This is a genomic window from Pedobacter fastidiosus, from assembly GCF_014306625.1.
GTDB classification, from domain to species: Bacteria; Bacteroidota; Bacteroidia; order Sphingobacteriales; family Sphingobacteriaceae; genus Pedobacter; species Pedobacter fastidiosus.
The window spans coordinates 1-57,671 of the sequence record NZ_JACRYL010000014.1; the positions used below are offsets into that span (position 1 = coordinate 1).

Consider the following 57,671-nt stretch of genomic DNA (forward strand, 5'->3'; position numbering starts at 1 on the left):
TCTTTTCATAATTCCCTAATTTAATGGTTCTAAATTGTTTTTAAAATTTAGTCCAGCTTTTTAGGGGGTTAATACAAGGCAATATGTTGATATTAAGAGAAATCAATCAAGCAAAGAAAGTCTTTACACCTACTATTTACAAAAAAGACAAGAAGCAGGAGCAAATTATACATCTACCTTAAAAGATGATAAAGTTATAGACGAAGCGTATGCTGGAATGCCTAAAAGTGGTAAAATGACAACTTTTGCTTTTGCATTCTTTTTAAGTTTGGGTTTGCCAACTGCTTTAATTTTTACTAGAAATGCATTAAATAATAAGGTTATTAATGCGGATGAAATTAAGGACATTGTAGATATTCCAATCATAGCAGAATTATCTTTGGAACGTTCTGATAACTCAATTGCGATAAAAGAAAAGTTTACCAGCGCAATGAGTGAACAAATTAGAGGATTAAGAACCAAGCTTCACTATTTGCATAAGCCAAAAGAGAAAGGTCGTGTTACTTTAATTACCTCTAGCATTCCAGGAGAAGGCAAAAGCTTTTTAAGCACCAATCTTGCAGTTGCGCTAGCATATACAGAAAGAAAAACCATCATTCTAGAGTTAGACATGCGGAAGCCGAAAATTGCTGAAGCTTTTAGTTTGGAAAAGGGGCATGCCGGTTTAAGTGATTATTTCGAAAGAAAAGTTTCTATAGAATCTATAATACAGGATTCCGGAATTTTGCCCAACCTACAAATCATAAGCAGTGGTTCAGAAATATATAATCCATCCGAATTGCTAGAAAGAGAAGAACTTAGCCATCTTTTGGCGCATTTAAGGTATGTATATGATGATATAATTATCGATAGTCCACCAGCTCATTTAGTGCCAGATGCAACAATTGTTTCACCCCTAAGTGATCTTTGTTTATATATTGTTAGGCAAGGTTTTACTGAAAAATCTGAGTTGAAATTTTTAAACACTTTGATTGAACAAGAACAGCTTAGCAAGGTTAATATTGTTTTTAACGGAATAGAACAAAACCGATACGGATATGGCTATAGTTATAATAATAACTATTACAACAATCAAAAAAAATCTTTCTTTAGCAACGTTTTCGGAGATTTTAAAAGTAGGTTTTAATCCGTTCTTTTTTAATAGTTTAATCTAAGTGATGTGATCCCTAATAAATCTAAGAAGCAATTAACCAAGAATTTACTTTCACTAACGATTGTACAGGTTGCTACTTATGTTTTGCCCTTAGTTTCAGTGCCAGTAGTATCAAGAATAATAGGGCCAGCTAGATATGGGGAAATAAATTTTGCGGCTGCTTACATAGCATACTTCACGTTGCTAATTAGCTATAGCTTCGATTTTTCGGCAACTAGAAAAATTTCTAAAGATCCAAATAATATAGATAATCGGAACAGAGTTTTTAGTGAGGTATTTTATACACAATGCTTGCTTTTCCTTTTTTCAACACTTGCCTTTATAGCTCTTCTTTACAGTGTTCCTGAGTTAAAATCCAACAAGACTATAATGATTTTTTCTTATTCGCTATGCATCAGCACCTTGTTTACACAAAACTGGCTTTTTCAGGCTATGCAGGATTTATCAAAAGTTGCCTTGTTTAATTTGATTAGTAAAGTTTTGTTTACGATAACCATTTTGATGATTGTTCGAAAAAATGGAGACTACATTTGGCAACCTTTTTTAATTGGGGTAATACAAAGTATAATTGCAATTTGGTCTTTTTTATGGGCATTTAAAAATTACAAGATAAAGTTTGTTAAAATACCATTTAGGGCTTGTTTAAAGGTTCTGTGGGAAGAAAGAATAATTTTCTTTTCACTCGTATTTGTTAATTTTTACTCTACCACAAATACAGTGATTTTAGGATTATATCAAAATGTAGAACAAGTTGGCTATTATACTGCAGCTCAGCGTTTAATCATTATTGCGCAATCTGTTTTAGCCATGCCGCTTGCTCAAGCTTTTTATCCATATATAGGTAAGGCTTTTGGAGCCAGTAAAGATGAGGGAATGAGAGTTGCGCAAAAATTAATTCCATTAATAATCATATTTATAGGAGTAGCTTCTGTAATCATGTTAATATTAGGTCCGTTTGTTATAAGAATTTTTTACGGAAGCAAATTTGAACAAGCGATACCTATTTTTCAAATACTAACTATTGTGCCTTTAATATTTTCTTTAAATAATGTATTGGGTATTCAGATAATGCTTAATCTTAAAATGGATAAAGCTTTTTTCAAAGTAACTGCGGCTGCTGGAATTTTAAGTATTCTTTTAAATCTTCTAATGATTAAGCAGTGGGGCTATATCGGTACCACATTCAACTGGCTTATTACTGAGGTGTTCATATTTATTTCAATGTATATCATTTTGAAGAGAGCTGGGCTTAACGCCATAAATTTGGAATATTTTAAATTTTCATCTCTTAATGAATACCTTATTCCAATTAGGGAAAAATTCTTTCAGGGTAATAAAAATAAGAATGCATGATTAACACAATTGCATTGGGAATTAAGTAATGGATAAAAAGACAATATTTTTATTTTTTTTAATAATTTTCTCATTAAGATTTTTTGATGCAGCAATTGCTAGTGTTGGCGTTTTAAAAAATCTTTCATTCGGATTTATGCTAGTCGCAATATTAGTTTCAATCCCTTATTTTTTTAAGTATAAAGGAGGCTTTGTATTACCCATACAATTAATTTGTGGTGCTATAATTATATCGGTATTTATGGCTTGGTACACTTGGGGACAAAGCTTTGGGTCTAGTGCAAGCATAATACCTTATACAATGTGGTTTGTTTTCTTTTACTTACTACAATCTAACATTCCCATAAAAACTATTGAAAATATCGTTATGATTTACGGTGTAATCTATATCGTTTTATTTCTCTTTCAATTTACACATAACGGCGTTGTTTATTTTGGAATGCAAGGAGAATTTAAAGAAGATAGAGGAGTTGTAAGAGTAAATTTCCCTGGAGGTGGAGTGTTTTTTTTATCTTGTTTTATAGCCATAAATAGAGTAACCAATAATGTAAAATATAAAATTCTTTGGCTAAGCTATTCCATTTTAGGGATTGTAATTGTTGTATTGCAAGTTACTAGGCAAGCAATATTTATGATGCTTGTTGTATATCTCTTACATTTTTTAAGAAATGTGAAGCTGCCCTATAAGGTTTTAACTATAGTGATGTTTGCCTGCGCAACTTATTTCTTTTTTAATTCAGGAACATCAATAAGTAATGGGTTATTAAATCAGCAAAAGGAAGATGCATCTTACGGAAAAGACTACATTAGAATTTTATCTGCTGAATATTATCTTACAAAATTTACACCTAACACGGTAAGCAAAATTTTTGGAAATGGCTTTTTCAATGATACCTCAAATTACGGAAAAACATTAATTGCGTTAGGAGATACCTACGGTTTTTATCTAACCGATGTTGGAATAGTCGAGGTATATATTGTATTTGGTGTGTTTGCTTTACTTGGTTATATTCTAATTTTTATAAAAAGTATTGCAATTCCATTACCTCCAGAATATTATTATCTCAAATACTATTTATGGATGATTTTTTTTACCTCCTTAACATCAGATTTTCTTATATCTTATTATTATTTAATTACAACAGTACTAGTGCTTTATTGCTATCAACGTATCTACATTCAGAATAAATACCAAATTAAACCACATACTATACAAGAATAGGTTAAGTAAACGAACACAGAAAACCCCACAATCAATAATGGATAAGAAGGCGTTATTTTTATTTCTATTAATAATTTTTTCATTAAAATATTTTGATGGCACTTTTGGCAGAGAAGGTATAATGAAAAATATTGACTATGGATATATGCTAATAGCAATCATAATATCCATTCCCTATATGTTTAAAAAAAGTGGTGGATTTATCTTTCCCATCCAGCTAATATGTGCTGCAATCTTAATATCAATTCTTATGGCCAAATATACTTGGGGGCAAGGATTTGAATACAGCACAACTACAATTCCATATATGATGTGGTTTGTTTTTTTCTATTTAATAAACAACCATATTCCTATTAGTAAAATCGAAAGTATTATTCTAATTTTTGGCATCATTTATATAGTACTCTTCCTATTTCAGTTTAGTCATAATGGAACTGTTTATTTTGGCTCTCAGCAAGAATTTAAAGAAGATAGAGGTGTTGTTAGAATAAATTTTCCTGGCGGCGGAGTATTCTTTTTATCGTGTTTTATTGCGATTAATAAGTTTACTAACAAGGAGTTAAGATATAATTTTTTATGGTTGTCCTATGCCATAATCGGTTTAGTAATAACTGTAATGCAAGTTACCAGACAGGTAATTTTTGTTGTTCTAATTTTTTATATGATTCATTTTTTAAGAAACGTTAAATTCATATATAAAATAGGTACAATAATTCTCTTTTCATGCACATTTTATATTTTCATTAATTCTGGAATATCGATAAGTACCGGGTTGGTAAATCAACAAAAAGAAGATGCATCTGCTGGTAAAGATTATATAAGAATTCAGGCTGCAGAATACTACTTAACAAAATTTAATTCCAATGCAGTTAATAAGGTCTTAGGAAATGGCTTTTTCAATGATACATCCAATTACGGGAAATCTCTAATATTATTAGGTGAAAACTATGGATACTACCTAACTGATGTAGGAATAGTAGAGGTTTATATAGTATTTGGAATCTTCGCGATAGTTGGATACCTAATTATTTTAATTAAGAGTATTGTAATTCCTGTTCCTCCAAATTATCAATATTTAAAATATTATTTGTGGATGATTATGCTAACATCGTTAACATCAGATTTTTTGATTTCATATAATTTCTTAATCGCCACAGTTTTAGTGCTTTGTTGCTACCAAAAAATTTACGAAAGTGAAAAAGCTAAACAACTTATTTCTTCAAATAATCAGCTAAACTTAAATGAAATTCACAATAGGTATTCCAGCATATAAGGCCAAGTTTCTTAAGGATTGTATAGACAGTATTTTAGGGCAAAATTATAGTGATTTTGAGCTGATTATTGTTAACGATGCCTCGCCAGAAAATATAGATGAAATAGTTGCGAATTATAATGATACTCGCTTAACATATTACAAAAACGATAAAAATTTTGGGGCTATAAATGTTGTAGACAATTGGAATAAGTGTCTCTCTTTTGCTCAGGGAGAATATTTTATTTTAATGGGAGATGATGATTTGCTTGATCCTAATTATTTAAAGGAGTTTGATTTATTAATTAGTAACTATCCTTTGTGCAACATATTTCATTGTAGAACATTAATTATAAATGAAAAATCAGAGCCTATTGAATTAACAGATCCTAGACCAGATTTCGAAACCGTTTATGATTCCATTCTAGAAAGAATGAAGGGAAGCAGATTGTTTTTTATATCAGATTATGTGTATAGAACGAGTACTTTAAAGAGCAATGGTGGCTTTTATAAACTTCCACTGGCTTGGGCCTCTGATGATATAAGCTCTTTTATAGCCTCCAAAGAACATGGCATTGCCAATACAAATAAACCTTTATTTAAGTATAGAAGAAATAACCAAACAATATCAACAACTGGTAATACCAATTTTAAAATGGATGCAATATTGGCAGAAGAGCAATGGCTAAATGAATTCGTACAAAAAGTACCTGATAATGTTGTCGATGTAATTCTGCTGGAAACAATCAAGAAAGAGATTAAAAAATTTATACAAAAAAAGAAAATACGAACCATCTATTCTGCAAATGATATTTCTTTTTATAAGTGGTTTGGTCAAAAATCTAAATATGGAATCTCAATAGAAGAAATTTTGTATGCCTTTTTATTAAGTATAAAAGAAAAAAGAAAAAAACAGTATAATGAAGCATAACTCGACGCAAACAATTACTTGGGTAACGCCAGATTATTTTGTTGATTGTGATTTTAATCCTGATTTGTTTGCAGGCATATTAAAGCAATTTAAAATCCATTGGATTATTTTGTTGCCCACAAAAAACGCAAGGTTTTCTGAAAGCGAATTTGAAAATATAAGAAAATTGGAAGGATTAACCCTCGAATTTATCTATTGGAGCGTTAGAGCCAGAAGTCCTAAAATGCTTTTTTTTTACGAAAGAATATACAATAGAATTAAACAGTTGAATTCTGATTTAGTATACTTTAATTATGTTCCAACAAGCCCCTATGTTCTGCCGCTTTATTGGAGATTAAGCAAAACAAAAACTATTGTTACCGCTCACGATGGTAACGTAAAACCAAGTTTCCATATACCTTGGCTGGCTAAGGCTGTTTTTAATATGGCATTTAGTACTAAGAAATATGTTAATACTTTTTCGGATACCGAAAGAAAACTTTTCTTAAATACATTTAATAGAGCCGAATCTTTTTTAATTCCCCTCGCACTAAAAGACTTTGGCCCCAGCAATAAAAATAAAAGGACAGACCATATTATCTTCTTGTTTTTTGGTTCTATACATTCAAATAAAAACCTTTCATTATTAATTGAAGCTGCTAACAATCTTTACAAAAAAGGTATCCGCGGATTTAAGGTTTCCATAAATGGCTTTGCTAATGATTGGGCAGTGTACGAAGCAAAAATTGAATGCCTTGAAGTTTTTGAATGTGATATAAGGTTACATAAAAACTCAGAAATTCCAGACTTATTTTCAACCAGTCATTACGCCGTATTTCCATATAAAGAGATGTCTCAAAGTGGTGCTTTAAAAGTTGCTTTTAATTATAATTTACCCGTAATAGTATCGGATTTACCTGGCTTTACAAATGAAGTAAAATCTGGAATTAATGGTTATGTTTTTAAATCGGATGTTGTTGAAGACTTAGAAAGAATTATGGTTGAAAGAATAAATAATCATGCAAAAGAATACCCTTCAATACAGGAAAGGGTTATTAATTATAATGCAGAAAATTATGCAACAGTGGTTTTGAGTAATAAGTATTTGAAAATGTTTAATGAAGTTCTTTCGAAGCAAAAGTAGTTTGTAAATTATGGCAACTAAAAATATCGTTTTTTTTCAAAACTCAATCTCGTTAGATGATGGAGGAGTACCACGAGTTACAGATATAATTTCAAAAGAATTATCCAGTAGAGGATGTGTATGTTATTTCATTTATATCGAAGGGGATAATGTAGGTTGTAGTAGCGAATTGAAATTAAAAGTTAATCTAAAACTATCGTTTAGCGTAAATGAACAATTAATACGATCATTTATTGAGTTAAATAAGATTGATTTAATTGTTTGCCAAAATACATATTCGAGTTTTTTCTTAAAATTTTTTAAAAAATTACGTTTGAAAAGTCCTTCAATTCAATTGGTTTGCTTTCTTCATGCTTCTCCGGATTACTGGAAAGCCTATCAATTAAATAGTGCAAATTCTTCGAATAAAGAAAAAATTAAAACAGTTATAAAAAATTTAATTTATCCATTTTATAATCCTTACGTTAAAAGTACCTCTACACTTTATAAGTTATGTGATAAATTTTTTCTGCTCTCAAATTCCTTTAAAAATTCTTTTACAGAATTGTATGTGGATGATGCCAAGCCTGATAAAATTTTTACTTTGGCAAACCCGCTAACTTTTAAAGAATACATAACAAAGGATGAGCTGCATAAAAAGGATAACATAGTTGTAATAATTAGTAGATTGAAAGAAGATCAAAAAAAAATCTCTCTTGCACTTAAAATTTGGCAGAAACTACCACGAAATTTATCTGAAGATTGGAAGTTGCTTATTATTGGGGCAGGACCGGACGAAAATTCTTATAAAGACTATGTAAAGTTGAATAATTTAAGGAACATAATTTTTTTAGGTCAACAATCGAACGTAATAGAATTTTATAAAAGTGCATCTATTTTTATGATGACTTCAATTTGGGAAGGTCTACCAATGTCGTTGTTAGAAGCTCAACAAAATGGAGTGGTACCAATAGCTTTTGATAATTTTTCTGCTATTTATGATATAATCGATAATGATGTTAACGGCTATATTATATCAAATAATGATATAGATGTTTTTGCAGAAAGCCTAGGAGAATTGATGTTAAATCGATCTAAAAGACAAGAAATGGCTTTAAACGCGGTAAAGAGTAGCGAGCGGTTTCATGTTTCAAAAATTGCTGATGAGTGGGAAAATAAACTTTCTATATAAATTTGACGACTTAATAACCTATGAATTTTTTTCAATTTATATTTCAAGACTGGCGAGTAAATAAAAAAAATCCTAAAGGACGTATTTTTTTAGTTCTTTTCAGGATTGCGAATTTCTGTAGCACAAAAAGAATATATTTCTATATAGGTATTCCTTATCTCATTATTTATAAAATTTTAATTCAATTAATTTTTTGTCTAGAAATTCCTTGGAATGTCAAAATAGGCAGAAATTTGTCTATTTACCACGGCCAAGCACTGGTTTTAAATAACAAGGTAATTATTGGGGAAAATTGTACACTAAGACATTGTACCACGATTGGTGTAAAACAGTTGGCTGACGGATCAGACAGTGAAGCACCAATACTTGGAAATAATGTTGATGTTGGTAGTAATGTTTGCATCATCGGAAAAGTGAGGCTTGGAAATAATGTAAAAGTTGGAAGTGGGGCAGTTGTAATTAAAAATATAGGTTCGGATTGCATAGCTGTCGGGAATCCTGCAATAGAAAAATAACCTCTCTTGATAATTTTATAGCCTCTAAGGGCTATTGTTCTACATAGATTATTATCTCACCTTAGTGGTTCAAAGTTCTATAATTTTTTGAAAATTAATATAAAATCAATTACTCATTAATTGCAAATAGTATCCTATACGATCTAAAAGTGTATTGTGAAAGTGTCAAATTATTTGATGTAAAACTAATTAGCCATAAAATTTATGTTTAAGCCTTTAAATAACTTAAATGGATAGAAAATTTCAGTTAAACAATTTTGATCTTTTAAGGCTTTTTGCTGCAGTAGAAGTATTGCTTTTACATTCATTCCCAAGATTACAACTGCCCTTCCCGGCTTTCTTTAAAATCATGTCGAATTTTCCTGGCGTTTCAATGTTTTTTGTAATGAGCGGATTTTTAATTTCAGCATCACTTGAAAGAAATTCGAATCTTAAAAACTACTTTAAAAATAGAGCTCTAAGAATTTTCCCTGCTCTATGGGCCTGCATCATATTAACGGTTATAATAATAGCTTTATCTACTCAAATTAGTTTTATAAATAAAGATGCCCTTCCATGGTTTTTTAGTCAATGTATAGGTATTATATATACTCCCGCTTTTTTAAAAGATTTTGGTTTTGGTTCGTACAATGGAAGCTTATGGACTATACCTCTAGAACTTCAATTCTATTTAGTTTTACCCGTATTATATTTTGTAGTAAATAAGCTATCCAAAAATGAAACATATAGGACTATTATTATTGGCTTCATTTTCCTAATATTTTGTATTCTTACTTACCTCATAAAAATTTATCTAACTAAAGGAGAATTTGAGGTTGAAACAACATTACAAAAAAGCTTAAGATATACTTTTATACCAAATATATATTTGTTCTTGTTTGGCGTTATACTTCAAAGACTTAAGGTTTATAAATCTAACTTAATTTATGGCAAGGGTTTAATTTGGCTTATAGGTTACATCATTATCAATTATTTAATCCCTACTTCAGCCGAAACTTATATTTTAAAACTTTTAGCTTTAGGGGTTACAACAATTTCACTTGCTTACACTGCTCCACTAACCGCAAATAAAATTCTAAAAGGCAATGATATTTCTTATGGAGTATATATTTATCATGGGCTTGTTTTGGGCTTTTTTGTAGAATTAGAATTGTTTAAAAATTCAATTCATATTCTCTCAATACTTTTAATAACAGTTGTTCTCGCTATTTTATCTTGGCAGTTTGTAGAAAAACCTTTTATGCGAAGAAAGAAAAAGACAATCCACGAAGTGACGAAAGTAGATGTAATTTAAAAAAGGTTTTACCAATCTAAATTAACAGGTAATTTTTAAAAGTGAAAAAAATAATAATTATAGGGCCAAGTATAGAACGTACTAAAGGTGGTATTGCTTCAGTAATTAAAGGGTTCTTGGAGAGTAACTCAGAAAATTTTGGTTATAAATGTTTTCACTACGTGTCGCATGTAGAGGGTGGAGGAATAAATAAAATATTGTTTTTTTTAAAGTGTTTTTTCAAATTATTATTTACTAAAAAGATTGCTTTAGTTCATATTCACACAGCCTGCGATGCGAGTTTTTACAGAAAAGCGCTCTTTGCCGTTTTATCTAGGGTAAAAGGTGTGCCTGTATTTATGCACATCCATGGTGCTGATTTTGATGATTTTTATTTAAAATCAAATGTGTTTCTAAAAAGTTTTATTAGATATTTACTAGTAAATTGTTCACGGGTAATTGTTCTATCTAATTATTGGAAAGTGTTTTTTGAGGATAATCTTAATCTCAAAAACCTAGAAATTTTAAATAATGCAGTAAATGTAGATTTGTTTTGCCGTTGCTGTTCTGTGCCTAAAAATATTCATAGTTTCTTGTTTCTCGGTCGCCTTGGAGAAAGAAAGGGAACTTATGATTTAATCAAAGCAATAGATCTTATTATTAATAGAGATGGTTTAAAGCACTTCAAATTTTATTTTGCTGGAGATGGTGAAATCGAGGAATCAAAAAAAATAATAACTGATCTTAATCTTAATAATTATGTTGATGTTTTGGGGTGGGTAGATAATGAGATGAAACTTTCAGTTTTATCAAAGGCCGATACCGTAATTCTTCCATCCTATAATGAAGGTTTGCCAGTGGCTCTTCTGGAGGCAATGGCTGCGGGCAAAGTTATTTTAAGTACACCCGTTGGAGGGATACCTGATTTAGTGGCTGAGGGCGTAAATGGATTTCTTGTTCAACCCGGAGATGTAGACGATCTAGCTTCAAAAATTAAATTTATCTCAGAATACCCCGAAAAAATGAAAGAGATCTCAAGTGCAAATATCTTGGCTATTGAAAATGAATACAGTACACCAAAAATCAACAAACAGCTTTTTCAACTATATGATGTTTTTGCATTATAATTCCAAATAACTACAAGCTCGAATTAGATGTCAGAATCCAACGCTTTTACTGTTCAGGCAAAAAGAAATGATTACATCTCCTTTGCAAAAGCCTTTGCAATTGTAACCATTGTTGTTTATCACTTTTGTATGCTTATTGAGATGCCAGATTTTTTGAGTAGAGTTGCTGGTTTAGGGGGAGGGGGTGTGCATCTTTTTATTTTTGCATCCGGCTTCGGATTATATCTTTCTAAATATTCAACCTATAAAATATTTTTGAAAAGGAGATTTTCCAAAGTCCTATATCCTTATTATTTAGCGGTTACTTTCATATTTTTATTCAATTACTTCTGGAAAATTTTTGATGATGATTTTACTGCGTATTTAAGTCATATATTTCTTTTCAAGATGTTTTTTGAAAAATATGACACTAGTTTTGGTGGGCAGTTCTGGTTCATTTCTACAATAATTCAGCTTTATTTAGTATATCCACTATTACTAAAATTGGTTAACTTATTAAATCCATTTTTATGTTTAGTCGGTTTTATAGTAATATCAATTTTATATTCTTTAACTATTTCGTACTTGGGATATGGAGAATTAAGGGTTGTAAATAGTTTCTTTATTCAATATTTATGGGAGTTTGTCTTAGGCATGATAGTAGCCAAAAAAGGTCTTATTGAAAAAGTTATAAGCATTAAATGGTATATACTTTCTATAATTGCTTTAGTGGCTTATAGTGTTATGGCCTTACTCGTTCAGAACTTTGGAAGTTTTGGGAAAAATTTAAACGACTTATTTTCGTTTATTGGATACTTTTCAATTTCGGTGATTATATTTAAGGTTGTTAAAAAATCATCAAAAACCTTTCGGGCTGTTATAGCGTTTGAGAAAATATCATATCCTCTTTACTTAACTCACACCTTTATCTTTTCACTTTTTTTTAAATTTTTCTTTCAAAAAATCACTTTGATTCATCTACCAATTATTATAACAATCTCCTTTATTTTTGCTTACTTATTTTCTTTAGTGTTAAATAAATTGCTTGTAAACAATAGTGCCAAAAATTTATGATGAGCTTTTTTACTTATAAGATATTTTAAATCGGTTCAATCTAAATTTTCAATATAATTGATAATGTACTCATTAATTTGGGTCGGTTGAGAAATAAAAGGGTTCGGTGTAAATGTTCTAACCCTCAAAAGAAGAGATTCTATATCATCATTTTCACGCCAAGGTATTAAATACCCAAGCCTGCTAAATTCTTCAGTTATATCTAGTTGGTGATCGTCTACGTGTTCTTTAAATTTGTAAAGTCTTGGGATAGCAATAATCCTCTTATTCATACTTAGTCCTTTTAACACAGATCCAACGCCAGAATGTGTGATGATTATTTCAGCTTCCTCATATAGCACAGTCAGCTCATCTGATTTAATGAATTTTCTGATTTCTAATACGTTACTATCGAATTTTGTATGGCCAGCTTGAACAATGATTTTATCAGAAATCTTACCTTCTAGCATGGCTTTTTCAAGCGCCATTAATGGGCGATTGAAATTAATTTTGAATGTGCCGAGTAATACTAAAATCATTAAAATAAACTTCCCTTATAAATAGATTTTGTATAAAGCTTTTGTGCTGATTCCCATTGAACCAAAAATAAATCTGAAATTGGATATATGATATTAGCAGACTTTGCTTTGCTACTAACTCTTGCATATGAAAGTATATACACAACATTAATTCTTAGCAATTTACCCAATAAGCACATCGGGAAAGCTGTATGACTTCCTGTTGTTATAATTACACTAGGCTTAAACTTTAATAGAATAGAAACAGAAAATAAGAAATTTAAAATTATATAATAATAAAAGATTAAGCCTCTTCCTTTAACATCAGGCTTAATGTACTTCATGTTATACGTTTTATTAAGCGATCGTGTAGTTTCAACGTCTTCCGTTACTATTAGATATTCATATTTATTGCGAATTGCCTCGAGCTGTAAAATTTCTGCTAAATGCCCACCAGCTGAACATACAAATAAAACTTTTTTATTTTTCTTAGCCATAAAAATTATCTATTGCAAATAAATGGCAACAATTGATTAAATACAATAGCCCTTAAAGACTATTTGCTTTGAAAAATTTAAATAATTGATTAATAATAAGGCTTTTAATTATTTTTTTACCACAAGTGTATAAAAGAAATATTTATCTTAGTAAAAAACAAAATCATGTCTAAATTCCTAGTTTTTTCTTTGGTAATCTTTGTTGTGTTTTCCTGTAAAAAGAAGATTAAAGAAAATGTTACCGGAGTTAAACCAACAACTGAAAAAACATTGAAAGATATGCCTTTCCCATTTGGAGCTGCGGTTAGTGCTAGTTTATTACGAGAAAACTCTTCTTATAAAGCCATAGTAATAAAAGAATATAGTAGTTTAACGCCTGAAAATGCAATGAAATTTGGGATTATTCATCCTGCTGAAAATTATTATAATTGGCCTGATGCTGATGAAATTGTTGCTTTAGCAATAGCCGATGGCAAAAGGATTCATGGCCATACCTTAAATTGGTATGCGGATGTACCTGTTTGGGTTAAAAATTTTAAAGGTAGTGCTCAAGATTGGGAAAATTTGTTAAAAACACACATTCAAACAATAGTCAGTCATTTTAAAGGGAAAGTAGCTTCTTGGGATGTTGTTAATGAAGCATTTGAAGATGATGGAAGTTTACGCAATAGTATTTGGGTACAAAAGCTAGGTGCAGATTACATTGCAAGAGCGTTTCAATATGCGCATGAAGCTGATCCGGCTGCTATTCTATTTTATAACGATTATGGAAATGAATATGGAGCAGAATATACTTCAAAAAAGAGGGAAGCAATTCTTAATTTAGTTAACAGTTTGAAAAATAGAGGCATACCTATTGGCGGAATTGGACTACAAATGCATACACGATACATACAGACGGATGCTAATATCTCTCTTGCAATAACATCAGCAACTGCCACTGGTTTAAAAGTTCATATTTCTGAGTTAGATGTTGCGCTAAATGCTACCTATGATCCGGCTCTTGTTTACACCGAAAGTTTGGGAGAAATGCAGGCAGCTAAATATAAATCTATAGTTAAAATTTATTATTCTATCCCGAAATCTCAACAATGGGGCATTACTACATGGAATGTTACCGACGGCGACAGCTGGGTTCCGGGTTTTTTTAATGTACCAGATTGGCCATTAATTTTTGATAAGCAGTATCAAAAAAAACCTGCATATCAAGCCATATTCGATGGTGTTGTTAAATAAATTTTGAAAAAATTATTTAACAACAAACACTTAATAATCTTGTGGAAATCGATAATATAAAGCGAAGTTGAAACGAAGATTAGGCATTTACACTTTAGAAAAAAATTATCCCCCCAAAAACTTCAATCCACTTAACTCTTCCAAAACACTTGGCATAATTTCCCCATCTCTGCGAATGGCTTCCATGAAAATCTTGGTTAGCTGATTATGCAAAGCACCTTCAGGAAATGGCACATGCATGGGTCTAAAGGCCTCCCGAAGCAATTTGCTTGCTTTACTCGCACGACCGAAAATTGAATTATTTTTTCTGGCCTCCTCAAATTGGGGCTCGGTTTTAATCCTTTTACCATCAAACCTACCTTTCGCCCGCACCAGATAATCCGCCCCACGTTTATAAAAACTTAAATCGCCGATCTTGCCGACAAGCTTAATCTTACCTTCTTGAAATGCCATATATCTTTTGATCTACAAAATTACTAATTATTCACAACTTAAAGTTGTATGGTTGATGATATAGGGTTAGAAAATTTTGTACTCGAACTTTAAAATTATTAAGTTTTCATGCCTTCTCAGCAATACCCTAAGCATGCTCCCTTCACCATATCCCCGTGGTATAAGCATGGTTAAGGCATTATGGAGTATTAGCTTATGTAGTATTCATCTAGAATCTATTAATTTTTCCTGAACAAATTTCAAATTAAGGATGTTGTAACCGAATACTTTAATTTATTAAAATGGAAAATAAAGAACAGTTCGAAAAAACTAAATTGAGCGTAACCGATGCAGAAGGAACTAAAGATTTGCAGGATGATTCTAACAAATCTCATTCAACCGATGCAGTGTCTTCAAAAGAAGGAAATGATAAAAAGCACTTGGGCGATTTGGATGAACAGATTAAAGGCAGTGATGCCGATATGGATCAGAATGTAGGCAAAGAGAACAATGAATAGCATCCATTGCAAAGATAAAAAATCATAAATGCCGATGAGCACCATCGGCATTTATGATTTAGACAGAGAATATATAAACTATTTATAGAAAACTTCATTCCAGTGAAGCTCATTTCTAAATTGATTAATCTTTGTTTCAGCACCGATATTGATGTATTCCAAACCTGCAATATTTGCAAAATCTAGTAAATGTTCTGTTGTTAAATTCTGACTGTAAGCCGTATGGTGGGCACCACCAGCATAAATCCATGCTGCACAACCTGTTTTCATATCGGGTAGAGGTTTCCACAGAACACGGGCGACAGGCAGGTTAGGTAAATCATGCTCTGCCTCAACCGCTTTAACCTCATTCACCAATAAGCGGAAACGGTTCCCCATATCAATTAAAGAAGCATTTAAGGCATCGCCACCGGCAACATTAAAAACCACACGAGCAGGATCTGCTTTGCCACCAATACCCAAAGGATGAACCTCTAAGCTTGCTTTTCCCTTTGCCAAAGAAGCATCAACCTCAAGCATGTGCGAACCTAAAACCATTGAGTTTGCAGGGTCAAAATGATAAGTGTAATCTTCCATAAAAGCATTTCCGCCAGCCAAACCAGCGCCCATAACTTTACAAGCACGTACCAAGGCCGCTGTTTTCCAGTCGCCTTCGCCCGCAAAACCATAACCATCGGCCATTAAACGTTGCGCCGCAATTCCTGGCAATTGAATCATGCCATGCAAATCTTCAAAAGTATCAGAGAAACCCTTAAAATTTCCATCAACCAAGAACTTTCTCAACCCAAGCTCTATTTTAGCAGCGTCATAAACAGATTGATATTTGGCACCGCCAGCTTTTAAATCAGCTGCCATTTCATAAGTTGCCTCATATTCAGCCGTTAATTTTTGTACATCTTCATCGCTAACGTTATTAATTATGGCAACTAAATCTCCAATTCCATAAGTATTTACAGAAAAGCCGAATTTCATTTCAGCCTCTACCTTATCGCCATCGGTAACTGCCACGTACCGCATATTATCGCCGAAACGGGCAAATTTTGCACCTTGCCAATCGTTCCATCCGGCAGCCGCTCTACACCAAGTATCAACCTGTGCAATAACTTCTTGATCTTGCCAATGCCCAACCACAACCTTCCTGTCTTTGCGCATTCTCGAAACCATAAAACCAAATTCACGATCACCATGCGCACTTTGGTTTAGGTTCATAAAATCCATATCAATGGTATTCCATGGAATATCTCTGTTAAATTGAGTATGTAAATGAAGCAGAGGTTTCTGCAAAATAGTTAAGCCTCTAATCCACATTTTAGCAGGAGAGAAGGTATGCATCCAAGTAATTACACCAATACAATTTTCATCAATATTGGCTTGTTGCAAGGTTTCATAAATCTCTTCAGTCGTTTTTACAATGGGTTTGTACACTACAGAAACCGAAATTCCCTTGTCGTTGTTTAAAGAGTTTGCAACTTCTTCTGCATGCTCCGCAACCTGTTTTAAGGTTTCTTCCCCATATAAGTGTTGCGTTCCGGTGATGAACCAAACCTGTAATTTTTTTAAATCAATCATTTTTGCTCTTTATTAATTATAATTTTTGTCTATTTCTCAACCTCTCAGGTTTTAAAAACCTGAGAGGTTTAATTCCAAGGTCTTTATCAAACCTAATTGCTTCTTTTGTAAATCAGGTTCCTGTTCTCTTCTGAACCGATAGTCCTGCTTTCCGTTTTATTCGGCTCATGAAAAATTAGCCTTCATGCCCACTCCAATCAGGTTTATTTAACGTGGGTAAATCTTTTTTGTCGGTTGATCGGGCAAAACAGCTAAACAGTTAAACATTTAAATGCGTCCAACCTCTCAGGTTTTAAAAACCTGCGAGGTTTAATTCCAAGTTCTTTATCAAACCTAATTGCTTCTTTTGTAAAGCAGGTTCCTGTTCTCTTCTGAACCGATAGTCCTGCTTTCCGTTTTATTCGGCTCATGAAAAATTAGCCTTCATGCCCACTCCAATCAGGTTTATTTAACTCGGGTAAACCTTTTTTGCCGATTGGTCGAGCTAAACAGCCAAACAATTAAACAGCCAAACAGCTAAACAGTTAATCAAATAAACAGCTAACCAGTTAACCAAACCACCAATTAACCTTTTTCCTGACCATAATATGCCCCATCACCATGTTTACGCTCATAATGCTTTTCAATCAACGAATCTTTCAACTTCGGCGCCTGTGGGTTAATCTGCTGCGTTAAAATAGCCATTTGTGCTACGGCTTCTAAAACTGCACTATTGTAAACGGCTTTCTCGGCTGTTTTTCCCCATGTAAAAGGAGCGTGGTTGCCCACCAAAATCATCTCGACTTCTTTATGGCTTAAGCATAAACTTGTAAAATGATTAATGATTTGAAAACCAGTTTCATATTCGTAATTGCCCTTAATCATTTCATCTTCCATTGGCGGTGCACACGGAATATCAACCGTTAAATGATCTGCATGTGTGGTGCCGAAAATGGGGATAGCCTTTTGTGCCTGTGCCCAAGCGGTAGCATAGGTAGAGTGGGTATGAACGATCCCATTTATATCTTCCCAGTTTTTATAAAGTACAGCGTGGGTTTGCGTATCAGATGAAGGACGTAAATCTCCTTCAACGGTATTGCCATCAAAATCAACCACAACCATTTTATCTGCGGACAATTCCTCATAAGGCACGCCACTTGGTTTTATTGCAAAAACCCGTTTTGCTCGATCAGCAGCGCTCACATTTCCAAAGGTAAACAGCACCAAATTCAGTTTTGGCAACTGCATATTTGCCTTGTATGCCTCTTCTTTTATATCTTGATAAATGCTCATGATAAATAAGGTTTTACATCTTTTTTATTATATTTTTCTAAATACCTGCCCAAGCCTAAATATTGCTGATAATGCATTCTGTACATTTTTTGCTTTTTAACATTGGGTTGATATTCCTTTTCAAAGCCTGTTCCCATAGCTTCCATCGCAGCCTCTACATTTGGATAAATCCCCGCAACAACGGCCGCAAACATGGCAGCGCCTAGTGCACAAGTATGTTCGAAACGGTGAATTCTGATTGGCATTTCCAAAACATCTGCCATCATTTGCATAATATAAGGCGATTTTTTAGCCACGCCTCCAATCCCGATAATTCCTTTTACGGGCACACCTTGATCTTCAAACCGATCTACTATACTTTTTGCCCCAAAACAGGTTGCAGCTGCCAAAGCACGGAAAAATCTTGGTGCATCAGTACCCAACCCCAAACCCGTAATGGCACCTTTAAGTTCTTGATTTGCATCTGGTGTTCTTCTTCCGTTTAACCAATCTACTGCTAATTCCGCATAATCTCCATCGCCTAAAGCTTCGGCTTGTTGGCTTAGCTTTGCAATTATTTTAGATTCCAGCTCATCTTTTAACGCCATGGCCATCGCCTCGGTTAAAAGTTCAGATTCGGTCAGTAAATGATTTAATGGCCAGCTAATTAGGTTTTTAAACCAGGCATAAACATCGCCAAAGGCCGATTGTCCAGCTTCTAATCCAGCCATTCCCGGAATTACCGAACCGTTTACCTGTCCGCATATTCCATTTACCAACTTCCCTTCAAGCGCCTCGTTTGGGGCAACTAAAATATCGCAAGTACTTGTACCCATCACTTTACTTAGGTAATAGGGTTCTATCTGACCGCCAACAGCACCCATATGTGCATCAAATGCGCCAACACCAATTACAACATCAGTGCTTAAACCCAGTTTTTCTGCCCACTCGGCACTTAATTTTCCAGCTTCAACATCAGATGTGTACGTATCGGTAAATAACTTTTCTCTAAAACCAGTAAGAATAGGATCGAGGCTACTGAAAAAATCTTCCGGTGATAAACCATTAAATTCCTCTGCCCATAATGCTTTATGCCCTGCTGCGCAACGGCTTCTTTTCATCTGTTTAATGTCGGTTTCCCCGCACAATAAAAACGGAATCCAATCGCAATGCTCTACCCAAGAACTTGCCTCATGTTTAACGGATTTATCTACACGTAAAATATGTAAAAGTTTAGCCCAAAACCATTCAGAAGAATAAATTCCACCTACATATTTTAAATAATTGGTTTTAAATTTGGTAGCATGTTCGTTAATTTCAGAAGCCTCTTTAACCGAAGTATGGTCTTTCCATAACACAAACATGGCATTCGGATTGTCTTCAAAGCCCGGCGTTAATGCTAAGGGTTTTCCGGTAGAATCTACTGCCACAGGACTAGAGCCCGTTGTATCTACAGAAATTCCCTTTACCAATGAAGCAATTTCTTGCCCCCCAGCTTTGGCCAAACAATCTTTTATGGTGTGCGCTAAACCTTCAATATAATCTAAAGGGTGTTGCCTAAACTGATTTTGAGAAGGAATACAATATAAACCTTTTTGCCATCGGGGATAAAGGAATACGGAAGAAGAAATTTCTTTTCCATTAGAAGTGTCAACGAGAACAGAACGAACAGAATCCGTTCCGTAATCTACGCCGATTACATATTTTGCAGTGCTCATAATCCTAAATAAATGTCTAATTAACGTTTATTTATTCAGAATCGGAAATTTTTAATTTTTTTCTGTGCTCAATGGCGTATTTATACGTTGTAAGCCTATTGTAACAGCTTTGATATTATTCAAAATGTATTTGTTATTAAAAAGTTATTTTCTATAATTGTCAATCATCACCTATTTTATTTATTGAGTAAAGAAACAATTGAAAAGATTTGTTAAAGTTTTTTCAGTTTCTGATAAGCATTTTAAAATGTAAGGAGATTGAACTGGTGTAGAAGTTTATTGGTGCTTATTTGAAAAATTTATCCTTATCTATTTTATTAATCTTCTGTTTACTATCGGCTAGAGCTCAATATACGTTTGAGAAAGATAACCTGCCGGAAGAAATTTCCATACTCAAATATTCGGCTTTGGCCAATGTGGGTTTGCATGATTATTCCATTCAACAGATTAAAGACAACCAAGTAAATTTAAAGTTTGTTCCGCTCAAAGGTAAGTTTGGCAATCTGGGCTTTACGCATTACACGTATTGGTTAAAATTCGAACTTAAAAATAGCTTAAAAGTCCCACTGCTGTATTATGCACAAACCGCCGAACCCATAACAGATAATGTTAATTTATATCTCATTAATGCTGCTGGTAAAATAGAAACTCAACAAAGTGGCGATAATCTGGAGTTCTCTAAAAGAAGCGTAGATTTTAGGAAAACATTTTTTAGAATAGAGCTTGCCCCCGGCGAAAGCAAACAGGCATATATCGAAATAAAAAATGATGGGGAGAAAAACACACTTCCATTAGTTTTAATTAGTCAGCAACGGCTCTTGGAAATTACCTATCATGATCAATTGGTAATGGGGATTTTTTATGGAATTCTGATCGTTATCGCAATCACTTACTTCTTTTTCTACTTTGCCCTCAACGAACTTTCCTTTTTATATTATTCGGTTTATGTAACCTTGGTAGGCGTTTGTCAGTTTGCTTTGGATGGATTTTATCACCAGTACATCAATACCAGTAATTCTTGGTTCAGCCTCCACGCCGTAATCATTTCCGCCATATTTAGTTGTTATTTCTTCGGTAAATACAGTGAGATGATTTTGGAAATTAAAGATAAAAACCCCTTTATCCATAAGTTTTTCCGCCCACTCTATATTCTTTTGGGTTTCGTTTTGCTCGGTATTTTATTTGTTCCACCTTTCCTAAAATATTCTTATCCACTTATTAATTTGCTCACTTTAGTTGGAATTCTATTTATTTTTGTAACCATAGCAACTATGGTCGTCCGGAAGCAAAAGATAGATCAATTTTACTCTTACGGAATATTTATCCTTTTCGTTTGCATTATTCTGGCCATCCTAATGAATTTTGGAGTTGTACCAGAAAGTTTTTCAACAGATAACATTACCAAGCCCGGGATTGGCTTAGAAATCATTGCCCTTTCACTTTCGATGGCAAATCGCATTCTATTACTGAAAACCAAGCAGGAAGAATTACAAGCCATCGCCCTTCAGAAATCAGAAGAAATGAATGATATTAAGTCTTACTTTTTATCAAACATGAGTCATGAGCTGAGAACACCGCTTAACGCAATTTTAGGTTTAGCGAGCATGATGGAAAACGAAAGCAACGATCCTAAAGTAAGAGCAAACTGTGAGGTAATCCGATATGCCTCTCATGGGTTAATTTCTTCGGTAAATGATATTTTAGATTTCTCCAAAATTGAAAAAGGAGAATTAGAACTGGAGCATTCGGAATTTAGACCGACCGAAGTTTTCGAAAAACTCAAGGCAAGCCTCAGCAAACAAATAGAAGATAAGGGCTTGGTGTTTGAATATTATAATGCAATTGGTGCAAATACGGCGGTTATTGGCGATCCTGTACGTTTAGAACAGCTCATTTACAATATCCTCGGTAATGCAATTAAATTCACATCAAAAGGCAAGATAAGTTTCGAAACTAAATCCAAGTTTCAAAATGAAATGCTTACTTTAAGCATCATAATTACAGATACCGGAGTGGGGATTCCAAAACAAAAGTTAGATTCTGTCTTCGAACTTTTTAATCAAACCACTTTAGATAACAAACGTAAATTTGGCGGTTTTGGCATTGGCCTAAGCATCGTCAAAGCCTTGGTTGATCTTCATCATGGCAAAATTAAATTGAAAAGTGCTGTTAACGAAGGAACCACCTGCGAAATTTTGCTCGATTATCAGGTTGTGCCAGATTTACCCGTTATATCATTTGTAGCATCGGAGCAGAATAATTTAAGTGGCAAGCACATTTTAATTGTAGAAGATAATCCAATGAACCAAATGGTAATCGAAATGATGCTGCAGGATTGGGAAGAAACCACCGTTAGCATTGCCAATGATGGTGCCGAATGTTTGGAAATGATGAGGAAATCCTCAGTTGATTTAATTCTTATGGATTTACAAATGCCTGTTATGGATGGCTATGAAGCCATTTCCGCAATAAGAACCGGGCAAGTTGGTGTCGATTACACCGAAGTGCCTATCATTGTGGTTACCGCCGACATTACCAAAACCACAAAAGATCGAATTTTCGATTTAGGTGCGAATGACTATATGAACAAACCCGTTGATCAAGAAACTTTATACGGAAAAATCACTTCCATTTTCGGCTAATCTCACTTCAACTTTTTGATTTATAGCGCATTTTAACTAATATTGGGTGTTGGCAATAGAAATCCAATCCTTGATGAAAAGAATTCTAGTTATTGATGATGATAAACAAGTTCAAACGTTAATTCCAATTATTTTTGAACAGGAAAACTACCACATCAAAGGCACTTTGCATATTGGTAATTTAGAAGATCTTCTATCAGATTATAAGCCAGATCTAATTATTTTGGATGTAATGCTGGGCGATGTAGATGGAAGATACATCTGTAATTTCTTGAAAGAAAAGGCGCTGTTTAAATCTATCCCGATAATTTTAGTTTCTGGAGCCATTACAAATAAAGAATCCTTAGGTTGTTCCCCAGATGCTTTTCTAAAAAAACCTTTTGATATTGATGAGTTAATTCAGAAAGTAGATGATTTAGTTCACGCTTAAAAATTCTGTTTTATTTTTTTTCGATGCGTAATTTTATACATTCTTAACGGCCTGCCGAAGAATTTTTTATAAAAATCTAAATTACAATAATGACTCTATCTACAACCTCTAATCAACGTTGGAGTTTCGGCAAGCGCCTTCGGGTTTTAATGTCTGTTTACTTCGTTTTTCTTTTTCTTGATTTTACCAGTGAGGACGAGCTTTTTCCTCATTTTGTTTATGTAGCCATGAAGTTTTATACCAATTTTTGGAATTGGTTAGTGCCTTGGACGGGCAGAAATATTCTTCACTTATCATACCCAACTACAGTAACCCCAAATGGGAGCGGAGATACGACTTATAACTACGTAATGCAATTGCTTTGGATTGTTTTTACTGTTATTATTGCTGTGATTTGGGCTGTTGCAGATCGTAGAAGGCCTAATTACGAAAAGTTTTATTATTGGGCAATAATATGTGTACGGTATTTTCTTGCTTACATGCTTTTTGTTTATGGCTTTGTAAAAGTGATTAAACTTCAATTTCCATTTCCAGATTTAATTCGCCTAACCGAACCTTACGGAGAATCTTCTCCAATGGGTTTAGCTTGGACTTTTGTTGGTTACTCTGCCGGGTATAACATTTTTATTGGCGGTGCAGAAGTTGTAGCCGGGATTTTACTATTCTTTAAAAGAACAACGCTTTTGGGCTCGCTAATTGCAATGACCGTAATGTGCAATGTTGTGGCCATGAATTTTGCTTATGATATTCCTGTAAAAATCTTCTCCTTAAATCTCCTTTTTATGGCCTGTTGGATAGCCTGGATTGATAAAGATCGATTGGTTTCTTTTTTTATTCTGCATAATGCCTTGACAGAAAATCCAAAACAACCAATTTTTAAAACTAAATGGAAAAGGGTTATCCAGCTTTCAATGAAAACTATCGTGATCCTTTTTGCCTTTTATGCAACCCTTTGGAGCAATTTAAACATGGCCAAAAAATATGGTGATGCCGTGAAAAAACCTCCTCTTTATGGTATTTATGATATTAAAACCTTTACCAAAAACAATAATATCATAGCACCTTTAACCACCGATAGCGCAAGATGGAAACGAATTATTATTAATTATCCAGGCTATGTTCGAATTACCAACATGACAGACAGTTCCATTTGGATGAAGTTAAAGGTAGATGAATTAAGGCAAACCCTTCATTTTACATCTAATAAGGATAGCACCGATGCTTTCGTTTTAAAATATAAAAGAGATCATAAAATGCTCTATCTTACAGGTAGAATGCGAGGCGATTCGGTCAAAATTCAAACCTTAATATTCGATCATAAAAAATTTCCTTTGGTAAGTAGAGGCTTCCATTGGATTAACGAATACCCCAATAATAGATAATCATTTCCAGCAAATTAATTTCCAGTTAAATCCCTAATTACAGTATACTCCGAAGTTGATTTAGAGTAACGTTTGTGTTAGTTTCTTTTCTGATTTGGTGTAATTTATATATTTGCGTACACACTAAATCGATTTACAAGAATCATGAGAAACCTAACCAAACTCATTTTTAATTTTGTATTGATTATTCTCCTTGCTAGTCAAGTGAGCAAAAGTCAGACAAAAACCAACCTAACAAAATACGTTAACACCTTCGTAGGAACCGCACCTTTAACCGACCCCAAAATACTGGGGTATGAATTGCCAAAAGGCTGGAGATCTTGGGCCGGACTTACTTTTCCGGGCAGTTCTTTGCCAAACGCCATGGTGCAGTTAAGTCCAATAACCGAATACGGATCGGGTGCTGGCTATGAATATGAGGATGATGTAATTTATGGCTTTGCTCATACCAATAAGGGCCACTGGAACCTCTGCAATATTCCAATTTTACCGCTTTCAAATCCAGGAGAAAAATTTGGTTCAAAGTTTTCACATAAAAATGAAAGTTCAGCACCAGGTTTTTATCAAGTTTATTTAGAAGATTATAAAGTAAATGTAAGCTTAACCTCAACTCTAAGATGTGGATACCACAAATATGAATTTAAGAACAATACCGATAAGCAAATCCTATTTGATATGGGCAAAGCCAACAGTAGAGTTTCCACTTGGAATATAGAACAGGTAGGGAAGTCGGCCGTTCAAGGTTTTCAGGGTGGCGAAAATATTTATTTTTATGCAACAGTAAATGGCACTATAGATAAACTGGATCAGGTTGATGTAGGTAAACGTACAGGTTATGCAATTATACATTTAGCCAACGGAAGTACAACTCCGGTAGAACTTAAAATTGGTTTATCCTTCGTAAGTGTTCAAAACGCAAAGGAAAATTTAGAAAAGGAAATTGGGAATAAAACCTTTACTGAAATTAGGAATGAAGCAACTGCGAAGTGGGAAAATTTACTTTCTAATATCCAAGTTAAGGGCGGTACGGAAAAGCAAAAGGTAATGTTGTATTCTTGCCTGTACAGATCTTTTCTTTGGCCAGCTTTACGCAGTGATGTAAATGGAGAATTTAAAGATGCAAAGCATAATGTAGTAAAAGCAGATTTTAATTATTACACCGAACCCTCTCTTTGGGATACTTATCGCAATAAGGATGTTTTACTCGGTTTAATTACGCCAAATGTTACTTTAGATGTAATTAAATCGATGAAGGATGTTGGCGATAAAACGGGCTTTATTCCAACATTTTTCCATGGAGATCATGGCGCATCATCAATTGCTGGGGCATATTTGCGGGGCATTGATAATTTTGATATTAAAGGCACTTATCAGCTTTTATTGAGAAATGCAAATGTATCTGGCGGAGCTCGTCCATTCATCTCAGAGTACATCGCTAAGGGTTATATTTCAGATCCAGATGTACAAAATCCTCATGTAGAAACTAAGGCAAAAGCGGGTGTATCTAAAACGCTAGAATATTCTTATGATGATTATTCTCTTGCGCAAATTGCTAAAAAGCTTGGCGATACTGCCAATTATAGAATCTTAATGGCGAGATCGAAAAACTATAAAAATATGTTCGATCCTTCAACCCGTTTTATGCGTGGAAGATTGGAAAATGGCGATTGGATTAAACCTTTCAATCCGCAATATCCATATTACGAATATATGTATCGTGAAGCAAACGCTTGGCAAGTGTCTTTTTATGCACCACATGATATGAAAGGATTAATCGAATTATATGGAGGCCCGAAAGGATTTGAATCTAAATTGGATTCGTTATTTACGCTTCCTTGGAATCCAAAATATATCGCCAGAAACGTAGAAACCATGATCGGTCAATACTGCCAAGGCAACCAACCCGATCATGAAGCGCCTTTTGCCTATACCTTTATCGGAAAGCCAGAGAAATCACAAAAAATATTAGATTATATTTTGAACAATTTATACGGAATAGGTAAGGAGGGTTTGGCTTTATCTGGAATGGATGATGCTGGTGAAATGTCTTCCTGGTATGTTTTCAGTGCATTGGGTTTATATCCTTTTTCGGCTACCGATCCTGAATATATCGTTACTGCACCACTTTTTGATGAAGTGAAATGGAAAACCAGCTCAGGTAAATTATTAACCATTTCTAAACCCGGTAAGGGGAGAGGGATTACTTCTATCAAAGTTGATGGAAAAGTAAATCAAGGCTATTTCGTGCCCAACGATTTATTTATAAACGGAGGAAAAATCGAAGTGATTACAAAGTAAATGACAATGTAATGCTATATACCTTCAAGTTATGCTTGAAGGTTTTTTTTTGACTGGAATTTTAAATTGTTAATCCTTGTTGACTAAATTCTCAATGAGAATATAAATATATTTGTAGTTACTAATCTCATTAAAATGGCTACAAATATAACTACAACATTAAAAAACGGCGACAGTTGCAAGGTAATTGGTGGTACACATATTGGCAAGGCTGGAATGGTTCGAGATCTTAATACCAGTAAAACAGGCCATATTACCATTACGGTAGAACAAGCAGATGGTGTTAAATTTAAAACGCTTGGAAAGAATGTTGTCGTTTTGAATGACCAAAAGAGATAGGTTGAGCCATCAAAATTGTTTGAATTTTGTAAGCAATAATTTGAATTGCGTAATATTTCTTTAACAATTCGCGATTATATTTGTTGAGATATAATTAACTAAAATTTATAAAAATGATTGCAACAAAAGGATATGCGGCTCAAGACCCAGGTACAGATTTAGCACCTTGGAATTTTGAACGCCGTGAAGTTGGACCTCATGATGTTCAATTCGAAATATTATTCTGTGGCGTTTGCCATTCAGATTTACACCAAATAAAAAACGATTGGTTTCCGGGTATTTTTCCAATGGTACCTGGCCATGAAATTGTTGGCCGCGTGATTAAAGTTGGTGATCATGTTAAAAAGTTCAAAGTAGGTGATTTAGCCGGTACAGGCTGTATGGTAGATTCTTGTCAGGTTTGCGAAAACTGCAAACAGGATTTAGAACAATACTGCTTAGAAGGCAATACACAAACCTATAATGGTTTAGAAAGAGATGGAAAAACACCTACTTATGGTGGTTATTCAAACTCTATCGTGGTAAGAGAAGAATTTGTTCTTCATGTATCTGATAAATTAAATCTTGCTGCTGTTGCACCACTTTTATGCGCAGGAATTACAACTTATTCTCCATTAAGACATTGGAAAGTAGGAAAAGGGCATAAACTTGCTGTTTTAGGACTTGGTGGTTTAGGGCACATGGCAGTTAAATTTGGTGTAGCTTTTGGTGCTGAGGTAACAGTACTGAGTACTTCGCCTAAAAAAGAAGAAGATGCTAAAAAATTAGGTGCTCATCATTTTGTGGTAACTACAGATCCGGCACAAATTAAGGCAGCAAGAGGTACATTCGATTTTATATTGGATACCGTTTCTGCAGAGCACGATTTCAATATGTATCTTTCTTTGCTTAGAACGAACGGTATACATATCTGTGTTGGTGTTCCACCTAAGCCAGCAGAAATTGCTGCATTTAGTTTATTGGGTGGCAGAAAAAGCCTTGCTGGATCGGGTATTGGCGGAATTGCTGAAACTCAGGAAATGCTTGATTTCTGTGCCGAAAACAACATCGTTTCGGATATTGAAATGATCGACATGAAAGACATTCATAATGCTTACGAGCGGATGGAAAAAGGCGATGTACGTTACAGATTTGTAATTGATATGGCAACTTTGTAAGAAGTTATTTTAACATAAAAAAGGCCAGTAAGTTTATAATTTACTGGCCTTCTTTGTGGAATTATAATTATCGGGTTAAAATAACCTCTTCAGTTTCAATAATGGTTTTTCCCTTTTTAATTTTAGTTTCTGTTTTCAGTAATTTGGTTTTGCCCTGCTCAAATGTTACTACATAAGGTGTTTTGTTTTTACTGTCTTTACCTACAAACAATTTATTTCCTTGGCTGTAAGCAGGTAGTTCTTCTTTGTGCTTACCAAAGCCCTGAACAATAATTACCGTATTCTTTTTGGTAAACTCATAGGTTTTTTCTCCAGCTTTGTAAAGATCTTTATCAGTTTCGGTAATTACGCCGTTTGTCTTATCAATTTCAATTTTGGATATGGCCTTCCATTTCCCTACTAGTGTTGGATCAACTGATAGTTTGCTTTGAGCGTGCAACTGAACACTTGTGGCTACAAATAAAAAGAGAATTAATACTTTCATAATTAAATTATTATATGGATAAATAGAGTTGATTATGACCAAAATAATAAATTTAACTTAAATTTTAATTTTTCGGTGTAGATATTTCCATTCCTAACAAGCCATTTAAACCTTGATTAGCATATTACAATGTGAATTCTATTTTTTGCACCAAATAAGCCTTCCCAAACTGCTGTGGATCATGAATAACGGTCGCTTTTATGGCTTTCCATTTAGGGAGTTGCCCAGTTTTCCAATTTGCACGTACGTCCTCAGCATTTTTCCAAATTTCTTCTAATTGATTGCCAACTGTTGTATTCGCAACGGTAAATTGAATCTTATTAGAAAAGTAATAATCATTTCCCTGTTTATTTAGTCGAATTACTGGACCGCCTGGCACATAAGAAACAATAAGCTGGATATCGAAAGATTCACTTCCCTTGTATTGCTCCTTGCTAATTACATTTAAAAACTCGTAATAATAGGAAGATGCATCGGCAGGAGGATTTTTTTCGTAATGAAACACAGCTTTAATTCGGTAAGTGTATCCGGGTTCTCTTTGCTCGAAATCAGCTAGGGAAGCACCCGCTTGTTCATTTTCGGGTAGCTTTAAAAGAATATCCTTATCCGAACCTAAACGATGATCTACCAATAATTCAACCTGTTGGCCATCTTTTAAATTAAGCGGTCCATATCCAGCTTCTTTCTTGCAAGAAATAAAACAAATGGCTAATAAAAGTACAATGAGATTTTTCATAAAAACGATTAGTGAATGTTGGTTTTTACATTAAAACGTTTTGAATGGAATAAACGCTACAGGCTAAAGTTATATAATTAAACTAAGTTATTTAAGGAGAGAAATGGGCTTTAGTATTTTAATTATTTTATTCCATATCTAGGGCTAATCGTCTTTTATTTAGTAGTTTCACGCAAAATAACATTCCTCAATGCTCCGAAAATCCATTCCAATTTTATTTGCCTTTTTACATGGCGCAGTCCTTTTAAGTTGCTCACAAAATAATGTTAAGAAAGCTTCTGCAAAAGAAGATATTACGTTGATGATCAGTGTGCTTAAAACTAATTTAACACAGCAATATTTCGATAAAAACAAGGCTGCAGATCTTGTGCAAAAATTGACAGACATGGAGCATCAAAAAATGTTTGATGGACTTTCTGATTCTGTTGCAGCTCAGCAAATTACCGATATGCTTCGGAAAGAAACCCACGATAAGCACTTTAACGTTATTGCTTACCCAAAAAATCCTGTTCCACAAAAAAATAAAGCTCAGCCAGTGCTTTCCCCAGCCGGGATTAGTAAGTATCTTATTTTAAAAAACAATATTGGCTATATAAAATGGGATTTATGTATTGCAAATGAAGATGCTTTTAAAGATCTCCGTAAAGTGTTAGACTCGTTATCTACCTGCGAAAAATTAATTTTTGATATTTCTGAAAACCCGGGTGGAGATGGTGCAAGCAGTGCCTTTATAAACCAGTTCTTATATCGAGAGAAAGATTATCAAACCCTTTTGAAAAAGAAATGTACAGGGGAGAAGGATTGGAAACAAAGTGAGGTTATTTTTAATTACAACAATGGACCAACTTTTTTTGATAAACCTATCTTCATCATAGCATCAGACAAAACCTTTTCTGCAGCGGAGTATTTTGCGTTTACAGCAAAGGAAATGAAAAGAGCAACCATTTTAGGCAAAACAACAGCAGGCGCTGGTAATCCAGGCTCGTCCGTAAGTTTTGCTTTACCCAATTCTGACACCTTTTTCTGGATGTTTATTCCAAATTGCCAAATTGTTACGCGAGACGGGCATTCTATAGAAGGCATTGGCGTAAAGCCAGATGTGCTGCTAAAAAGCAAGGATTGGCTTCAAGAAACTGTTGAATATATAGCTAAACAAGATAAGTAGTAGGTGTACTTTATAAGCCGAATCCTTAATTGGTAATCAAATATCTTTATATTGTGATGTTTTTGTTAAATCAGATATAGCCATTTCCACTATCGCTAAATTGGAAGATCATTATACCACTTTTTACTAAAATGTTGCTTGAAATATGTTAGCATTTTCTTTGCCACATTTTAGATTTGAATCATCTGTAGATTTTTTTTGTTTAGATGCTTTTTAAATGGCGGAGGCAAACCTGCAAATGAACATGATTCTATGGCTAGGTTGCCCAGTATGAACATTATTCTTTTCATTTTGATTTGAATTTTAATATGAATTAAAAAGCGTAACCAAATTGCATACCTAAATATGGCCTAATCCCCGTTTCGTTATGGTCAATTACAGCTGCACTTTCAATCAAGGTGTTGTCAAAATAGTTTCTACGAAAAATACTTGCACCTGTATAAACGCTCATTGCAAATCCTTTTGTCCGAACCATTTGATAGCCAATTATACCGGCAAGCCCATAATCCTTAATCCTGATGTAACCGCCAGGAACACTTCCTTCCTCTTTCAATTTTACCGAATTAAAAGTAAACTGTGGCGACATATAAAAGCCTGCTGGAGTAGCAGTATTGTTGAAAAAAAACTTATTTCCAATCTGTAGGTTTATACCGCTTGTTTTTATTTTTTCTTGAGTTTCGGCTGTTTCTAAATCATAGGTTCGTGGGCCTTGATAACCCAATTGGATATATGGTGTAAAATTTTGGCTTAGTCTATGTTCATAGCTTACTTTAAAAGCCAGGTCGAAAAGAAAATAGCTTTCATTGGTATTGTTATCGATGAGGTTAAGTGGCAACCCTATCATTATTACATTTTTTCGTTCTTTAATGGTGCCAGATTGGGCAAATGAATTTCCCAAAGGCAATAGAATTGCCAGCACAAATATGAAATTTTTCATTTTGAATTTATTTAATTGTTAAAAGAAATAATAATGTATATCCTAAAAGTGCTTGTTTGTATCAAACATTACACAACAATTAAACTATTGGCGGACGGAAGGTTTTTGATATGTATTTGGAAAGATTTTCAGTTTTAAAATCAAAAAAGAGTATTTTTTTTTCAAAAAAGAGGTTAGCTGTTTCTAAACAAAATTGTGCTGGAATTTGGAATGCAACTATTTGTGAAACATGCTGGTTTTGAAGGGGTGCGTGTGCCTTTTGTTCGTCGCCATTATTGTGTTCATCAAATAGGCCATCTATATTCATTAAATGGTCGGTAATAAAATCAAGAGGGGTCATATCCTTATCTTCAGTTGATTTACAATGGCGGTACATATCGGGCAAATCCTGAAGCGTAGAGAAATCTCCCATGGGTAAACACAAAGATCCCAATGAGTAAAATGTCAAAAGAAATATATTGATAGCTTTTGCCATATCCTAAAAAACGCTAAAGTTAGGGCTTAATTGTTCATGGGGTTTGCTTTTTTTGTTGTTGGATTGGAGTTGTATTAAGCTGAGTCATAAATGCTAGTCATAGTTAACCTTATTCTGGTGAAGAAAATCAAAATTCCCAACATTTATGCTCATCTTGAAATACATAATCTAAATCTTTTCTTGCGAAGATTAAAGTCTTTTGACTCTTTTTCGCCTTTTTGAAACAGTTTTATCTATTGTTAATTATAGAAATAAACCAATTACACTTAAGTTTTTTTCAGAGGCTTAATAAATCGAATTCTGTAAGCAAAATTTCTTCAGCATTATTTTTTAGATAATGTTTCCAATAATTCCTCTAGATAATTTAAGGTCATAGTAAATCCTCCTTGGAAACCCATTTCAATCATTTTTTCCATTCGTTCTAGTGAATCATTTTTAATGATAATACTCACTTTCGTTCTCCCATTTTCTTCGCTGAAGCTAAGATCCCAATCAGAACCTGGCAATTCAGGGTTTGCATCTTTGTCTGCAAAAGAATTCAAATATTTAAAGTTGGTTTTTGGAGTAATAGAAGTATATTGCTGAAGCGACCAATGCTCAGCTCCCTCAGGACTAACCATTGCATAAAATCTTTGTCCACCAGCTTCAAAATTCATAATTTTTGTTTTTGATGCCCATGGTTTAGGCGCCCACCATTGATCTAAAATTTCCTTTGTGGTAAAAGCATCCCAAACAAGTGAAAGTTCGGCTGCAAATTCTCTGTTTACAAATACCGTTTTTTTTGCCTTGTCAACGGTAAAATCGAATAGTAAATTGTTCATTTTTTTTCTTTTTTAATTGTTAATAATATATCGTCAAGTTGATTAAATCGGGTTTCCCAAATTTTTCGGTATTGGTCTAACCATTTATCTATTTCTTTCATTTTTTCAATTTCAAGCGTATATAAAATTTCTCTACCTTGAAATTCTTGCTTTACAAGCTCGCATTCTGTAAGGATTCGTAAATGCTTAGAAACTGCTTGTCGCGTAGTATTAAAGTTTTCTGCAATGGCATTGGGGGTCATGGCCTGTAACGCAATTAAAGCAATAATTGCCCGCCTTGTGGGGTCTGCGATGGCTTGAAATATATCTCGTCTCATTTAATTAATATTATTTAAGAAACTAATCGGTTGCAAATATAAGCGCAACTAATCGGTTTCGCAAATTTTTTTGAAATTATTTTTAAAATTGTTCCTAATACTTGGCTGATTTTTATCCTCTTGATTTTGAAAAGATGCTCATTAGCTTTTCGGTTTATTTAATATTATCTTTGCATTACCCTTATTATGCACTCCTATAATTCCCTTTCTGATAGTGAATTGGCATTCTTGTTGACCAGGAATGATGAAAAAGCATTTACCGAAATTTACAACCGATTTTATGGTCTTCTGTTTATCCATGCAAGTAAGCGCTTAAATGACGATGAGGAAGCAAAGGATGTTGTTCACCAATTGTTTGAAACACTTTGGTCTAAGCGACTTCAGGTAGCGCCCAACGGTAATCTATCTGCATACTTATATACAGCCATTAGAAACCGGATTTTAGATGTTTTTGCCCATCAAAAAGTGGAGAATAAATATGTAGATTCTTTGCAGAATTTCTTGGATCAAGATCATGTACTTACAGATCATTTGGTCAGAGAAAAACAAATGGCTTTCTTAATTGAGCAAGAAATTAATGCACTTCCAGCAAAAATGAGAGAAATATTTCTTTTAAGCCGAAGAGAAAATAAATCTCATAAAGAAATTGCACAAGAATTAGGGCTTTCTGAATTAACCATTAAAACTCAGGTAAAAAATGCACTTCGAATCCTAAAAACTCGTTTGGGTGTATTTATTTATCTCGCATTTCTCTAAAAAATTCATTAATTGCCTTACGCCCAGAATTAAATTATTCATTTTCGTAGTTTTTTAAAGGCCATTTTTAAGTATTGTAAAAAAAAATGATTTTCGCCTACCCCCAACACAATAGCTTCGCCGTATATATAGTAATCAACCAAACTAGATTTCTATTTTATGGAGAAGGACGCGAAAAAACTTTTAAATAAATACCTTTCGGGCAATTGTACGCCTCAAGAAAAGGCAGTTATCGAAGAATGGTACTTACACACTCCAATTGAAAAGGAAGCGCCAAGCCACTTGGTAATAGAAGAAAGCAAAGAGGAGGTTTGGGGACGCATAACACTATTTGGCAAGCCAAGAATTTTTTCCTTGCTTAAAAGGGCTGGAATCGCGGCAAGTATCTTAATCTGCATAGCGGCTGGGTTTTATATCTTAAAGCACAACGAAAACTCTACGCATTTAATGGCCAAAAGGGAGTTAAAAGATGTTTTACCAGGCGGTAACAAAGCGATATTAACCTTAGCCAATGGTCGTACAGTAAATCTTGATGATGCCAAAGAAGGGCAAATTGTCATACAGAATGGTGTCTTAATCCGTAAGCGAAAAAACGGTGAAATAGAGTATGTTGTTCAAGCTGGCGCAACTGATATTTCTGGAACAAATACAATTTCTACACCGCGAGGCGGCCAATATCAGGTAAGCTTGCCAGATGGTACGAAAGTTTGGCTCAATGCGGCTACCACCTTAAAATATCCCTTTTCCTTTGGCAAAAGCGAACGCTTGGTTGAGCTTAATGGCGAAGCTTATTTTGAAGTTTTTAAAGATAAGACCAGACCATTTAGGGTAAAGACTGCAGAACAAACTGTTGAGGTTTTGGGAACGCACTTTAACATAAACGCTTACGCTGATGAGGTTGCTGTAAAAACCACGCTGTTAGAAGGATCCGTAAAAGTGACCAGTGCTTCTACAACTGTTAATATACATCCGGGAGAGCAATCTCAACTGAGTAAAGAAAACAATAACCTAATTGTAGATAAACAGGTTGATTTAGATAAAGAGATGGCTTGGAAAAATAATATTTTTTCTTTTGATAATGATGACCTACAGACTGTTATGCGTCAGATTTCTCGCTGGTACGATATTGACGTGGTGTATAAAGGCAAAATCAAGGACGAAAAATATGTGGGTGAAATTCCTAGAAGCAGCAATCTTTCTGATGTGTTTGAAATTTTGGAACTGAACCACATTCACACGGATATTAAAGGAAAAGTGCTAACCATATCAGGAACCAAATAAATTAACAAACAAGTCTACCTTAAAACCAATCAACCAATTAACCACCAAACTAAACTTTATGATGAAAAAACTACCAGAAATTTAGAATCTTACCTTACAAAGAACCGAAAGCGCTAGAACGCTTCCGGTAGAAATTTGGACCAGCAGCTGGGTTTCGAAGCAAGCTGCTATTTATTAACCTCATTCAATACAAAGGTATGAAATTAACTACCCTTTACAACCCCGCATGCGAAATGCGGAGGGTAAGGATTAAATTTTTATTGGTCATGAAATTGACTACAATTCTCCTATTGGTTGGTGCCATGCATTTATCGGCAGCCAGCTTTTCTCAAACGGTAACCCTATCGCGTAGAACAACTTCGCTTAAAAGCGTATTTAAAGAAATTAAAAAACAAACTGGTTATTTTTTCTTTTACAAAGGACAGTTGCTCCAAGGGAGACCAGATGTTGTTATCGAACTTAAAAATGCTTCGCTAACCGATGCGTTAAATGCCTCTCTAAAAGGTCAGGATTTGAGCTTTAACATCGTAAACAAAACGATTGTAATTAGTAATAAAGAAAACTTTCCTGAGCAGATTAATCGCCCCATTCCCAAAATAGAAGTTAAGGGTATTGTGGTTGATAAAACCACCGGAGAGACACTTCCCGGCGTAAACATTTCGATAAAAAATGGCGTAAGTGTTGGCATTACTAATGAGAAGGGCGAATTCAGAATAAGTGTAGATGAAGGCACAACCCTGGTTTTTAGCTATGTAGGCTACGAGCTTTTTGAAACTAAAGTTACCAACGGCAAAAATTTAAACATCAAGCTGGCTTCCAAACTCACCCAGATGAATGATGTTGTAGTTACCGGTTATCAAACGATTAAAAAGGAGAACTATACGGGAAATGCCATTACCATTTCGGGCGATGACCTTAAGAAAAACAATCCTCAGAATTTATTAAAAAGCATTCAGTCTTTCGATCCTTCGTTTAAGGTACTAGACAATAATTTATTTGGCTCTGATCCGAATGCCCTACCTAAAATTAATGTTCGTGGCGCTACCGCTCTGCCTTCAATAGAAGATACAGAAAACATATTAGATCGAAATAACCTCTCCAGCAATTACAATCTTCCGGCTTTTATGTTGGATGGTTTCGAAGTTACACTGCAAAAGGTAACCGATCTGGACATCAATAGGATCGAATCTGTAACGTTATTAAAAGATGCTGCAGCAACCGCGGTATATGGTTCGAGAGCGGCCAACGGGGTAATTGTAATTACAACTAAAGCACCTGTTGCCGGAAAGCTCCAGCTTTCTTATAATTACGAGTTAACTGTTAATGCACCAGATTTAACAGATTACCATGTGTTAAATGCATCCGAGAAACTGGCTTATGAAAAACTGGCAGGCTTATACAATGCGGCAAATAACACAGGTTATACCCCAGACCAATTAGATGCAGAGTATTTTGCAAGGCTTAAAAATGTTGCCAGCGGGGTGGATACTTATTGGTTATCTCAGGCTTTGAGAAATGCGTACCGCCAAAAACATTCTATTTATGTACAAGGAGGCGACCAAAAATTTAGATATGGGGTTGATTTGCGTTACGAAACCCAACCGGGCGTAATGCTAAAATCAGATCGCAATCGCTACAGTGGAGGCATGAACTTTACCTACAATCCAACTTCAAAGTTGTTGTTCAGAAACGAGATCAGTATTACACAGGTTAATGGAAATAATTCTCCCTATGGTGATTTTTCTACTTATGTACGAATGAATCCATACTATCCTAAAACCAATCAGAATGGCGATTTAATTCAGGAAGTTGCAAATTGGCGAGTAGATACGCATCAACCAGGTCCCGATCAGGTTAAAACAACCTACGTTTTTAATCCGCTTTTTGAAGGCAGTTTGGCCAGTTTTGATAAATCATCGAACCTAGAGTTAATCGATGCTTTCTCGGTAGATTGGAAACTTAGTCCGAGTTTAACCTTTAAAAGTCAGATTAGCTTGAACAAGAGCCAAACTACCGGTGATAAATTTGTATCACCACTTAGCAGTACATTTTACACTTATACAAGCGATAAACTCAACAATAAGGGTTCTTACGCTCTAACCGAAAGCGATCGTTTGGCTATTGATGGTAAGGCTACGCTTGGCTATAACAAACAAATTGGAGATCAATATTTTAACCTTGTATTGGGAACAAACGTAGTTGCGGTAAGAAGTGATGATAAATTTATTGAGGCACAAGGTTTTTCTAATGATCGGTTTACCAATATCGGCTTTGCCCGAATTTATAAAGAAGATTCTGCACCGGGCGGCAACGTTTCTGAAAACAGATTGGCTGGTGCATTTTTCTCGGGTAATTATTCTTTCAAAAATAAATACCTTTTGGATGCATCTTTCAGGTACGAAGGTTCATCAGCCTTTGGCTCCAATAAAAGGTTTGCTCCATTTTGGTCTACGGGAATTGGCTGGAATATGCACAAAGAGCCTTTTATGGAAAACCTAAAGGTGATTAGCCAATTGCGTTTAAAAGCCAGCACCGGGATTGTGGGTTCGGTTTCTTTTCCGGCTTATCTGTCTAGATCCATTTATCAATATGATCCATCAAACTGGTACTCTACCGGTTTAGGGGCTCAAGTTCTGGGTTACGGCAACAGCAACCTACAATGGCAAAAAACAAAAACCTATGATGTTGGAATAGATTTGGGCTTATTCAACGATCGTTTTATTATCTCTCCAAGGTATTATTATAAGCTAACCAAAGGCTTAATCACCGATATAGATTTATCGCCCTCAACTGGTTTTACTACCTACAAAGAAAACTTGGGCGACATGGCAAATGAAGGTTATGAACTCTATTTAACCGCTAATGCATTCAGAAATAAGGATTTCAATATAAATATTACTGGCAATTTGGCCCACAATGTAAATACATTGGTAAAACTCTCCAATTCTTTGAAAACCCTTAATGATAAGATTGATCAGTATCAGACTAATCCAGATAAAAATGCACAATCTACACCCTTGTTGCGCTATAACGAAGGGCAGTCTTTATCAGCCATTTATGCGGTGCGTTCATTGGGAATCGATCCAGAAAACGGAAAGGAAATCTTCTTGAAAAAGGATGGTACGCTGAGTTACGTATGGGATGTAAAAGATATTATGCCTGTTGCTGATGGTGCGCCAAAGGCAGAAGGAAATTTATCAGCCAATATTGCGTATAAAAACTTTATGGTTAGCCTAAGTTTCTATTACCGTTTTGGAGGTTACACTTATAACCAGACGCTTGTAGATCGGATTGAAAATGCAGATCCACGCTTTAATGTGGATAGCAGGGTACTAGATCAGAGATGGATTAAGCCGGGCGATCAAACCTTCTTTAAGAACATTGCCGATTTATCAATTACCAATGTATCCTCTAGGTTTGTGCAGAAAGACAATTTGCTAGAGCTTAGGTCAATCTATCTATCCTACGATTTTAAAAGAGAACTGATCAAAAAGATCGGCTTCCAAAACCTGCGTACCACCATGACATTGAACGACATTTTTAGAACTTCGAGCATTCAAATGGAGCGGGGCACCAGCTATCCTTTTGCACGGAGTTTAACGGTTTCACTATTGGCTTCATTCTAAATATAAGAAAATGAAAAAATACATATTTATATTATTCACACTGATTGCTTTTTCTTCCTGTAAAAAGTTTTTGGATATCCAGCCAGAATCCGAGGTTTCCAAGGAACAGCTGTTTACTTCTGAAGAAGGATTTAAAGAAGCTCTAAACGGCGCCTATGTAGGTTTTGCAGGCACCAATTTATATGGCGGAAATTTAACTTTTAGCAACCTGGATATTATGGCACAGAATTACCAGTTCAGTGATGCTAATTACCAAAGAATTGCCGCCTTTGATTATGCTCTTCCAAGCTACGTTGCCAAGATAAGTTCCATTTGGACAGGTTCTTATAAGGCCATTGGCAATGTAAACCAAATTTTGGAAGTGATAGATGAGCGTAAAGATTTATTTAGAGAAAATAATTATGAGATTATAAAAGGAGAAGCGCTGGCTTTGCGTGCCTACATGCACTTTGATTTGTTGAGGATGTTCGGTCCATCATACAAAAATAATCCATCCTTCAAGGCAATGCCTTACGTAACTGCGGTAAGTACCAAAACTACACCATATTCTACCGTTTCTGAAGTGATGGATAAGATAATTGCAGACTTGCAACAAGCAAAAGCCTTGCTGAAATCTACAGATCCAATAATCTCAGGAACTTATGTAGTAGGCTATCCAAAGGGAGAGAAGGCAACGGAGCTTAAAAACAGTTCTTTATTTCTCCAAAATAGAAGGCACCGCATAAATTATTATGCCGTTGCCGGCGAGCTGGCTAGAGTTTATCTGTATAAACTCGATAATGCGAATGCACTAATCAATGCAAAAGAAGTAATAGAGTCTTTAAAGTTCCCGTGGACAATTAAAGAAGATTTCTTTAATGCAGATGTTGCAAAACGCGATCGGATATTTTATAACGAGATTTTGTTTGGTTGGTTTGTTCCCAAATCCAAGGATCAGTTAATTGGACTTTTTTCAAGAGATAATCCAGATTATTCAGCAACGGCTGATCAAATTAATGCAATTTATAATTTAGGAACGGTTGGCGCTGATGACTGGCGGTATAAACAATGGTTCAGGATAGTTAAAAGTGCGGGCAATTCTGATCGATTTTATCTGCAGAAATATATTGTAAATTCTAGCCCTATTGATAATCTGCACCCACTGGTAGCACCAGCACTGCGCCTAAGCGAAATGTATATGATTGCTGCAGAAGCAAGTTTTGATACCAATCCAACCTTAGCTGTAGGTTATTTCAATACACTGCGTACGCACCGTGGTATTGGAGCAAGCCTAAGTGCTGGAATATCCAAATCAGATTTTATTAGTGAGCTGGAAGGGGAGTATCGAAAGGAATTCTATGGCGAGAGTCAGAATTTCTTTATGCACAAGCGCCTTAATTTAAACATTGTTACAACCTCTGGATTAATCTATCCACCAACAGATAAACTTTTTGTTTTTCCGCTTCCGGTAGATGAGCAAGCTTTTAGAAATTAACCTTAACAGACAATAAAGATGAAAAAAAATATCATTTATATTTTGCTTTTGAGCACGATGTTATTTGCCTGCAAAAAAAACGAAATGATGCCTTATGGCTCAACAGATAATGTGTATCTGCGATACTTGGATAAAGACGGAAATCAGGACACAACAACGCTAAGTTATTCCTTTGCATACAATCCGAGTTTGGCGCAGGATACCATATGGGTTCCAATCGTGGTTACAGGGCCTCGGGTTTCGCATACCAGACAGTTTGTATTGAATATTGTAGATTCCATGACTACAGCGGTAAAAGGATTACATTACGAAGCTTTAAAACCTTCTTATACTTTGCCTGCTGACTCTGGAAAAACTAGAATTCCCTTGATCATCAAAAACACGGATGATGCGCTGGCGAGTAAATCCGTAACTGTAGGTTTTAGAACAGTTTCGGGAGGCGATTTTTCTGCAGATCTGCCCGTTGCACTTAGAAGCAAGAAGATTATCTTTTCCAACCGCTTAGAAAAGCCAGCATGGTGGATTTATTGGGAATCTTCGCTTGGCGAATATGGCAGGACCAAGCATCAGTTATTTCTCATCTCTTCGGGAACGGTCGATTTGGTGGAATTTTCCAAGCCGAATTTTTTTCTGGAGATTCCAAGATCATTGTACTACATCGAAAACTTTAGAGTTTTTCTTAAAGATCCGGCCACTTGGATTGCAAGAAACCCATCAAAAGGATATGTACTGACCAAGAAAACCGATGGCTCAAACGATTACGATTTCTACAGTGAAGATGCACCCACCAAGCGCTATACCTTAAAATATTTTGCGCTCGTAAATGGCTACTTCTTTATTGATGAGAGTGGAAAACAAATTATTATCTAACATTTCATTAAAACAAAATAAGATGAAATTTAAACTGATTTTCATACTGGCCATTGTGGCAAGTTTATATACGGCCTGCAAAAAGGATTTGGGCAATTACGATTACCACCCACCATCAGAACCGACTTTAAGCGCCTTTAAAGATTCTACTTTTGCTGCACTTCTTGGCGATTCGCTAATATTAAACCCCAAGGTTTCTTTAGATGGTGCTAATCCCCTTACCGATTTATCTTATGAATGGAGAATTACCGTGCAAGAAGAGCTTCGCGAAGCCATTTATACTGGATATCCTTTAAGAATTGTTTACAATATCGGGCCTGGTTTACGCAGCGCAAAGCTGATTATTACCGATAAACGAAATGGCCTGAAATATGTGCTCCCATTTAAGGTAAATGGCAGCACCCAATTTACTTCTGGTAAATTAATATTGAGTGTAGATAATGGCGTAACTAAACTGTCTTTTGTAAAGCCAGATAACAAAACCATTATAGCCGATATTTACAATGCTTTTCATGGAGAGGCTTTGCCCAATAATCCGGTACAACTTTACTTTTCTGATCCGCTGCCTTACCAGCCAATTACCAAGCAAGAATTTTGGATTTTGTGCAACGATCAGACTAAGAAAAGCCCTTTGTTGGATGCGAGTACATTATTGAGGAAAAGTTATTTTAACGATCAATTTTTTACGCCACCGGGCACTATAGTTCCAGGTTATCTCGAAGCTTACATGGGCACCGTTCCAACTGGTGTTGTAAACGGTAAATTATATGTAGGTGTTGTATCTACTGCTCCATTTGCGCCAGATTATGGCAAGTTTGCAAATGAACAGGCGGGAGATTATTCCCTCTCCAGATATTTTACCAATGGCGGTTCTTTCTTTTTTGCCTTCGATACAAAATCCAAAGGCTTTGTAACCTTTGGGGGCGATGGAAGTTATCTGGGCAAAGATTACGTAGTCGATCCGTTAGGAACTAGCTTCGATCCAAAAAATATTGGGATGGATAATCTGATTTTTATGCAAACTGGCCAGTCGGGTACCTATTATGCCTTTTTTAAAGCCGCTGACGGAAGTATTTATGAACTTGCATTTACTTATCAGTTTGATTCGGTAAACAAAAAGATCAAAGCCGAATATAAGCGTGTTTTCAAAGGTGCTTCATTAGTTAATGCCGATACCAAATGGCAACGCAACAGCCTTAATGTATTCTATTTTACATCGAACGACAAGATCTATAGATACAATCCACTTAATGAGGATTTAAAAGTTCTGGATGCAGATTTTGGTGGCAAAAAAATATCGATGCTCAAAATCAGCGCAGATGACAACACACTTACTGTAGGTACAATAGGTTCTGTTTATACGGTTGATGTAAGCGTTGGCAAAAACGGAGCAATTACACAAACCATTAATGGCATTCCGGGCGCACCTGTAGATCTAGTTATAAGAAAATAACCATAGCTAAAAATCAAAACTCAATCAGTTAACATATACACAAAAATGAAAATATCAAAATTAGTATTATTCGCCCTTTTCTTGCCTGGAATGGCATGGGCACAAACTCCCAATTTTAGCTTGACGGGAAAAATTGGAAACTTAGGTAAACCTGCAATGGCCTATATAGATTACATGGATAATGGTGTAGGACATGAAGATTCTGTCGCTTTGGTTAATGGCAGTTTTAAATTTACCGGCTACATTTCTGGAAATTCTTATGCACGGATGGCCTTAGATCATTCTGGTGGTGGTAAGGGGAAAGCAGTTTACACTGGCGATGTAATTTATTTCTATTTTGGCAAGGAACAGGTTACATTAACTTCTAAAGATTCTCTGGAAAATGCAGTTTTTACTGGCTCGAAAGTCTATCAGGAGTACGATGCATATAATAGGGCAATTGGCGGTACCATCATGGCACTTACCAAAGCGGTAAATGCCGATTTCAATAGCGGTACGCCAGAGCAGCAAAAAGACAGCACGTACAAAAGTAATGTGGATCTGCGTTTTAGAAAAAATATTCAAAACCGAACAGATAAACAGTTCACTTTCGCTAAAGAACATCCAGATTCTTATTTTGCCTTGGTAGCGCTTTCTGAAGCTGCGGGAAGTAAGGTAGATGTAGCTAAAGTACAACCTCTTTTTAACGCTTTAAAGAAAGAATATCAAACGACAGATATGGGCAAGGAACTTGCACAGCGCATTGAGGCAAATGGAATAACGGCAGTTGGAAAACAGGCTCCGTTATTTACACAGAATGATGTTATAGGCAAACCTGTTTCTTTGGCGAGTTTAAAAGGTAAAGTTGTACTGGTAGAGTTTTGGGCAAGTTGGTGCGGACCCTGCAGAGCAGAAAATCCAAACTTGGTAAAACAATATAAAACATATAAAGAAAAAGGCTTTGAGATTATCTCCGTTTCATTGGATAATGTTAAAGAGCGTTGGTTGGAGGCAATAGAAAAAGATCAACTGGATTGGTTACATGTATCAGATTTGAAAGGCTGGAACAATGAAGTTGGTCGTTTGTACGGCGTTAGAGCAGTACCAGCAAGTTTCTTGGTAGATGCTCAAGGTAAAATTATTGGGAATGGGCTAAGGGGAGAACCTTTAAATAAAAAGCTTGCAGAAATATTCAATTAAAAAATAGCTTCTATTAAATATAATTTTCAAAGAAAACAAACATTTATTTACCGCTCAACTGGGTATGGCCCATAAAACGGCCATACCCTTTTTTATTGCCAATGGCTTATTAAATAATACCAATGAAAATAAAACTTACTGTATTTACATTAACCCTTTTGCTGTGTGTTAATTATAATGTTGATGCCCAAAAAAAGCAAATCGATAAATTTCAAGCCAAAATAAATGATGCTGTTAAAAAGGCATATGTTGCAAGCGTGAGGATGTGGGGTTTTGATGTACAGCAAAACCAGCGCACAAGCGCACAGTTTAGTGGGGTAGTTGTATCTGCTGATGGATATATTCTTACTGCCGCACACACTATATTCCCCGGAAAAAATTATAAGGTTTTCTTTCCCGATGGAAAAGAATGTATCGCAATTGCATTAGGAAGAATAGACAATAAGGAAACGCCAGGCATTCCTGATGTTGGGATGATGAAAATTGTGGATAAAGGTATTTGGCCTTTTGCAGAAATGGGCTATTCATATAGTTTGGTTAAAAACGAACCTTGTATTAGCATTTCTTATCCAGAAAGTTTAAACCAGAGCCTGCCCACCTTACGATTGGGCAGAATTGAGGAAACAAAAAATACGTATGGCTTTATTCGATCAAGCTGTAAAATGGAACCGGGTGATTCTGGTGGGCCATTATTTGATTATATGGGGAGAGTTATTGGCTTGCACAGTGCAATTGATTTATTAGAAGACCAGAATTTTGAAATCCCTGTAGATCTTTACCGAAAATATTGGACAGCCCTAAATTTGGAGAACAATTATAGTAGTTTTCCAGAAATAAAAGATAGTATCGGCTTAGATCCTTTGCAAAAGATCATTCAAAAAGACAACAAGATGAAGTTTCTTAATCCAGATTTTAGCAAAATCTCTTCAATTTTAAATGTCAGTTATTTGATAGAAAGCAATTTGAAAGGTTCAATAGCAAATATTGGGGCAACTTTATTTAATTTTCAGGCTTCAAACGGAGAAGTAAGGCAGTTTTTAATTAGCAAAAATACGATGATCGGTTCTGATCCTCAGGTGACTATAAATGGCGTTAAAAAACATTTAAACGTAATTGCAAAAGATCAAGATAACGATTTGATGCTTCTTCAAACGGAAGTTAAGATCAAAGGTGGAGTCAATTTGAAACCAGGTATGGGCAATGAACAAAAAACAGAAATGGGAAGATTTTTATACACCGTAAAACCGGATGGAAGGTTAATTCACAGTATTTTAAGTAGTTCTGTTTTTAGCTTACCGAAGGTAAATAGTCAGGCGTATTTGGGAGCCATGGTGGCATATAATTCTAGTCCGGTTTATTTTTCATTAATCAAGCCCGAGAGTCCTGCAGGAAAAGCAGGTATAAAAGTAGGGGATGAACTTGTAAGTATTAATGGCAAAAACTTAACTAAAGCAAGTGAATTTGCTCCAACAATTCTCCAGTTTTGGGTAGATGATGAAGTTAACTTTGAATGGATAAGCGACGGAGTAAAAAAATCGAAGATCATTCCTTTGACAGAAAGAACGCAATCCATTTTTAATCATCCTGCCGAGAAATTTGAAGGTGGAAAATCAGTAAGAAGAGATGGTTTTGATCAGGTTTTTGCACAGGACGCTGCAATTAAACCAGCAGAATGCGGAACGCCTATATTCGATTTAGAAGGGAATTTCTGTGGAATAAATATCGCCAGATTCAGCAGAACCGCAACAATTTGTATTCCGACAAAAGTTGTGATTGACTTTGTAGTTAAAAGTTTGAGAACAGAGTAGTTAAGGATTGAATAATTTTTGTTTCGAATAGGTTTGGGCAATCTAAAATAAATATCACTCTGGTTTAAGTGTTCGCCGACTCTGGTTTAAGTGTTCGCCCTTTAGCGGTCACTTAAATCTAGAATTTCTTTAGGCAATTTTATGGTCAAATATTTCTTTTTTTTAAATCATATACAAATTTCATCCATTAAATATTCATCTCCCATTGATAGCTTGACAGTCATTAAATTTGGATAATGGATAAACTAGGAAAGATTAACGTCATCCCAATAGAAATAGATTTGTTGTAAATAATTGGTTGTCTTTGTATTAGCAATTCTGCGGAACGAGGTTAAATGAATTTTTTTTCCAATTAACACTTAAATAATTAATTTCAGCTTTCATTCAGTTTAATACCTTTTGGTTAGCGCTCAGCAGACACGTAATAAAATAGGAGAAGAAAACTATATTTCTTTTCTTATCTAAGCATGGAAACTGGTTCTACTCATTTTTTCAAACTATAATATGGCGAAATTCGTTAATTTTAATTTTCTTCCTTCTCACGCTAAAAATGGCAAAACCAGCTTTTGGTTAGCGCTCATTGGCAATCCAGCCCAGTTTTCTTTAGAAAGGAGGGTGTTTCATTCCGTTAGTATCGGCCTGATTGTGGTATCGGTGATTTATGCGCCATACAATTTAATTGCAGGTCTATATATAGGGTCTGTTTCTGCGCTATTAATCGGTCTATTCTTCTTTCAACAGTATTATTATTCCAGATTCAGGGATAAACCACACAACAATGCACTTTTCGGGTTAATGGGATTGTTGGTTTTTGGAATCAATTATTTTGCAATTGCCGGTATTAATGGTTCAACCGATATAATCTGGCCAGCCTATTTATTGGTTTTGCTGGTCATTTCGCCTTATCAACAGCATCTGAAATGGCTGGTTATTTATTTGTTGTGGTTTTTCGCTCTGCATACTGTTGGCTACTATTATCCTGAATTTATAAAATATCCCTTTAATACGGGTAAAGGACAATTTATTGATCGAATGACTGCTTTTCCATTGCCCGTGTTCGTTATTTATATCGTTGTTAGGTTTATCAGGCGCAATTATGATTTAGAACGCTTGGACGCTCAGCAAAAGACAATTGCAATAGAAAGCAGCAAGGAGCAAATTTTTCGACAGAAAGAGGAGTTGGAACAACGCAGTTTGGAGAAAGACAATTTGATGTCTATCATATCCCACGATGTAAGGGCACCTTTAGTCAGTATTCAAAGTTACCTTACTCTGCTAAATAAAAATGTGCTTGGCGCTGAACAGCGGCATTCGATTGAGAAATCTTTGGAGAGTGCCACCAGCCATACCATCACTATGCTTTCTAATTTGTTGAATTGGTCTAAATCCCAAATGGGCGGATCTGTTGTGCAGCTTGAGGTAGTAAATGTGCTGCAAGTGCTTGAAAGTACCATAGAAATGGCCCGTGTTTATGCCTTCAATAAAGAAATTTTACTTTCTAACACTATCCCTTTCCATTTAATGGTAATGGCCGATGTAGATATGCTGCAGATTGTTATGCGCAACCTAATCAATAATGCGGTAAAATTTACAGCAAACGGTGGTATGATCAGTATAAATGCTCATATCGTCAACGATGAATGTGAAATCACAATAATCGATAATGGGAGAGGGATTGCAACGAGCGATCAAGGAAATATTTTTTCGATTAAGGCAGCATCTACTTACGGTACAAATAATGAAAAGGGTGTTGGACTGGGCTTAGTTTTATGTAAGGAGTTTATAGAACGTATGGGTGGTAAAATCGGATTTCAAAGTATTTTAAATGAAGGCTCTAAATTTTTCATTACCATACCCTTGGCTGAGTGAATGTGACCGCAAGTAGATAGACAGTCTGTTAATTAAAAGATCCGATCTTTCGCTTTGATAAAAATAGGCTTCGGACAACCCCACTCTGGTTTAAGTGTTCGCCCTTCAGCGGTCACTTAAATCTAAAATAAATTCTAGAATTTTATGATAGAAGTTAAGGGAAAGATTATAAAAGTGAAGATAGTATAATAAAGCTAGCTGTTTTTATTTTCCTCTTTAACATTTCCGCTTAATCCTTTCTTTTTAGCTTTCTCCACAAGTTTTGGTATTGATCCCTGGATTGTAAGATATAAACTAAAAACATACGACAACAATTAAAAAGCTACAAACAAAAAAACCTTTCATTTCTGAAAGGTCTTCATTTCGATTTTTTTTGAAGTACTCAGAGCGGGAATCGAACCCGCACGCCTGTTAAGGGCACAGGATTTTAAGTCCTGCGTGTCTACCAGTTCCACCATCTGAGCATCAAGCAGTTAAAGCTCTTAAAATAAATGCCTCCTGGTAGGAAGGCATTTATAGAGCGAAAGACGAGATTCGAACTCGCGACCCCGACCTTGGCAAGGTCGTGCTCTACCAACTGAGCTACTTTCGCATTAAACAAAACTAATAATCTGTTTCGTTTTGGTGATGCAAATATAGACAGATTTATATTTCTGTCAAGAAATTTCTTGTTAAAAATTTAATATTTAGTTTAAATTGCTGGCTTTCAGTGCAAGTAAAATTAAATCGGTTTCGAATCCTCTTCCTTGCAGGTAGTTCATTAGCTTCATTTTCCTTTTTAAAGGGTTGGATTCCTTCACAAATTCTGCTTTTTTTATGGCAAGAGCCGTAAGAGTATTTAAATAATCATCATCATCCATGCTGTATAAAGCTTTTTGTAGAAGTTTTTCGGGTACGCCTTTTAACTTCAAACCCTGTTTGATTTTTATTCTTCCCCACTTTTTAATATTGAATTTTCCCGAAGCGTAGCTTTTAGCAAACCGCTCTTCATTTAAGAAATTGCTCATAATCAATTCAGAAAGAATTTCCTCCAGTTCATCTCCACGAATTCCCCATTCTACCAGTTTATATCGAACTTCTTTTTGCGAACGTTCCTGATAAACGCAGAAACTCTCTGCCTTTGCCAAGGCTTGCTTTTTATCAAAATATACTACCTCTTGTTTACCGCTTTTCATAATTAATTACTGAAATTCGTAAAAATAAAAACGATATCCGTATTTTTCTGAAACTAAAAGAATGCCGAACCATACTTACACCATTGCAGAGATTGCTGAAATTTTACACTACAATTTCAAATTAATTGATAATCAAGTAATTATTGAGTATTTAGTAATTGATAGTCGTTCGGTTTTAGTGCCTGAAAATTCTTTATTTTTTGCTTTGTCTTCACATCGTGATGGACATGAGTTTATAAAAGATGCTTACGGAAAAGACATTCGGAACTTCGTAATTACAGAAGAAAGGTATGTTGCAGAATATCCAGATTGTAATTTTATTATTGTTACAGATGCTTTAATCGCATTGCAAACTTTAGCATTACATCATCGAAATCAGTTTAACTTAAAAACAATTGGCATAACCGGTAGTAACGGAAAAACAATTGTAAAGGAATGGTTATATCAACTTTTAGCTTCTGATTTTAATATTGTGAGGAGTCCTAAAAGCTATAATTCTCAAATTGGGGTTCCGCTTTCTGTTTGGCAAATCGATGCAGAAAATACCTTGGGGATTTTTGAAGCTGGAATCTCTGCAGTAAACGAAATGGAAAGCTTGGAAAAAATAATCCAGCCAGAAATCGGGATCTTAACCAATATTGGGGAAGCACATGCGGAGGGTTTTCAATCTAAAAAGGAAAAATTAAAAGAAAAGTTAAAGCTTTTTGAAAATTCTGAATTGTTGATTTATTCTCCGGAATATATTACTGAAATCAGTTTAAAGGAACTTCCCGGTAAAAAGCATTTTAGCTGGAGCAGTAAGCAAGGTGCAGATTTAAGAATAATTGCTGTAGAGCCTATTGATGGAAACTGCTATTTACGAGCGATTTATCAAGACAGGGAAATAGAATGTATGCTTCCATTTAAAGATAAGGCATCGATAGAAAACGGAATGATTTGTTGGGCAACTTTACTTGCATTGGGATATACGCCAGAACAGGCCGATTTGCGTTTGGAGAAATTAAGCCATGTAAGTATGCGCTTGGAGCTTAAAAATGGAATCAACCAATGTTCGGTAATAGATGATTCATACAGTGCTGATATTTCTTCTCTTGCAATTGCCTTAGATTTTTTAAACCAGCAGAATCAACATCCTAAAAAGACAGTAATTTTATCAGAATTGTTTGAAACTGGTCGTGCTGATGAAGATTTATATGGAGAAATTGCCGATTTACTGAAGCAGAAAAAAGTGAGCAGATTAATCGGAATTGGTTCTCATATTACAAAATTTGCTAAATTATTCAAGTTTGAAACTCAATTTTTTGAGGATACAAGCGCATTTGTAGATGCTTTTCCAGGCTTACAATTTAGCCATGAAACCATTTTGGTAAAAGGAGCAAGGCGTTTTGAGTTTGCGAGAATTAGCAAATTGCTCACGCAGAAAATCCACGATACAGTTTTAGAGATTGATTTGAATGCAATGGTAGGCAACCTTCAGTTTTACCGTTCAAAAATAAAGCCTGGAGTTAAAATTATGGCGATGGTAAAGGCTTTTTCTTACGGAAGTGGAAGTTTCGAAATCGCAAACCTACTGCAATTTCATAAGGTAGATTATTTGGCAGTTGCTTATGCAGATGAGGGTATCGCTTTGCGAAAAGCCGGGATTACTTTGCCGATTATGGTTATGAGTCCTGAAGAATCTGCTTTTGAAGCTATTATAAAGCATAATTTAGAGCCTGAGATTTACAGTCTCGAAATACTAAATAGCTTTTTAAATGCATTATCCGATTATGATTTCAATTATCCAATCCACATTAAAATAGATAGTGGTATGCATCGCTTGGGGTTTGATCAAGCTGAAATGGATAACTTATCTGAATTATTGAACGCAAACGATAAAGTAAAAGTTCAGAGTATATTCTCTCATCTGGTGGCGAGTGGAGAGGCAGAACATGATGATTTTAGTGCACGCCAAATTGATAAATTTAATAGTATAGCAAAGCAATTAATCGAAGTTTTGGGTTATAAACCTTTACTGCATATCGCAAATACTTCTGGAATAACACGTTGGCCAGATGCTCAAATGGATATGGTGAGATTGGGAATAGGATTATATGGCTTTGATTCTGCTCTATTAAATAATCGCGGATTAAAAACCACAATGGTGCTTAAAACCACAGTTACACAGGTTAAAATTTTAGATGCAGGTGAAACAGTTGGTTACAGCAGGAAAGGGGTTATGCCAATGGGTGGGAAAATTGCAACTGTTAAAATTGGCTATGCAGATGGTTACAATCGTGCTTTTGGTAATGGCGTTGGCAAAATGCTCATCAACGGTCAATTGGTTCCAACTATCGGTTCTATCTGTATGGATATGACGATGTTAGATGTTTCTGCTATTGATTTGAAGCCTGGTGATGAAGCCATTGTTTTTAATCAGGAACACAGCATTATGCAACTGGCAAAAGAAATTAATACCATTCCATACGAAATTCTGACCAACATTTCTCAAAGGGTAAAAAGAGTTTATTTTTATGAATAAAATGGTTCATTGGTTAAAGGTTCATTAGTCATTGCTGATTGGTTCATTAGTCATTGGTCATTTGTTCATTGGGCTGGAAGCTAACCTTCCATATTGCAAATAGAAAAACTAACTACAAGTGAACTAATAAACTTTATTCATTTGGCTAGGTATTCTATGCACTTCGCGAACTAATAAACTAATGATTAGTAAATCAATGAACTTTATTCATTTGGCGAGGTGTTTAATGCACTTTGCTAAGCAATGAACTACTGACAAATGAACTAATAAACTTTATTCATTTAGCTAGGTGTTTTATGCAATTTGCTAACCAATGAACTAATCACAAGTAAACTAATAAACTTTATTCATTTAGCTAGGTGTTCTATACACTTTGCAAACCAATGAACTACTGACAAGTGAACTAATGAACTTTATTTTTAACTAGGTGTTTTATGCACTTTGCTAACCAGTGAACTAATGACTGGTGAACTATTGAACTACTGACAAGTGAACCAATGAACTTTTCTGAAGAATTTTGAATAAGTTTGCACCATGAACAAAGTCGGGAAAGTCATTTTAAACTATCTAATTAAAGGTTTATTAATTGTTGTACCCATTGCTGTGAGTATTTTCATTGTAGTTTGGGCGGTTACCACTGTAGATAGCTGGTTAAATGTAAACAACATTTTAGGTGTAAACCCTCATACTGGCGAAAGTAGAAACATTCCTGGTTTAGGATTACTAACCGTATTAACCATCATTTTATTGGCAGGAATTTTTGTAACTAACTTAGTTACAGAGCCGATGTACAATTGGTTTCAGCGGATCATGCATCGCTTACCATTGCTCAATTTCATTTATTCTTCTATTAAAGATTTAACTGAGGCTTTTGTTGGTGATGAAAAGAAATTTAATCACCCTGTATTGGTAGAAGTAGAGGGAGGACTGAAAAAAATTGGTTTTTTAACGCAAAACGATCTGAAAAAACTGAATCTACCAGATGAAGTTGCGGTTTACTTTCCGCTTTCTTATTCTTTTGCTGGTCAGCTTTGTATTGTTAAAAGAGATAAGGTTTCCGATTTGCACATGAGCGCAGCTGATGCTATGAAATTAGTAGTAAGCGGTGGTGTGAGTGGATTATAGATTAACCCGAAAAATTTGTTTTAAGGAATCGCTATGTAGGGACAGGGGGAGGATTTTATTTCTATAACTTCTTGGCGTTTTACTATTTTGCATTATCGATGGAAGCGAAATACTTTTGGCTGTCACCCAGAGCATAGTCGAAAGATAGCCAAAAGATACAGTGCACAGCCCAAAAGAGATGGCTTTACCACGTGTTAAAACGCCCAAATTATTTCTCTTTTTACAACATTTAAACGTGCCAAAGTTTATCTAAAAAACATTCCTAAAGAAAAATAAAAAAAGCACGAAAAGAATAAAGAGAAATAGAATCCGAGCAAAATATTCTCTAATAAATAAGCCACAAAATACGAGCATATCATCATCTACATTAGTGTTAATAATTCCTCTTCCGCTTGATGCGCTAAATAGAATCTGCTTATCTGTATGGTTATTTAAAGACCACCTACTGAGCCAGCTGTTTTGAAAACTCCAATCGAATTGTTCTCCGGATTTAAACGTTATTTTTGCTTTAAAACCTAGTAAATCATAATTTATTTTGGCTAAAACTTCGTTCTGATTATTTAGTAATAGCGTTTCTGGATTGGAAAAACCGCTGCTTTTTAAAAGGTAAATTCCTTTTTGCGTGGTGGCTATGGCAGAATTTTTAAAAGAGCTAAAGTTTAAAGAAAACCTAAGCAAGCCATCTTTTAGCACATGGTAGTTGCTATCGAAAGTGCCTTTGCTCCAGTTTAAAATTTGCTCCATGCTTTTAATCGTTATTTTAAGTTAGTGATGTCTTGAGGTTGTAGCAACCATAATTGGTATGAAACAAGCAACAAGTGCAGCACCCCTTTTGTTATAAATTTGTTTTATAAATAACCCTGAAATAATAAGAAGACTGTTATCTGTGTTGGAAGATATAAGACCGCTATTTGAAGATGAGCTATATACAATATTGGCATCTTTGTAATTGGATACCACGAATTGTGATTTCCAAAAGTTAGTCGATTTCCATTCATATCGCTCGCCTGAATTCATGCTAATTACGGCTTTCGATTTCCAGCTATCATATGTAATAATGGCAACAAGATCGTTTGTTTTTTTATCAAAAACATTTGTTTTGGGTTGCCAAAATCCAACACTTGTAAAAAAATAGTTTTTATCTTCAAACGTAGATTCCGCATCGCTTTTCCAAGCGTTAAAAACAATCGCACCTCTTTGAATTCCATCAACAAAAAGCTCAAATTTTGAGTTCAGCCAATTTCTTTTCCAGTTAATAAATCTTGCCATTCTAAATCTATTTTATTTTAGAGAGCACTTCTTTCTAGTTGTTACAATATAAAACATAAAGCATAAAAAAAGTGCTTGAGAAAACAAGCACTTCTTATCTGTAAAATTAATTAATCTGAATAATTTTATTCTAGAAATTAGGTTTAAGCACATATTTGTTGTAAAAACGGAAAATATGCTCCGCTGCTTCTTCAGCGGTATCAACAAGGCGGAATAAGTTTAAATCTTCTTCGTGGATGTTGTGTTCTTTTTGCAACATCGTTCCTTTAATCCACTCAATTAATCCACCCCAATAATCGGTACCAACCAACACGATAGGGAAACGGGCAATTTTACCAGTTTGAATTAAGGTTAAAGCTTCAAAAAGTTCATCCATAGTTCCGAAACCGCCAGGTAGTACTACAAAACCCTGACTGTATTTCATGAACATTACCTTGCGTACAAAGAAATAATCAAACTCCAGTAATTTATTGTGATCGATGTATTTGTTGTGGAATTGTTCAAATGGCAACTCAATATTTAAACCAACAGATTTACCTCCGTTAGTATGAGCGCCTTTATTACCAGCTTCCATAATACCAGGGCCACCGCCCGTAATAACCCCATAACCGCGATCGGTTAATAGCTTTCCGCATTCTTCTGCCAATTGATAATATCTATTCGTTTGTGCTGTACGGGCAGAACCGTAAATGGTAACACATGGGCCAATTTTAGCTAGTTTCTCAAAACCATCAACAAACTCGGCCATTATTTTAAAAATCTGCCAAGAATCGGTAACTTTTATTTCTTGCCAATCTTTATTTTCAAAGGCACTTCTAATTTTTTCTTCACTCGTCATATACTGTTATTCTAATATTAAAATCTGGTTTGTTGATCTGTTTTTTTGCTGATCAACAATAAACCTAAAAATGTGATTAAACCGTTTATCAAAATCAGTTCAACACTAAAAACGTAGCCACCTAATAATGTAGTAGAGAACGTTGCAAGCAAGTAACATAAAAAAGGTGATAATATGCAAACTATAGGAACTAATTTATCGTGCAAGCCCCGTTTTTTTACAAATAAACCAAAACTGTAAAGACCTAAAAGCGGTCCGTATGTGTAGGATGCTATAGTAAAAATCAAACTCACAACGGATGAACTATTGAATGCATTAATTACAATTATGACCAAAAACATTAAAATTGAAAACATAACGTGAACGGTATGGCGTTTTTTAACCGCATTGGCATCATTCAGTTTTTCTGCCTTATTCATACCCAAAAAATCGACACAGAATGATGTTGTAAGAGCTGTTAGCGCAGAATCTGTTGTGGCAAATGTTGCAGCGGTTAAGCCCAGCATAAATACTATGGCTGGGATTGCGCCTAAGTTATTAAGTGCAATTTCTGGAAATAACAAATCCGTTCTAGGTTTCGAAGTAATGTGATCCAAAGGAATATCGATCCCATTTTTTGCAGCGAAAATATATAATAGTGCACCAACGCTCAAAAAGAAAACATTCAAAATCACGAACACTCCGGTAAAAGTAAACATGTTTTTCTGCGCCTCTTTTATGGTTTTCATACTGAGGTTCTTCTGCATCAAATCTTGGTCTAAACCCGTCATGGCTATGGTTACGAAAATACCACCAATAAACTGTTTACTGATGTGGAATTTATTGGTAAAGAAATCATTCAGAAAGAAGATTTTCGAATAACTGCTGTTTTTTACGGTTTCAAAAGCTTCGGGGATATTGAAATTTAGGCTGTTGCAAATAAAATAAATAGTCAAGAAAACAGATAAAACCAAGAAAAAAGTTTGCAGGGTATCGGTTATAATAATGGTTTTTAATCCACCCTTAAAGGTGTACGACCAAATTAATGCTAAGGAAATAAGAACGGTGAGCCAAAACGGTACGCCATAATTATCGAATATAAAACGCTGTAAAACAATAACAACCAAGTACAATCTTGTTGCAGAACCAAGCGTGCGACTCAATAAAAATATAGATGCAGCTGTTTTGTAGCTATAATGCCCTAAACGCTGTTCTATATAACTGTAAATGGATGTTAAATTCATCCGATAGTAAAGTGGCAATAAAACTGTTGCAATAATTATGAAACCAACTGCATTGCCCAAAACAAACTGAAAATACTGGAACTGATTACCCGCAGGAGCACCAACTTCACCAGGAACAGAAATAAAGGTTACGCCAGAAAGTGCTGTTCCAATCATTCCAAAGGCAACTAAATACCATTTAGAATTTTTATTGGCGGTAAAAAAAGTAGAATTATCGGATGAGTTTTTGGATGTAGCAAATGAAATAATAATCAGAAGTAAAAAATAACCGATTAAAAAACACAAGAGGATGGTTGGCGACATAGTTTTGTTTTAAGCTGCTAAATGTAAGAAATTACCTAGTAAAGTCAATACTGTAAAATGTGTTATAATGATTGTTTGATTGTACAATTGTTGACTTATCTAATAGAATTATTAACAGATGCAGCAAAGTAATAATTGGTAAGGAAGATTAACGATTAATAAATGCCGCAATATTTTGCACAACAATAAAGCAATATAACAATCAAACAATTTTTCCTATCAACCATTTTTGCATATTTTTGTAACATGAATTTTTCATCCAAACTGCTAGAAGATGCAGTAAGCGAATTCTCTAAATTACCAGGTGTTGGGCAGAAAACGGCGTTGAGATTGGTTTTACATCTTTTAAATAAGGAACAAGAAGAAGTTAACCTGTTTGGAAATACGTTAATTAAGCTTAAACAACAGATTAAAAACTGCAGCATTTGCAATAACATTTCAGATTATACGGTTTGCGAAATTTGTACCTCACATAAGCGAGATAAAGAAACCATTTGTGTGGTTGAAGATACTAGAGATGTAATGGCAATCGAAAATACGTCTCAATATTTTGGCGTTTACCACGTTTTGGGTGGATTGATTTCTCCGATGGATGGAGTTGGCCCAGCAGATTTGTTTATAGATGGATTAGTTTCTAGAGTAGGGGCAGGAGATATTAAGGAGGTTATTTTGGCGTTAAGTCCGAATATGGAGGGTGATACAACGCTTTTTTACCTCTACAAAAGATTAAAAGAATTTAATGTTCCGATTACAACAATTGCCAGAGGAATTGCTTTTGGTGGTGAATTGGAATATACCGATGAAATTACTTTAGGTCGTTCGATAATTACTCGTGTGCCTTACGAAAACGCAATGATGAAATAAATAATGAAGAAAATCCTCCTTTTTAGTTGGTTAAGTATTTTAAGTTTAGTGCTCCAAGCACAGGTTAAAATCCATTCTCATAATGATTATACGCATCAAAATCCTTTTTATAATGCTATAGAAAATAAGGCTTTTTCCATCGAAGCGGATATTTTTTTAGTAGGCGATTCGTTAATTGTATCGCATAGCAGAAAAGAAATTAAAGCAGAAAATACTTTAGATAAAATGTATCTGAAGCCTATTCAAGCACTTTCTAAAACAGATAAGTTTTATTCTTTTCAATTAATGATTGATGTTAAAGATAGTTTCAGTTTAACTTATCCAGTGCTGTTAAAAACATTAAAAAAGTATAAATACGACTTCGAGAAAAAGGGGATAAGGGTTTCTATTGTAATTAGTGGGAACCGTCCGAAAGACGCTGATTTTAATAACTATACCGAAGTTTTTTTTGATGGACTGCCCAATCATATTTATTCGCCAAAGGATTTAAAAAGAGTAGTCATGATTAGCGACAATTTTGCAGCTTATTCAGGTTGGAAGGGTATTGGCAGAATTTCTGAAGCCGATCAAGCTAAACTGAAAGAATTGATTGAAAATGCTCATAAAATTGGAAAACCTTTTCGCTTTTGGAATGCACCGGATAATGAAGCCAGCTGGAAGTTACTTCTCAATTTAGGCGCAGATATTATTAATTCAGATAAGGTTGCAGAAGCGACAAATTACTTTAAAGCACATTAGATTGTATCATTTCCTGATATTTTCTACTAATACCTGATACCGAAAAAATGAATTTGAAAGATAAAGTTATCATCATCACTGGCGCATCAAACGGAATAGGGAAAGCTTGTGCCGAAGAATTTGCCAAGCGTGGTGCGAATTTGGTTTTGGCAGCCCGTCAATATGTGACGCTTTGCGAAATTACAGCCGATTTAGAAAAGAAATATAGTATTAGAGCAGTAGCTG

General features: G+C 34.8%; 51 protein-coding genes and 2 tRNA genes (1 of these 53 running past the window's edge). 34 read left to right on the forward strand and 19 right to left on the reverse strand.

Annotated features, from left to right (window positions below):
• Positions 1–235: 235 nt before the first annotated feature.
• The 11 genes from H7U22_RS15655 (at position 236) to H7U22_RS15705 (ending at position 12,173) form a co-directional block, all read left to right on the forward strand.
• Positions 236–1,126, forward strand: coding sequence for a tyrosine-protein kinase family protein (locus H7U22_RS15655; RefSeq protein WP_187072282.1), 891 nt, complete (start codon positions 236–238; stop codon positions 1,124–1,126).
• Between the two features lie 33 nt (positions 1,127–1,159).
• Positions 1,160–2,506, forward strand: coding sequence for a flippase (locus H7U22_RS15660; protein WP_187072283.1), 1,347 nt, complete (start codon positions 1,160–1,162; stop codon positions 2,504–2,506).
• 28 nt (positions 2,507–2,534) lie between these two features.
• A complete protein-coding gene (locus H7U22_RS15665; protein WP_187072284.1) occupies positions 2,535–3,728 on the forward strand; it encodes a hypothetical protein in 1,194 nt (397 codons plus the stop codon).
• 37 nt (positions 3,729–3,765) lie between these two features.
• Positions 3,766–5,001: a hypothetical protein gene (locus H7U22_RS15670; protein WP_187072285.1), complete on the forward strand. Its 1,236-nt coding sequence runs from the start codon at positions 3,766–3,768 to the stop codon at positions 4,999–5,001.
• On the forward strand, positions 4,970–5,911 hold the full coding sequence (locus tag H7U22_RS15675) for a glycosyltransferase family 2 protein (protein WP_187072286.1): 942 nt from the start codon (positions 4,970–4,972) through the stop codon (positions 5,909–5,911). The genes H7U22_RS15670 and H7U22_RS15675 overlap by 32 nt, the downstream gene beginning before the upstream one ends.
• 166 nt (positions 5,912–6,077) lie before the next feature.
• A complete protein-coding gene (locus tag H7U22_RS15680; RefSeq protein ID WP_187072287.1) occupies positions 6,078–7,034 on the forward strand; it encodes a glycosyltransferase family 4 protein in 957 nt (318 codons plus the stop codon).
• A 10-nt stretch (positions 7,035–7,044) separates the two neighbouring features.
• Entirely contained in the window at positions 7,045–8,205 is a 1,161-nt protein-coding gene (locus H7U22_RS15685; RefSeq protein ID WP_187072288.1) for a glycosyltransferase, read from the forward strand.
• A 20-nt stretch (positions 8,206–8,225) separates the two neighbouring features.
• Complete coding sequence (locus H7U22_RS15690; protein ID WP_187072289.1) at positions 8,226–8,720, forward strand: serine acetyltransferase; 495 nt, start codon at positions 8,226–8,228, stop codon at positions 8,718–8,720.
• A 229-nt stretch (positions 8,721–8,949) separates the two neighbouring features.
• Positions 8,950–10,014, forward strand: coding sequence for an acyltransferase family protein (locus tag H7U22_RS15695; protein ID WP_187072290.1), 1,065 nt, complete (start codon positions 8,950–8,952; stop codon positions 10,012–10,014).
• A 41-nt stretch (positions 10,015–10,055) separates the two neighbouring features.
• The gene (locus H7U22_RS15700) at positions 10,056–11,120 is read left to right on the forward strand and encodes a glycosyltransferase (RefSeq protein WP_187072291.1); all 1,065 of its coding nucleotides are present in this window, start codon (positions 10,056–10,058) and stop codon (positions 11,118–11,120) included.
• Positions 11,121–11,147: 27 nt separating this feature from the next.
• Positions 11,148–12,173 (forward strand): acyltransferase family protein, encoded by a 1,026-nt coding sequence (locus H7U22_RS15705; protein WP_187072292.1) that lies wholly within the window; start codon positions 11,148–11,150, stop codon positions 12,171–12,173.
• Positions 12,174–12,208: 35 nt separating this feature from the next.
• Here the strand turns inward: H7U22_RS15705 and pssE are convergent, their stop codons facing one another.
• Positions 12,209–12,691 (reverse strand): PssE/Cps14G family polysaccharide biosynthesis glycosyltransferase, encoded by a 483-nt coding sequence (gene pssE, locus H7U22_RS15710; protein WP_187072293.1) that lies wholly within the window; start codon positions 12,689–12,691, stop codon positions 12,209–12,211.
• Positions 12,691–13,167 carry a PssD/Cps14F family polysaccharide biosynthesis glycosyltransferase gene (pssD, locus tag H7U22_RS15715; RefSeq protein ID WP_187072294.1) on the reverse strand — a complete coding sequence of 159 codons (477 nt, stop codon included), beginning with the start codon at positions 13,165–13,167 and terminating at the stop codon, positions 12,691–12,693. Before pssD ends, pssE begins: the two co-directional genes overlap by 1 nt.
• 165 nt (positions 13,168–13,332) lie before the next feature.
• Here pssD and H7U22_RS15720 point away from each other — a divergent pair, with 165 nt between their 5' ends.
• The gene (locus H7U22_RS15720) at positions 13,333–14,403 is read left to right on the forward strand and encodes an endo-1,4-beta-xylanase (protein WP_187072295.1); all 1,071 of its coding nucleotides are present in this window, start codon (positions 13,333–13,335) and stop codon (positions 14,401–14,403) included.
• 105 nt (positions 14,404–14,508) lie between these two features.
• Here H7U22_RS15720 and H7U22_RS15725 read toward each other — a convergent pair whose 3' ends face one another.
• A complete protein-coding gene (locus H7U22_RS15725; RefSeq protein ID WP_187072296.1) occupies positions 14,509–14,856 on the reverse strand; it encodes a hypothetical protein in 348 nt (115 codons plus the stop codon).
• Between the two features lie 281 nt (positions 14,857–15,137).
• Between H7U22_RS15725 and H7U22_RS15730 the strand changes: the two genes are divergently transcribed.
• Complete coding sequence (locus tag H7U22_RS15730) at positions 15,138–15,353, forward strand: hypothetical protein (protein WP_187072297.1); 216 nt, start codon at positions 15,138–15,140, stop codon at positions 15,351–15,353.
• Positions 15,354–15,431: 78 nt separating this feature from the next.
• On the opposite strand, the gene araA is transcribed toward H7U22_RS15730, so the two are convergent.
• The 3 genes from araA to H7U22_RS15745 form a co-directional block, all read right to left on the reverse strand.
• On the reverse strand, positions 15,432–16,922 hold the full coding sequence (gene araA, locus H7U22_RS15735) for an L-arabinose isomerase (protein WP_187072298.1): 1,491 nt from the start codon (positions 16,920–16,922) through the stop codon (positions 15,432–15,434).
• Positions 16,923–17,486: 564 nt separating this feature from the next.
• Positions 17,487–18,194 (reverse strand): L-ribulose-5-phosphate 4-epimerase, encoded by a 708-nt coding sequence (locus tag H7U22_RS15740; protein WP_187072299.1) that lies wholly within the window; start codon positions 18,192–18,194, stop codon positions 17,487–17,489.
• Positions 18,191–19,891: a ribulokinase gene (locus H7U22_RS15745; protein ID WP_187072300.1), complete on the reverse strand. Its 1,701-nt coding sequence runs from the start codon at positions 19,889–19,891 to the stop codon at positions 18,191–18,193. The genes H7U22_RS15740 and H7U22_RS15745 overlap by 4 nt, the downstream gene beginning before the upstream one ends.
• Before the next feature lie 290 nt (positions 19,892–20,181).
• Between H7U22_RS15745 and H7U22_RS15750 the strand changes: the two genes are divergently transcribed.
• The 6 genes from H7U22_RS15750 (at position 20,182) to H7U22_RS15775 (ending at position 28,139) form a co-directional block, all read left to right on the forward strand.
• Complete coding sequence (locus H7U22_RS15750; protein ID WP_187072301.1) at positions 20,182–22,533, forward strand: hybrid sensor histidine kinase/response regulator; 2,352 nt, start codon at positions 20,182–20,184, stop codon at positions 22,531–22,533.
• Positions 22,534–22,606: 73 nt separating this feature from the next.
• A complete protein-coding gene (locus H7U22_RS15755) occupies positions 22,607–22,963 on the forward strand; it encodes a response regulator (protein ID WP_187072302.1) in 357 nt (118 codons plus the stop codon).
• A gap of 89 nt (positions 22,964–23,052) precedes the next feature.
• A complete protein-coding gene (locus tag H7U22_RS15760; RefSeq protein ID WP_187072303.1) occupies positions 23,053–24,345 on the forward strand; it encodes a hypothetical protein in 1,293 nt (430 codons plus the stop codon).
• A 144-nt stretch (positions 24,346–24,489) separates the two neighbouring features.
• A complete protein-coding gene (locus H7U22_RS15765; RefSeq protein ID WP_187072304.1) occupies positions 24,490–26,643 on the forward strand; it encodes a GH92 family glycosyl hydrolase in 2,154 nt (717 codons plus the stop codon).
• A 135-nt stretch (positions 26,644–26,778) separates the two neighbouring features.
• A complete protein-coding gene (locus H7U22_RS15770; protein WP_187072305.1) occupies positions 26,779–26,982 on the forward strand; it encodes an RNA-binding protein in 204 nt (67 codons plus the stop codon).
• Between the two features lie 113 nt (positions 26,983–27,095).
• On the forward strand, positions 27,096–28,139 hold the full coding sequence (locus tag H7U22_RS15775) for an NAD(P)-dependent alcohol dehydrogenase (RefSeq protein ID WP_187072306.1): 1,044 nt from the start codon (positions 27,096–27,098) through the stop codon (positions 28,137–28,139).
• Positions 28,140–28,206: 67 nt separating this feature from the next.
• Here the strand turns inward: H7U22_RS15775 and H7U22_RS15780 are convergent, their stop codons facing one another.
• Together H7U22_RS15780 and H7U22_RS15785 are read right to left on the reverse strand one after the other, a co-directional pair.
• A complete protein-coding gene (locus H7U22_RS15780; protein WP_187072307.1) occupies positions 28,207–28,623 on the reverse strand; it encodes a hypothetical protein in 417 nt (138 codons plus the stop codon).
• Positions 28,624–28,747: 124 nt separating this feature from the next.
• Entirely contained in the window at positions 28,748–29,359 is a 612-nt protein-coding gene (locus H7U22_RS15785) for a hypothetical protein (protein ID WP_187072308.1), read from the reverse strand.
• A 190-nt stretch (positions 29,360–29,549) separates the two neighbouring features.
• Here H7U22_RS15785 and H7U22_RS15790 point away from each other — a divergent pair, with 190 nt between their 5' ends.
• Positions 29,550–30,524, forward strand: a complete 975-nt coding sequence (locus tag H7U22_RS15790) for a S41 family peptidase (protein ID WP_187072309.1) — start codon at positions 29,550–29,552, stop codon at positions 30,522–30,524.
• Positions 30,525–30,837: 313 nt separating this feature from the next.
• Here H7U22_RS15790 and H7U22_RS15795 read toward each other — a convergent pair whose 3' ends face one another.
• The 4 genes from H7U22_RS15795 to H7U22_RS15810 all read right to left on the reverse strand — a co-directional run bounded on the left by H7U22_RS15795 (position 30,838) and on the right by H7U22_RS15810 (position 33,074).
• Positions 30,838–31,461: a hypothetical protein gene (locus H7U22_RS15795; protein ID WP_187072310.1), complete on the reverse strand. Its 624-nt coding sequence runs from the start codon at positions 31,459–31,461 to the stop codon at positions 30,838–30,840.
• Between the two features lie 79 nt (positions 31,462–31,540).
• Positions 31,541–31,936 (reverse strand): hypothetical protein, encoded by a 396-nt coding sequence (locus tag H7U22_RS15800; protein WP_187072311.1) that lies wholly within the window; start codon positions 31,934–31,936, stop codon positions 31,541–31,543.
• A gap of 323 nt (positions 31,937–32,259) precedes the next feature.
• The gene (locus tag H7U22_RS15805) at positions 32,260–32,757 is read right to left on the reverse strand and encodes an SRPBCC family protein (RefSeq protein ID WP_187072312.1); all 498 of its coding nucleotides are present in this window, start codon (positions 32,755–32,757) and stop codon (positions 32,260–32,262) included.
• Positions 32,754–33,074 (reverse strand): ArsR/SmtB family transcription factor, encoded by a 321-nt coding sequence (locus H7U22_RS15810; protein WP_187072313.1) that lies wholly within the window; start codon positions 33,072–33,074, stop codon positions 32,754–32,756. Before H7U22_RS15810 ends, H7U22_RS15805 begins: the two co-directional genes overlap by 4 nt.
• A gap of 186 nt (positions 33,075–33,260) precedes the next feature.
• Here H7U22_RS15810 and H7U22_RS15815 point away from each other — a divergent pair, with 186 nt between their 5' ends.
• From H7U22_RS15815 to H7U22_RS15855, 9 genes are all read left to right on the forward strand, one after another.
• Positions 33,261–33,830 carry an RNA polymerase sigma factor gene (locus tag H7U22_RS15815; RefSeq protein WP_187072314.1) on the forward strand — a complete coding sequence of 190 codons (570 nt, stop codon included), beginning with the start codon at positions 33,261–33,263 and terminating at the stop codon, positions 33,828–33,830.
• A gap of 159 nt (positions 33,831–33,989) precedes the next feature.
• Positions 33,990–35,111, forward strand: coding sequence for a FecR family protein (locus H7U22_RS15820; RefSeq protein ID WP_187072315.1), 1,122 nt, complete (start codon positions 33,990–33,992; stop codon positions 35,109–35,111).
• Between the two features lie 266 nt (positions 35,112–35,377).
• Positions 35,378–38,737, forward strand: coding sequence for a SusC/RagA family TonB-linked outer membrane protein (locus H7U22_RS15825; RefSeq protein ID WP_248284773.1), 3,360 nt, complete (start codon positions 35,378–35,380; stop codon positions 38,735–38,737).
• A 10-nt stretch (positions 38,738–38,747) separates the two neighbouring features.
• The gene (locus H7U22_RS15830) at positions 38,748–40,211 is read left to right on the forward strand and encodes a RagB/SusD family nutrient uptake outer membrane protein (protein ID WP_187072317.1); all 1,464 of its coding nucleotides are present in this window, start codon (positions 38,748–38,750) and stop codon (positions 40,209–40,211) included.
• Between the two features lie 18 nt (positions 40,212–40,229).
• Positions 40,230–41,081 carry a DUF4843 domain-containing protein gene (locus H7U22_RS15835; RefSeq protein ID WP_187072318.1) on the forward strand — a complete coding sequence of 284 codons (852 nt, stop codon included), beginning with the start codon at positions 40,230–40,232 and terminating at the stop codon, positions 41,079–41,081.
• Between the two features lie 22 nt (positions 41,082–41,103).
• Positions 41,104–42,534, forward strand: a complete 1,431-nt coding sequence (locus H7U22_RS15840; protein WP_187072319.1) for a PKD-like family lipoprotein — start codon at positions 41,104–41,106, stop codon at positions 42,532–42,534.
• 45 nt (positions 42,535–42,579) lie between these two features.
• Positions 42,580–43,713 carry a TlpA disulfide reductase family protein gene (locus tag H7U22_RS15845; RefSeq protein WP_187072320.1) on the forward strand — a complete coding sequence of 378 codons (1,134 nt, stop codon included), beginning with the start codon at positions 42,580–42,582 and terminating at the stop codon, positions 43,711–43,713.
• 122 nt (positions 43,714–43,835) lie between these two features.
• Entirely contained in the window at positions 43,836–45,521 is a 1,686-nt protein-coding gene (locus tag H7U22_RS15850; protein ID WP_187072321.1) for a trypsin-like peptidase domain-containing protein, read from the forward strand.
• A 504-nt stretch (positions 45,522–46,025) separates the two neighbouring features.
• A complete protein-coding gene (locus H7U22_RS15855) occupies positions 46,026–47,390 on the forward strand; it encodes a sensor histidine kinase (protein ID WP_187072322.1) in 1,365 nt (454 codons plus the stop codon).
• 379 nt (positions 47,391–47,769) lie between these two features.
• On the opposite strand, the gene H7U22_RS15860 is transcribed toward H7U22_RS15855, so the two are convergent.
• The 3 genes from H7U22_RS15860 to H7U22_RS15870 form a co-directional block, all read right to left on the reverse strand.
• A tRNA-Leu gene (locus H7U22_RS15860) sits at positions 47,770–47,854 on the reverse strand.
• A gap of 55 nt (positions 47,855–47,909) precedes the next feature.
• Positions 47,910–47,982: transfer RNA gene (locus H7U22_RS15865), tRNA-Gly, on the reverse strand.
• Between the two features lie 94 nt (positions 47,983–48,076).
• A complete protein-coding gene (locus H7U22_RS15870) occupies positions 48,077–48,565 on the reverse strand; it encodes a regulatory protein RecX (protein ID WP_187072323.1) in 489 nt (162 codons plus the stop codon).
• Positions 48,566–48,626: 61 nt separating this feature from the next.
• On the opposite strand from H7U22_RS15870, the gene H7U22_RS15875 reads away from it, so the two are divergent.
• Both H7U22_RS15875 and H7U22_RS15880 read left to right on the forward strand, forming a co-directional pair.
• Positions 48,627–51,086, forward strand: coding sequence for a bifunctional UDP-N-acetylmuramoyl-tripeptide:D-alanyl-D-alanine ligase/alanine racemase (locus tag H7U22_RS15875; protein WP_187072324.1), 2,460 nt, complete (start codon positions 48,627–48,629; stop codon positions 51,084–51,086).
• A gap of 534 nt (positions 51,087–51,620) precedes the next feature.
• Entirely contained in the window at positions 51,621–52,211 is a 591-nt protein-coding gene (locus H7U22_RS15880) for a DUF502 domain-containing protein (RefSeq protein ID WP_187072325.1), read from the forward strand.
• A gap of 249 nt (positions 52,212–52,460) precedes the next feature.
• On the opposite strand, the gene H7U22_RS15885 is transcribed toward H7U22_RS15880, so the two are convergent.
• The 4 genes from H7U22_RS15885 to H7U22_RS15900 all read right to left on the reverse strand — a co-directional run bounded on the left by H7U22_RS15885 (position 52,461) and on the right by H7U22_RS15900 (position 55,844).
• Complete coding sequence (locus tag H7U22_RS15885; protein ID WP_187072326.1) at positions 52,461–52,955, reverse strand: hypothetical protein; 495 nt, start codon at positions 52,953–52,955, stop codon at positions 52,461–52,463.
• Between the two features lie 21 nt (positions 52,956–52,976).
• Positions 52,977–53,480, reverse strand: a complete 504-nt coding sequence (locus tag H7U22_RS15890; RefSeq protein WP_187072327.1) for a hypothetical protein — start codon at positions 53,478–53,480, stop codon at positions 52,977–52,979.
• 130 nt (positions 53,481–53,610) lie between these two features.
• Positions 53,611–54,318: an LOG family protein gene (locus H7U22_RS15895; RefSeq protein ID WP_187072328.1), complete on the reverse strand. Its 708-nt coding sequence runs from the start codon at positions 54,316–54,318 to the stop codon at positions 53,611–53,613.
• 17 nt (positions 54,319–54,335) lie between these two features.
• On the reverse strand, positions 54,336–55,844 hold the full coding sequence (locus tag H7U22_RS15900; protein ID WP_187072329.1) for a sodium:solute symporter: 1,509 nt from the start codon (positions 55,842–55,844) through the stop codon (positions 54,336–54,338).
• Positions 55,845–56,090: 246 nt separating this feature from the next.
• Between H7U22_RS15900 and recR the strand changes: the two genes are divergently transcribed.
• The 3 genes in view from recR to H7U22_RS15915 are tightly spaced (at most 47 nt apart) and all read left to right on the forward strand, a layout consistent with a single transcriptional unit that may run on beyond the window.
• Positions 56,091–56,708, forward strand: coding sequence for a recombination mediator RecR (recR, locus tag H7U22_RS15905; RefSeq protein ID WP_187072330.1), 618 nt, complete (start codon positions 56,091–56,093; stop codon positions 56,706–56,708).
• A 3-nt stretch (positions 56,709–56,711) separates the two neighbouring features.
• Positions 56,712–57,446, forward strand: a complete 735-nt coding sequence (locus H7U22_RS15910; protein ID WP_187072331.1) for a PI-PLC domain-containing protein — start codon at positions 56,712–56,714, stop codon at positions 57,444–57,446.
• A 47-nt stretch (positions 57,447–57,493) separates the two neighbouring features.
• Positions 57,494–57,671 carry the start of an SDR family oxidoreductase gene (locus H7U22_RS15915; RefSeq protein ID WP_187072332.1) on the forward strand. Its footprint extends 641 nt past the window's final position, so the window shows 178 of its 819 coding nt (coding positions 1–178); it begins with the start codon at positions 57,494–57,496; its stop codon lies beyond the right edge, outside the window.

Bases quoted from the DNA above. Each gene is read 5' to 3' on its own strand.
- H7U22_RS15820 (WP_187072315.1), top strand. From the start codon at position 33,990: ATGGAGAAGGACGCGAAAAAACTTTTAAATAAATACCTTTCGGGCAAT.
- H7U22_RS15845 (WP_187072320.1), top strand. From the start codon at position 42,580: ATGAAAATATCAAAATTAGTATTATTCGCCCTTTTCTTGCCTGGAATG.
- H7U22_RS15800 (WP_187072311.1), bottom strand. From the start codon at position 31,936: ATGGCAAAAGCTATCAATATATTTCTTTTGACATTTTACTCATTGGGA.
- H7U22_RS15665 (WP_187072284.1), top strand. From the start codon at position 2,535: ATGGATAAAAAGACAATATTTTTATTTTTTTTAATAATTTTCTCATTA.
- H7U22_RS15670 (WP_187072285.1), top strand. From the start codon at position 3,766: ATGGATAAGAAGGCGTTATTTTTATTTCTATTAATAATTTTTTCATTA.
- H7U22_RS15770 (WP_187072305.1), top strand. From the start codon at position 26,779: ATGGCTACAAATATAACTACAACATTAAAAAACGGCGACAGTTGCAAG.
- pssD (WP_187072294.1), bottom strand. From the start codon at position 13,167: ATGGCTAAGAAAAATAAAAAAGTTTTATTTGTATGTTCAGCTGGTGGG.
- H7U22_RS15835 (WP_187072318.1), top strand. From the start codon at position 40,230: ATGAAAAAAAATATCATTTATATTTTGCTTTTGAGCACGATGTTATTT.
- H7U22_RS15760 (WP_187072303.1), top strand. From the start codon at position 23,053: ATGACTCTATCTACAACCTCTAATCAACGTTGGAGTTTCGGCAAGCGC.
- H7U22_RS15730 (WP_187072297.1), top strand. From the start codon at position 15,138: ATGGAAAATAAAGAACAGTTCGAAAAAACTAAATTGAGCGTAACCGAT.
- H7U22_RS15705 (WP_187072292.1), top strand. From the start codon at position 11,148: ATGTCAGAATCCAACGCTTTTACTGTTCAGGCAAAAAGAAATGATTAC.
- pssE (WP_187072293.1), bottom strand. From the start codon at position 12,691: ATGATTTTAGTATTACTCGGCACATTCAAAATTAATTTCAATCGCCCA.
- H7U22_RS15725 (WP_187072296.1), bottom strand. From the start codon at position 14,856: ATGGCATTTCAAGAAGGTAAGATTAAGCTTGTCGGCAAGATCGGCGAT.
- H7U22_RS15895 (WP_187072328.1), bottom strand. From the start codon at position 54,318: ATGACGAGTGAAGAAAAAATTAGAAGTGCCTTTGAAAATAAAGATTGG.
- H7U22_RS15815 (WP_187072314.1), top strand. From the start codon at position 33,261: ATGCACTCCTATAATTCCCTTTCTGATAGTGAATTGGCATTCTTGTTG.
- H7U22_RS15870 (WP_187072323.1), bottom strand. From the start codon at position 48,565: ATGAAAAGCGGTAAACAAGAGGTAGTATATTTTGATAAAAAGCAAGCC.
- H7U22_RS15720 (WP_187072295.1), top strand. From the start codon at position 13,333: ATGTCTAAATTCCTAGTTTTTTCTTTGGTAATCTTTGTTGTGTTTTCC.
- H7U22_RS15685 (WP_187072288.1), top strand. From the start codon at position 7,045: ATGGCAACTAAAAATATCGTTTTTTTTCAAAACTCAATCTCGTTAGAT.
- H7U22_RS15740 (WP_187072299.1), bottom strand. From the start codon at position 18,194: ATGAGCATTTATCAAGATATAAAAGAAGAGGCATACAAGGCAAATATG.
- H7U22_RS15785 (WP_187072308.1), bottom strand. From the start codon at position 29,359: ATGAAAAATCTCATTGTACTTTTATTAGCCATTTGTTTTATTTCTTGC.
- H7U22_RS15810 (WP_187072313.1), bottom strand. From the start codon at position 33,074: ATGAGACGAGATATATTTCAAGCCATCGCAGACCCCACAAGGCGGGCA.
- H7U22_RS15885 (WP_187072326.1), bottom strand. From the start codon at position 52,955: ATGGAGCAAATTTTAAACTGGAGCAAAGGCACTTTCGATAGCAACTAC.
- H7U22_RS15880 (WP_187072325.1), top strand. From the start codon at position 51,621: ATGAACAAAGTCGGGAAAGTCATTTTAAACTATCTAATTAAAGGTTTA.
- H7U22_RS15855 (WP_187072322.1), top strand. From the start codon at position 46,026: ATGGCGAAATTCGTTAATTTTAATTTTCTTCCTTCTCACGCTAAAAAT.
- H7U22_RS15795 (WP_187072310.1), bottom strand. From the start codon at position 31,461: ATGAAAAATTTCATATTTGTGCTGGCAATTCTATTGCCTTTGGGAAAT.
- H7U22_RS15850 (WP_187072321.1), top strand. From the start codon at position 43,836: ATGAAAATAAAACTTACTGTATTTACATTAACCCTTTTGCTGTGTGTT.
- H7U22_RS15890 (WP_187072327.1), bottom strand. From the start codon at position 53,480: ATGGCAAGATTTATTAACTGGAAAAGAAATTGGCTGAACTCAAAATTT.
- H7U22_RS15805 (WP_187072312.1), bottom strand. From the start codon at position 32,757: ATGAACAATTTACTATTCGATTTTACCGTTGACAAGGCAAAAAAAACG.
- H7U22_RS15745 (WP_187072300.1), bottom strand. From the start codon at position 19,891: ATGAGCACTGCAAAATATGTAATCGGCGTAGATTACGGAACGGATTCT.
- recR (WP_187072330.1), top strand. From the start codon at position 56,091: ATGAATTTTTCATCCAAACTGCTAGAAGATGCAGTAAGCGAATTCTCT.
- H7U22_RS15900 (WP_187072329.1), bottom strand. From the start codon at position 55,844: ATGTCGCCAACCATCCTCTTGTGTTTTTTAATCGGTTATTTTTTACTT.
- H7U22_RS15695 (WP_187072290.1), top strand. From the start codon at position 8,950: ATGGATAGAAAATTTCAGTTAAACAATTTTGATCTTTTAAGGCTTTTT.
- H7U22_RS15755 (WP_187072302.1), top strand. From the start codon at position 22,607: ATGAAAAGAATTCTAGTTATTGATGATGATAAACAAGTTCAAACGTTA.
- H7U22_RS15775 (WP_187072306.1), top strand. From the start codon at position 27,096: ATGATTGCAACAAAAGGATATGCGGCTCAAGACCCAGGTACAGATTTA.
- H7U22_RS15790 (WP_187072309.1), top strand. From the start codon at position 29,550: ATGCTCCGAAAATCCATTCCAATTTTATTTGCCTTTTTACATGGCGCA.
- H7U22_RS15875 (WP_187072324.1), top strand. From the start codon at position 48,627: ATGCCGAACCATACTTACACCATTGCAGAGATTGCTGAAATTTTACAC.
- H7U22_RS15840 (WP_187072319.1), top strand. From the start codon at position 41,104: ATGAAATTTAAACTGATTTTCATACTGGCCATTGTGGCAAGTTTATAT.
- H7U22_RS15825 (WP_248284773.1), top strand. From the start codon at position 35,378: ATGAAATTGACTACAATTCTCCTATTGGTTGGTGCCATGCATTTATCG.
- H7U22_RS15675 (WP_187072286.1), top strand. From the start codon at position 4,970: ATGAAATTCACAATAGGTATTCCAGCATATAAGGCCAAGTTTCTTAAG.
- H7U22_RS15910 (WP_187072331.1), top strand. From the start codon at position 56,712: ATGAAGAAAATCCTCCTTTTTAGTTGGTTAAGTATTTTAAGTTTAGTG.
- H7U22_RS15690 (WP_187072289.1), top strand. From the start codon at position 8,226: ATGAATTTTTTTCAATTTATATTTCAAGACTGGCGAGTAAATAAAAAA.
- H7U22_RS15780 (WP_187072307.1), bottom strand. From the start codon at position 28,623: ATGAAAGTATTAATTCTCTTTTTATTTGTAGCCACAAGTGTTCAGTTG.
- H7U22_RS15655 (WP_187072282.1), top strand. From the start codon at position 236: ATGACAACTTTTGCTTTTGCATTCTTTTTAAGTTTGGGTTTGCCAACT.
- araA (WP_187072298.1), bottom strand. From the start codon at position 16,922: ATGATTGATTTAAAAAAATTACAGGTTTGGTTCATCACCGGAACGCAA.
- H7U22_RS15830 (WP_187072317.1), top strand. From the start codon at position 38,748: ATGAAAAAATACATATTTATATTATTCACACTGATTGCTTTTTCTTCC.
- H7U22_RS15765 (WP_187072304.1), top strand. From the start codon at position 24,490: ATGAGAAACCTAACCAAACTCATTTTTAATTTTGTATTGATTATTCTC.